This is a genomic window from Nitrospirillum viridazoti CBAmc (assembly GCF_000730165.1).
In the GTDB taxonomy this organism is placed as follows: domain Bacteria; phylum Pseudomonadota; class Alphaproteobacteria; order Azospirillales; family Azospirillaceae; genus Nitrospirillum; species Nitrospirillum viridazoti.
Genome location: NZ_CP022110.1, coordinates 336,867 through 391,632, shown reverse-complemented (window position 1 = coordinate 391,632; position 54,766 = coordinate 336,867). Strand labels below are relative to the sequence as shown.

Below are 54,766 nucleotides of genomic sequence, written 5' to 3'. Positions count from 1 at the left end.
TGGTCGTGCCGCCAGCCTCGCACAGCATGCCGGTCGATGACTTGAAGTTGCCGCCGGCCACGCGGCGCATGCTGATGCCATTGCTGAACTGCACCCAGCTGCCGGCGCCCCAGTGCGCGGTGATGCCGTTGGAGAAGGACAGGTTGCCATCGGGCAAGCGGGAGACCACCACGCCGTTGCCGTAGTGGATGACGCCCTTCTCCTCCGTCGCCGACAGGCCGTTGGTGCATTCCACCACCATTGGGGCCGCCACCTGGTCCTTTTGCTCACAGAAGAACGGGGTCTTGCCGCCGGTCAGCACCAGGGCGTAGACGGCGACCTCAAGGACGGTCATGGGGCCTCTTACGGGAAAACGAGGACGGGATGCGCCATTTTCCGCCTATACCCGTTTCCCGTCAATTTCAGGACGCCCGGGTAGCGACCATGAACAGCCGGCGGAAGGGGAACAGCGTGCGGCCGTCGGCGCGGCGCGGGTAGGCGGCGGCCAGGGCGGCGCGGTAGCGCTCCGTGAAATCCGCCAGTTCGGCGCCCTGCAGCGTTTCCAGCACGGGTAGCATGGCGGTGGCCTTGGTCCATTCCAGGACGGGATCGGGGCCGTCCAGCACGTGCAGATACTCCGTCTCCCACACATCCACGTGGGCGGCGATGGGGGCCAGCCAGTCGTAATACTGCGCGGGGTCGTGCACCGGCGCCTCGCGCAGCTTGCCCGCCAGCGCCGCCGCCCAGGGCCCATCCTCCGCCAGCTGACGCAGCAGGGTGTGGGAGGGGGAGGCGAAGTTGCGCGGCATCTGCACCGCCATCACGCCGCCGGGCGCCACGCCCCTGAGCAGGCGGGGGAATAGGGTCCCATGCCCCTCCACCCACTGCAGGGCGGCGTTGGAAAACAGCACATCCACCGGCGCCTTGGGCGTCCAGTGGCGGATGTCGCCCAGTTCCCAGGCGACACGGGCGTCCAGCAGGGCGGCGCGCCCCAGCATGGCGGATGAGCTGTCGATGCCGGCCACCTCCGCCGCCGACCAGCGGTTGGCCAGCGCCATGGTCAGCTTGCCCGCGCCGCAGCCCAAATCCACCACGGTGGCGGGCTTGCACGGCGGCAAGGCCGCGATGAGGTCATGCCCCGGGCGGGCGCGCGCCGCCTCGAACAATCCATACTGCGCGGGATCCCAGGCCATGGGCGACCCTCCTTCTTCTTGGTGTCTCTCTTATTAAGTGGGGCCTAATCGCCGAAACGCGACTCACCGGATCGCGACTCAGACACCACGCCGCCAATGGCGAATCGCCACCGGCGCCAGGGCCAGCAGCACCAGCAGGGCCAGGGGCCCGCCCATCTCGGGCCGCAGCACCAGCCCCAGGCCCGGCCGATCCCCCGCCGCCAGCAGCGCCGGCAGCCGCGCGCCCAGCAAGGCATAGAGGAATTGCGGCGGATAGGCGCCCAGGCCCGTGCCGATGATGAAGATGGATACCGGCATGCGAATCGCCGCCGCCAGCACGTTGATGGCGGAAAACGGCATGATCGGCAGCAGGCGCAGCACCAGGATGACGGCCCAGGGCCGGTCCGCGACCGGCCTCAGCCAGCCGGGAAGCCGCCCCGCCATCCCCCCCACGCCGGCCCGGCGCAGGGCCAGGAAGGCCAAGGTGCCGCCAAGGGTGCCGCCCGCCACGGAGAGCAGCGCCCCCAGGCCGGCGCCGAAGGCATAACCCGCCGCCAGGCTGACCACCGTGGCCGCCGGCAGGGACAAGGCGGCCACGCCCAGCGCCACGCCGAACAGTGCCGCCGCCGCCCAGGCGGGATGGCCGGCGACCAGGGCGGAGAGATCCGCCAGCCGGCCGGACAGGGCCTCCACCGTCAACCAGTGGTGCCCGCCGGTCCCCAGCACCACAATAAGTCCCGCCACTAAAAGGCCAAGGGGCGCCAGCCGCCGTATCCAAGACACCAGCGGGCGGGCTGGACGGCCGGCGCCAGAGCTTTCATAATCATCGGACGCCCTCTCCACAGGCAATGCGGCCATCCTTTCGACGTGGAACAGGCGCATTGACTCCGCGCCGGGCCGCCACTATACAACGCCCTTCCATTTTCCAGTTTTATATCCGGAGTATCAGTCGTGAAGCGTACGTTCCAGCCGAGCAAGCTCGTGCGTGCCCGCCGCCATGGCTTCCGCGCCCGCATGGCGACCCCCGGCGGTCGCAAGGTGCTGGCCCGCCGTCGCGCCCAGGGCCGCAAGCGTCTCTCCGCCTAAGGCAGGGAGATGGCGCCCCGGCGCATAGCCGTGGTGGGGCGCCTCTTGAAACGGTCGGAGTTTCTGGCCGTTGCCGGGGCGCGCCGTAAATGGGCAACCCCCGGCCTGATTTTGCAAGCCCGTGCCCACGACGATCGCCAGCGGCCCGCCGCCGGCGACGTTTTGGTGCGCGTGGGCTTTACCGCCAGCAAGAAGGTCGGCAACGCTGTCAAGCGCAACCGCGCCCGGCGACGCCTCCGCGCGGCCGTCCGTGCCGTGCTGGCCCTTCATGGCAAGCCCAACACCGATTTCGTCGTCATCGCGCGCAGCGAAACCGTGACCCGGCGCTACGCCGACCTGTTGGCTGACCTGACCCTGGCCTTGAAAAAGCTTGGCGCCTGGACCGAGGGCGCCCGGGCTTTCGCCATACCCGCGCCCCAGCCGGCGGGGCCGGATGCCGGCCCCAACAGTCCGGCGGCGTCATGAGCCCACTGGCCCGGCTCCTGCGTCTGCCCATCCATCTCTACCGGCTGGTGCTGGCGCCCCTGCTGGGCCCGCGCTGCCGGTTCGAGCCCAGCTGCTCCGCCTATGCGCTTGAGGCCTTGGCGGTGCACGGCGGGCTGAAGGGCGGCTGGCTGGCGGTGCGCCGTATCGCCCGCTGCCATCCCTGGAGCGACGGGGGACTGGATCCGGTGCCGCCAGCGAACCATATGCCGCCCGAATCATCGCATTTCCGGCGTCATTCGCCTGACATTCAATGCTGCCATATGGACGGGGGACGCGCGGCCCGTTAGGGTCCTGCCGCCGTTTGTTTCCAGAGTTGCCGTCATCGCCGGCCCGGGTCGTGTGGGAAGTGAATACATGAGCGATCAGAAGAACCTGTTCATCACCATCGGCCTGTCGGCCGCCATCCTGCTGGGCTTCCACTTCTTCTACGAGGCACCGCGCCAGCGGGCCCTGCAGGAGGCGAAGGCCAGGCAGGAAGCGGCGCAAGCCCTGGCCGCCCCACCAGCCCCCGGGGCCGCCCCCACGGGCGCACCGGGCGCCGTCGCCGCCGGCGGTGTGGCCGACGCCCTGCGCGACCGCGCCACGGTGCTGGGCGAAGGGCAGCGCATCACCATCCGCACCCCCCGCCTGGCCGGCAGCCTGAACCTGCGCGGCGGCCGCTTTGACGACCTCAGCCTGCAGGATTACCGCGAGACGGTGGACAAGAGCAGCCCGGCCGTCACCCTGCTGTCGCCCAGCGGCGCCCCCGGCGCCTTCTTTGCCGAATACGGCTGGACCGCCAACGGCGCCGCCGTCCCCGGCCCCACCACCGAATGGCAGGCCGCCGACCAGGGTGAGCTGACGCCCGAGCATCCCGTCACCCTGCGTTGGGACAACGGCCAGGGCCTGACGTTCGAGCGCACGGTGGCGGTCGACGCCAACTACATGTTCAGCATCAGCCAGAAGGTGACGAACAACGGCGCCGCCGCCGTCACCCTCTACCCCTACGCCCGCATCGCGCGCGCCAGCCACCCGACGCTGGTCGGTTCCTACATGCTGCACGAGGGCCCCATCGGCCTGATGGACGGCACGCTGAAGGAGATCAGCTACAAGGACGTGGCGGGCGAGACCTCCAAGTCCTTCGACACCAAGGGCGGCTGGCTGGGCATCACCGACAAGTACTGGCTGGTCAGCCTGGTGCCGGACCAGGCCAAGAGCCTGACGGCCCACGTCACCCACCAGGAAAAGGGCGACCTGTACCAGACCGACTATGCCGAGCCGTCGGTGACGCTGGAGGCGGGACAGAGCACGGAGAGCAGCGAACGCCTGTTCGCTGGCGCCAAGGAGATGAAGCTGCTGGACAGCTACCAGGATGAGCAGCACATCCCGCTGTTCAACCGGGCCATCGACTTCGGCCATCTGTGGTTCCTGACCATGCCGTTCTCGCTGGCGCTGGACTTCTTCGGCCGCCTGCTGGGCAACTTCGGCCTGGGCATCATGCTGTTCACCATCTGCCTGCGCACGCTGATGTTCCCGCTGGCGCAGAAGCAGTTCCGCAGCGCCGCCAAGATGAAGAAGCTGCAGCCGCAGGTGGAGGCCATCCGCAAGCGTGCCGGCGACGACAAGCAGAAGGCGTCCATCGAGATGATGGCGCTGTATAAGAAGGAAGGCGCCAACCCCATGACGGGCTGCCTGCCCGTCCTGATCCAGATGCCCATCTTCTGGTCGCTGTATAAGGTCCTGTCGGTCACCATCGAGATGCGGCACGCGCCCTTCTTCGGCTGGATCCATGACCTGTCGGCGCCCGATCCGACCAGCCTGTTCAACCTGTTCGGCCTGCTGCCCTTCGCCCCGCCCGCCTTCCTGCACCTCGGCGTCTGGCCCATCCTGCTGGGCTGCACCATGTTCCTGCTGCAGAAGATGACGCCCACCCCGGGCATGGATCCGACGCAGCAGAAGGTGATGATGACCATGCCCTTGGTCTTCACCTGGATGATGGGCTCCCTGCCCGCCGGCCTGGTGATCTACTATGTGTGGTCCAACCTGTTCAGCGTGACGCAGCAATACGTGCTGATGCGCCGCATGGGGGTAAAGCCGACTTAAAGGCGCCCTCAAGCGCCGGACGGCCGCATCCGCGGCCTTGGCTTCCTCGCTCCGCCCTGCGGTACTCGCTCCGGCGGACGCACTTGCGTCCTACAACGGCATGCGGCGTGGCCGCACACCGCTGGTGTAAGACCTGTTTTCATACCGCCGGGGGCATGGGACAAGGTTCCATGCCCCCGCGCCATTTCCAGATCATGAGAGAGTACGGCCCATGGCCACCAAGCCGCTGCCCCCCCTGCCCGCCCTGACCCCCATCTCGCCAGAGGCGCTGGAGCAGGGGCGCCTGCTGTTCGCCAAGGAATGCGAGTTCAAGTGGGGTGCCTCGGCCAAGGACAACCTGCCGCCGCAGGGCCTGCCGGAGGTGGCCTTCGCCGGCCGGTCCAACGTGGGCAAGTCCAGCCTGGTGAACGCCCTGACCGGCCGCAAGACCCTGGCCCGCACCTCGCACACCCCCGGCCGGACGCAGCAGCTGAACTTCTTCGACCTGGGCGACCGGCTGTCGCTGGTGGACATGCCGGGCTACGGCTACGCCAAGGAGAGCAAGGACAAGGTGGAGGCGTGGAACGAGTTCGTGCGCGCCTACCTGAAGGGCCGGGTGACCTTGCGCCGCTGCTGCCTGCTGATCGACAGCCGCCACGGCTTCAAGCCCATCGACATGGAAGTCATGGGCATGCTGGACAACGCCGCCGTCGTCTACCAGGTGGTGCTGACCAAGACCGACAAGCTGACCCGCCTGGCCCTGAACCACGTGCACGCCGCCACCCAGGCCGCGATCAAGAAGCACCCCGCCGCCCATCCCGAGGTGCTGTTCACCAGCAGCGAGACGGGCCAGGGCGTGCCGGAACTGCGGGCCAGCCTGGCGGCTTTAGCCAATCCGTAACACGCACGAACGGCCGGCGCCGCTATGCTGGTCCCCATCGCCGCACCGGCCGTAACGGGGGATTGCCCCAGGGCCGGGTCGGGTATAGATACGAACCGCCCTTCCATTCCCGTGACACGGATCCCGAGCCGATGACCGCTGCCACCGCCGCTTCCTCCTCCCTGGCCGCCTCCCGCGAGGAGTGGCTGGGCAAGGCCCTGACCCTGTCGGAAGCGCTGCCCTACATGCGCCGCTACGCCGGCCAGACCTTCGTCGTGAAGTATGGCGGCCACGCCATGGGCGACGAGCGCCTGGGCGAAATGTTCGCCCGCGACATCGTGTTGCTGAAGCAGGTGGGCATCAACCCCATCGTGGTGCACGGCGGCGGGCCGCAGATCGGCCAGATGCTGGACCGGCTGAAGATCAAGTCGGAATTCATCGACGGCCTGCGCGTCACCGACAAGGAGACGGTCGAGATTGTCGAGATGGTGCTGTCCGGCTCCATCAACAAGCAGCTGGTGCAGCTGATAAACGACCAGGGCGGCCAGGCCATCGGCCTGTCGGGCAAGGACGGCAACCTGATCGAGGCCCGCAAGGTCCTGCGCACCAAGCGCGACCCCGACAGCAATATCGAGCGGGTGCTGGACCTGGGCTTCGTGGGTGACCCCTTCAACGTCAACCCGGGCATGATCCGCCGCATCCAGGACGCCGGCCTGATTCCCGTCATCGCCCCCATCGGCTTCGGCCCGCATGGCGAGACCTTCAACATCAACGCCGATACCGCCGCCGGGGCCGTGGCCGCCGCCATGAACGCCAAGCGCCTGCTGCTGCTGACCGACGTGGCCGGCGTGTTGACCAAGGACAAAGCCCTGATCCCCGAGCTGTCGGTGGAACAGGCCAAGACCCTGATCGCCGACGGCACCGCCAGCGGCGGCATGATCCCCAAGATCGAAACCTGCATCCAGGCGGTGGAAAAGGGCGTCGACGCCGCCGTCATCCTGGACGGCCGCGTGCCGCACGCCATCCTCATGGAAATCTTCACCGAGGGCGGCGCCGGGACGCTCATCGGGCACAAATAAGCGGCCCCAGGGTCCTTGAAACGCGAAACGCCGGGTGGAGTGATCCGCCCGGCGTTTTCGTTTGAGCCCAAGGCTCAGCCGGGCGCCACCTGACTCCAGAACGACGCCTTGCGGCCATGGTCTTTGCGCACGCGCAGGGCGTAGGTGGTGTGGTTGTCCAGGTCTGCATAGGTCTCGATGCGCGACGCGAGGGCGCCAAGACGGGCCAGATACCGTGCGCCATGGCCGTAAGCGGCCGAGACACCGCGACCCAGGATGTCGTCCAGCAGCACGCGGTACAGAACGGTCGCCGCCAGGGGGAAGCCGTCCTCCAGCGCCACCGCCGCGTCGGAAAGCACCTCGTAGTAGGCGCCCCTCCACTCGCCACGCCGGGCAAAGACCAGGCTGGCCGCCAAGTCAAGGCGGGGCCAGCGGATGAAAAAGTCCAGCGCCCTGTGCGGATCCTTGCAGGCGGCGACGACGGCGAACGCCCGGTCCAGCTCATCGAACTCCTGGAAGTCATCCAGTTTATCGATGTAATCGCGCAGCAGGCCGGCATCCAACGTGGCCTCGAAGCCCCGCCAGCGCAGCGCCTGGGCGGTGGCGCGATCCTTCATGGCGTCCAGGATTTTGGCTTCCAGCCGAATCTTGTCGGGATGGGATCCTCGCCGTGGCAGGGTACCGGCCATCAGCTCGGCGGTGGTCGCCACGATCAGCCGGTTGGGCTTGTCCTCGGTGCGAATCCACCTCAGCGCGTCCTCATGCCGTCCCGCCGCCAGCAACCGCTCGGCCAAGCGCATGGGATTCTGACGCCAGGATGGCAATTGCGCCTCCAGCGCCATCACCGCGTCCATGTCGCCCCGGGCTTCGGCCAGGGCCTGGCGCACCTCTATGGGCGCCGCCCGGTCGCCGCCCACCTTGGCCAGCGCCGCTTCCCAATCCTTGCGCTGGGGATCGGACAGCAGGGGCGCCAGGGCCAGGGCGACGCGCAGGAACAAGGAATAATCGTCTGATTCCAGCGCGACGGTCAGCCACTCGGCAATCTGGGCCCGCTCCACCGGCTTCAGCCGCTCCAGCAGGCCATTCGCGGACTCCGCCGCCTCCCAATAGAGGTTGCCCATGCGCCCGCCGGAATCAGGGGTACGCTCCAGCACATCCTCCTGCGTCCCCAGGAAGCGCAACAGACGGTTGACCGCGGCGAAGGCGTCCGCCGGCGCCAGTTCCTTGACGATGGTGTCCACCGTGGCCTGAAGGTCGGCGACGAAGGCCTTTTCCTTTTCCCAGGGGATCAAGGATTGCGCCCGCTCCAGCGCGCCCAGACGGCGATCGATCAGCTTGGCCACCGCGTCCGGTCCCTTCAGGGCCGCCAGGGCGGCATTCACCCGCTTGCGGAAGGGGGCGCTGTCGGCCGCTTCATCCAGGATGATCTGCGCCAGTTTCTCCGGCCCCAGGGCGACCAGGGACTCCACGGACAGGGCAGGTTTACGCGCCATCATTCAACCCCAAAAAATTCCAGCTGCCATTTCATCTCGTCGTCGGTCATAGGGTACTTGGTGCCCTCGCGGGCGTTCAGCACATTGGACGGGGGGATTTGGGCCAGGCGCATCTGCACCTGGCGGGCGGCGCGCATGGTCAGCTTGGCCTTCCAGCACAGGGCAGTGACGCCGCGCGGGCTCTGGCCGGCGATGATCTTTTCCACGATGGGCTGGGGCAGGCCGGACAGCAGCGCCAGCGAGGCCATGACGAAGCCGCGGTCGCCCTGGCCCAGGGCCATGGTCACCGTATCCTCCGTCAGCTTCTTTTCCTTGTGTAGGCGCCGGGCCCGGTCGGCCGGGCGCTCCTTGGGCGCTTCCTCCTCATCCACCAGGCCGTTGCCCGTTCCGGCGCCGGTCTTGGCGGCGGGCAGGCGCTGGCGCACGGCCTGGGTGATGGCCTGGCGGGTTTCCGCCGGCAGGTCGCTGCGGCTTTCCAGCACCTTGACCAGGCTGTCGGTGACGAAGCCGGCGATGCGCGCGGCCGCCGCCGGCGGCAGGTGGGGGCGACGCACCAGCGGGGCGTGCCAAGGTTCATGCTTGGGCGCGAGATCCAGGATGCGGTCCAGCGTCTCTTCCCGGATCTGGGCGCTGGCGTTGCCCAGCAGGCTGGCCACCGCCGCCTCGCGCTCCGTCTGCACGATGGCGTCGGACACGGCGACGCTGACGTCGGCACGCTCGGCGATGGCGCACAGCCGCTCATCCTCCGGGGCCCCGGCGATGATCTCCAGCAGGTCGTCGTCGGTCAGGATGGGGGAGTGGCGCAGGACGGGACCGGAGATGGAGGCATCCAGGTCGCGGGCCAGCTGCTGGATGACCGTGGGCGGGGCGTTGGGCAGATCCTTCAGCGCCGCCACCATGACGCCGCGCACCGCCGCCGCCCGGTCGCGGGCCAGCGTCTCCAGGATCTGCAGGGTCATGCGCTCGATCTGCCCCACCCGGTCGGCGGACAGCGTGGGCACCAGGGCCGCGATCTTGGAGGCCAGGCCACTGCGCACGCTCTCGTCCACGTCGGTGGACAGCATCATGTCCGCCTGGCGCGGCGTGGAACTGTTCAGCGCGATCTCTCGCCGCACCTCGGCGCTTTTGTCCGTCGCCAGCAGATACAGGATTTCCGGCTGGGTCTCGGCGCGCGAGGCGACGAAACGCCGGTCGGCCGCATCGCCGGTAGCCAGCTTCTTGGCGGTATCGTAGTCCAGTCCGCCCATCACTCGTCCTTTTCCCCGGGACCCTCTTTCCCGGTGTCGTCACTATAGGCGGGCGACAGGCAGCGATGGCCCTTGCCCAAACGCTTGGCGGCGTACATGCCCTGGTCGCCGCGGTCCACCAGGCTTTGCACCGGCTCGCCCCCGCCGCCCAGGTGGACGGCCACGCCGATGGAGACGCCCAGCGGCTTCTCCGGGCCCGCGGACAGCGGCCGCAGGAATTCCGCCGCCTCGCGCAGCAGGCGGTCGGCCACGGACAGGGCCTGGGCCTCGTCCACGCGGTCGATCCACAGCACGAACTCGTCGCCGCCCAGGCGTCCCGCCAGGTCGCCCGGCCGCGCCATGCGGCGCAGCAAGTCGCCCACGGCGCGCAGCACGTCGTCGCCGGCGGTGTGGCCGCGCAGGTCGTTCACCGCCTTGAAGTTGTCCAGGTCGAAATACAGCAGGGCGGAGGCGCCGCCGGTCTTGGCGCCCAGGCGCTGGCCCAGCAGTTCCATGACGGTGCGGCGGTTGTACAGGCCGGTCAAGCCGTCACGCTCCGACAATGTTTTCAGCCGTTCCTGGTAGCGGGCCTGGGCAATGGCGGCGCCCACATGGTCGGCGATGGTGTGGGCCATGGAGAGATCGTCGGCGGACCAGCCGCCCTGCCCGTTGTCGGCGGCCGTTTCGGGCGTGGGCCGCCACACCAGGACGGCGCCGTTGACCTCGTGCCGGAACAGGGTACGGGCGGCCAGCACGTCATAACCGGCGGCGGTGACCGTCACCGGCCCCTCGCTTTCCGCCGCCCGGTGGGGCAATTCGGCCAGCGTCGCCTCCAGCTCCGCCGGAATGTTTTCCGCCACGCCCACGGGGACGTAGCTGTCCGCCCCCTCGACCCGGGCGCGCAGGGCGGACCCGGCGGCGCCGGTGGCGTTCACCGCCACGCCGGCCGCGATCTCCAGCGTGCGGGCTGGGTCGACGTCGTCACGGGTGGAGGAGACGATGTAGCCCAGGTAGCGCTCGCGCAGGCGCACCTGCGCCAGTTCCATGGCACGCAGCCGGGCGTCGGTGATGTCGCGGCAGGCGCCGCGGGCCCCGACCCATTGCCCCTCCGGCCCCGTCAGCGGCAGGGCGGAGGAGATGAGGCAGGCGGGGCGGCCGTCCGCCGCGCGCAACCAGACCTCCACCCGCTCGATGGCGTCCCGCGCCTCGAACGGCGACAGGCCGTCGTCGAACTCCGGCAGCAGGAAGTCGTTGGGGTGGCGGCCCACCAGGTCGTCCGGCCTATAGCCGATGGCCCCGGCGGGGGAGACGAAGGCGAAGCGCCCGTCCGGCCCGGTTTCCCAGGCGAAGTCGCTGGAGATTTCCACCAGGTCCTTATAGCGCTGGCGCGATTCCGTCAGCGCCTGGCGCAATCGGCGTTCCAGGGTGGCCATGCGCCCCAGCAGCAGGTACTGCGCATGGCCCGCCCCGTCGGGGGGCAGCGCCAACGGCGTCCATTCCACCACTTCCTGGTCCGGCAAGGGGCTGGAATGGGTGCCGGGCTGCAGCACGCCGCCATCCGCCACCCAGCGCGACAGCAGATCCAGCCAGCCGTCGTCACGCAGCAACAGCTGGGCACCCGCCGCGTTGGCGGCGGTGACCCGGCCCTCGGCGTCGACCACCAGCCCGGGACCGGCCCACCCCGTCAGCAATGCCTGGCCATCGATCAAATCGGAACCCATGCCCCCGCCTCGCGCGCCCAACAGCCGCCCGCCCATCCCAAGTCCTTGGGCTCAAACACCTGGGCCGGCAAGCCCGCCTCACCAAAGGAGTAGCTTACTCCCCGGATGGCGGCAACAGGCCCGGACGGGCACCCTGTGCCGCGTCGGGATAGGATGCGAGCCGCCCGTCGGCGGGTAGTCCCGGCTTGCCCGGAACGGGCGGCGGGCCCATGGTGGGGGCCATGATGACCGACACCACCGCGCCCCTGACCGTAACCCCCGCCGACCATGCGCCCATGGGCAGCCCCTTCGCCCATGTCGACACCTGGATCTTCGACCTGGACAACACGCTGTATCCGGCGGCGTGCAACCTGTTCGCCCAGGTCGACGTGCGCATCGGCGCCTATATCGCCGAGGCGCTGGGGCTGGACGCCGACGCGGCCAAGCGCCTGCAGAAGGATTATTTCCGCCAGTACGGCACCAGCCTGCGCGGGCTGATGCTGAACCATGGGGTGCAGCCGGGGCCCTTCCTGGACTATGTCCACGACATTGACGTCAGCGCCATTCTGCCGCAGCCTGCCATGGCGGAAAGCCTGGCGGCCTTGCCAGGGCGCAAGATCATCTACACCAACGGCTCGGCCGGCCATGCGGAGAATGTGATGCGGCGCCTGGGCGTGGCCGACCAGTTCCACGCCGTGTTCGACATCGTGGCCGCCGACTTCACGCCCAAGCCCGATGCCTTGCCCTACACCACCCTGATCCAGCGGCACGGCATCGACCCCACCCGCGCCGTGATGGTGGAGGACATCGCCCGCAACCTGGAACCGGCCCGGGCGCTGGGCATGGCCACCGTGCTGGTGGAAACGGACTCGCCCTTTTCCCTGCCCAATCCCGACGCGCCGCCCGCGGCGCTGCCCTATGTGCAGCACCGCATCACCGACGTGCCCGCCTGGCTGGCCCAGGTGGTGGCCGACCTGGCCGGCCCCAAGTAGGCCCGTCCACGCAAGAATATGTCCGGGAGAGGCTGCTAAAGTAGGGTCTGGCCTGCCGCCGGGGGCGTTGACAGGGGTCGAAGCCCCCCGCCATTGTCCCCCCGCTTAATCGGACACCTCCGCCCCCAAAGCCGCCGACCAGGCGCCATCCGGACGACGCCCCATGACCGCTTTCACCGACCTGCAGAGCCATATCGAGCAAGCGTGGGAAACCCGCGACACCCTGAACGCCAGCACCACCGGCGCCACCCGCGACGCGGTGAACGAGGCGCTTTCGGCCCTGGATCGGGGGGACCTGCGGGTGGCGGAGAAGGTGGACGGCGCCTGGGTGGTGAACCAGTGGTTGAAGAAGGCCGTTCTGCTGTCCTTCCGCCTGACGGACAGCGCGCCGATGCCCGGCGCGCCGGGGGGCAGCACCTGGTTCGACAAGGTGCCCACCAAGTTCGAGGGCTGGGACGACGCCCGCTTCCGCGCCGCCGGCTTCCGCGCCGTCCCCGGCGCCATCGTGCGCCGCAGCGCCTATATCGCCCCCGGCGTGGTGCTGATGCCCAGCTTCGTCAACATCGGCGCCCGCGTGGGCAAGGGCACCATGGTCGACACCTGGGCCACCGTCGGCTCCTGCGCCCAGATCGGCGCCAACGTCCACCTGTCGGGCGGTGTGGGCATCGGCGGCGTGCTGGAACCGCTGCAGGCCGGCCCGGTGATCATCGAGGACAACTGCTTCATCGGCGCCCGGTCCGAGGTGGTCGAGGGCGTGGTGGTCGAGGAAGGTGCCGTCCTGTCCATGGGCGTCTATATCGGCGCCAGCACCAAGATCATCGACCGCGCCACCGGTGAGGTCTTCATGGGCCGCGTGCCCGCCTATTCCGTCGTCGTGCCCGGCAGCATGCCCGGCAAGCCCCTGCCCGACGGCACCCCGGGCCCCAGCCTGTACTGCGCCGTCATCGTCAAGCGCGTGGATGAGCAGACCCGGGCCAAGACCTCGATCAACGACCTGCTGCGGGACTGATCCCCATGGCCGCCAGCCCCCTTCCCACGCCGTTGGACGCCACCGACCCGGTGGCGCTGGCCCAGGCGCTGATCCGCTGCGCCAGCGTCACGCCGGCGGACGCCGGCGCCCTGGGCGTGCTGGAGGGGGTGCTGGGCGCCCTGGGCTTCACCTGCCACCGCCTGCCCTTCACGGAAGAAGGAACGGCGCCGGTGGAGAACCTGTATGCCCGGCTGGGCGACGCCGGCCCCAACTTCTGCTTCGCCGGCCATACCGACGTGGTGCCGGTGGGGGATGAGGCGGCCTGGACGGTGGCGCCCTTCGCCGGCGACATCATCGACGGCCGGCTGTTCGGCCGGGGCGCCTCGGACATGAAGGGGGCCATCGCCGCCTTCATCGCCGCCGTGGCCCGGCATAAGGCCGCCGGACTGCCCAGAACTGGCAGCCTCAGCCTGCTGATCACCGGGGATGAGGAAGGCCCGTCCATCAACGGCACGCGCAAGGTGCTGGGCTGGCTGCAGGACCGGGGCGAGGCCCTGGACGCCTGCCTGGTGGGGGAGCCCACCAACCCGCAGCGCCTGGGCCAGATGATGAAGATCGGCCGGCGGGGCAGCATCACCTTCACCATCACCAGCCTGGGCGCCCAGGGGCACGTGGCCTATCCCCACCTGGCCGACAACCCCCTGCCCCGTCTGGCCCAGGCCCTGAGCCGCCTGTCGGGCGAACCGCTGGACCAGGGAACGCCCCACTTCCAGCCCAGCAGCCTGCAGATCACCACCATCGACGTGGGCAATCCCACCACCAACATCATCCCGGCCAAGGGCACGGCGGTGTTCAACGTCCGCTTCAACGACCTGCACAGCCCCGCCAGCCTGGAGGCGCACGTGCGCGGCGTCCTGGCCGAGGTGGGCGGGTCCTGGGACGTGAAGGTGGCGGTCAGCGGCGACGCCTTCCTGACCCCGCCGGGGCAGCTGAGCGCCATCGTTGCGGAAGCGGTACGATCCGTGACGGGGCTGGAGCCGGAACTGAGCACCAGCGGCGGCACCTCCGACGCGCGCTTCATCAAGAACCACTGCCCGGTGGTGGAGTTCGGCGGCGTGGGCGCCAGCATGCACAAGGTGGACGAGCACATCGCCGTCGACGACCTGGCCCGCCTGACCGACATCTACGCCCGCGTTCTGGCCGACTGGTTCGCCGCCCAGGGTGCCGCCACCGGCACCGCCGCGTGATGGGGGAATTGGGCCGCAGTCTGGCCGGCGCCCTGCGCCTGGTCTTCCTGGATAAGACGGCCGCCGCCCGCTTCCCGGCCGACCGCGCGGGCGCACTGCGCAGCTTCTGGGTCTTCCTGGCCCTGCTGCCTGGCGTGGTGGCGCTGGATACGGTGGAGCGTTGGATGGGCCACCCACTGACGCCGCTGGGCGACGGCACCGCGCTCGCCACCATCCCCGTGGCACGGGCCATTCCCGCCACCCTGCTGGCCTACCTGATCGGCACCTTCGGCTATTTCCTGATGGTGGAGCGTATCCTGCACCTGCAGGGTAACGGGGCCTTGTTCCCCCGCTTCATCGCCGCCTTCAACTGGAGCGGCATCATCGCCCTGCTCGTGGCGCTGCCCCTGGCAGTGCTGGCGCACAGCGGCCTTCTGTCCATGCCCATGGGGGCGGCCATCATGGCGGTCACCTATTTCTGGAGCCTGTTCTACGAGGCCTACGTTACCCGGGCCGTGCTGGGCTGCGGCTGGCTGACCGCCACCGGTTTCGTGCTGCTGGACGTGGTCGTCAGCGACCTGACGACCACCCTGGTCCATGGGCCGCTGATGGCTGTCAGTTAGTTTTCCCCCTATCGCCGGGCGGCCACATCCGTGGCCTTGGCTTCCTCAGTTTCCAGTCCACTGCTTCCCCAGAAACTTCCGGCGGACGCGGTCGCGTCCCATTACGGGATAAGGCCCCGGCTCATTCCGTAGGGCTACTCGTACCACGCCTCGGTGAAGTACAGCCCATCGGGCGGCGCCGTCTGGCCGGCGGCGGCGCGGTTGCGGGCTTCCAGCGCCCGGGTCACGTCGTCGGGCGTCCACTTGCCCTCGCCCACCAGGCGCAGGGTGCCTATCATGTTGCGGATCTGGTGGTGCAGGAAGGACCGGGCGCGGGCGACCATGTGGATCTCCTGCCCCACGCTGCTCACCGTCAACAGGCTCAGCGTCTTCACCGGGCTCTTGGCCTGACAGATGCTGGCGCGGAAGCTGGTGAAGTCGTGGTTGCCCACCAGGCGCTGGGCGCCTTCGTTCATGGCGTCGGCGTCCAGGACGGTGGGCACGTGCCAGGCGCGGCCGATGTCCAGCGCCAGCGGCGCCCGGCGGTTGACGATGCGGTAGAGGTAGGCGCGGCCCTTGCAGGACAGACGGGCGTGGAAGTCGTCATCCACCGCCTCCGCCCTCACCACGGCCACGGGCTCCGGCCGCAGGTGGAAGTTCAGGGCGTCGCGCACCGTGTCGGCCTTGGTCGGCTTCTCCAGGTCGAAGTGACAGACCTGGCCCAGGGCGTGGACGCCGGCGTCGGTGCGGCCGGCGGCATGCACCCGCACCACCTCGCCCGAAAACCGCCGGATGGCCTCTTCCAGGCAGGCCTGGACGGAGGGGCCATGCGGCTGCAACTGCCAGCCTTGGTAGGGCCGGCCGTCATATTCGACGGTGAGTTTCCACCTCGTCATGTCACTGGGCGATCCGCTGGCCCAGCTGGTGCGGGAAGCCGCGGAGGAAAGCCGCCCCCTCGACGGGGCCCTTGCCCGGGCGCTGCACGGTGGTGAGGCGCAAGGCGCCCTCGCCGCAGGCCACGGTCAGGTTGGCATCCAGCAGGGTGCCGGGAGCGCCGGTGCCGGCCACGGGCTCGGCCGCCAGCACCTTGATCTTCTCAACCGTACCACCCTCAAGGGCCGCCTCGAACCAGGTGCCCGGCCAGGGGGTCAGCGCCCGCACCTGGCGGTCCAGCTCGGCCGCCGGCTTGGTGAAGTCCAGCAGCCCTTCCTCCTTGGTCAGCTTGGCGGCGTAGGTCACGCCCTCCTCCGGCTGGACCGTGGCGGGCAGGTCGCCGGCCGCCAGGCGGTCCAGCGCCGTGACGATCAGGCGGGCGCCCATGGCGGAGAGGCCGTCATGCAGCTGGCTGGCGGTCATGCGCGGGGTGAGGGCGATGCGTTCCTCCAACAGCATGGGGCCGGTGTCCAGCCCGGCCTCCATCTGCATGATGGTGACGCCGCTCTCGGCGTCACCGGCCAGGATGGCGCGCTGGATAGGCGCGGCACCGCGCCAGCGCGGCAGCAGCGAGGCATGGATGTTCAGGCAGCCCAGGCGCGGCGCGTCCAGTATCGCCTGCGGCAGGATGAGGCCATAGGCCACCACCACCGCCACATCCAGGTTCAGGTCGCGGAACTCCGCCTGGGCCTCTTCCTTGCGCAGGGTGCGCGGCGTGCGGACGGGAATACCCAGCGCCGCCGCCCGCGCGTGCACCGGCGTCAGCTGCTCCTTGTGCCCGCGCCCGGCGGGGCGGGGCGGCTGGCTGTAGACGCAGGCGACCTCATGCCCGGCCGCCACCAGCGCGTCCAGCACCGGAACGGAAAAGTCGGGCGTGCCCATGAAGGCTAGGCGCAGGCGGGTCATGGCGGCCTCAAAGGTGCAACCGATTTACAGGCCCGCGACTGCGGGCCCCGGAGCGAGCACCGCAGGGCGGAGCGAGGATAGCCAAGCGGCCGGATGGCCGCGCCGGCGCTTGAGGAAAACTAAAATTACCGCCCCGCCTTGGACACCTTGCGCATGATCATGTTGCGCTTCAGGGAGGACAGGTGGTCGATGAACAGCACGCCGTTCAGGTGGTCGACCTCATGCTGGATGCAGCGGGCCAGCAGGTCGTCGCAGTCGCGTTCCTGCACGCTGCCGTCGCGGTCGACATAGCGCACGCGGATCTGCTTGGGCCGCACCACGTCGGCGTAGATCTCAGGGATGGAAAGGCAGCCCTCGTTGTGCACGCAGGTCTCGTCCGACAGCCACAGCAGCTCCGGATTGGCCATGGCGATGGGTTCCTTGGCGCCTTCCTTATGCTCGGACACGTCCACGACGATGATGCGCTCCAGCAATCCGATCTGCGGGGCGGCCAGGCCGATGCCAGGCGCCTTGTACATGGTCTCCAGCATGTCATCCATCAGCTTCACCACGCGGCCGTCGACGTTGGCGATGGGCGCGCACTTCTTCTTCAGGCGGGCGTCGGGAACGGTGAGGATGGGCAGGAGGGCCATGGGGGTCGTGTCCGGATCAGGCGGCTGGTGAGTGAGGGCGATGAGTATAAACGCTCGCCCATCTGCGAGATAGGGGAAGCCGGCCGCCAGGGCAAGGCCCGGTTGCGCCGCAGGGGGTATGCGGGCGGGTATTCACCGGCGACGCGCGCATCCCATCGGTTGCCTCATGCGCCCGTTTATTCTAACGCTAGGATCATGCGTGAAACGGGGGAGACGCGCTTGACCATCCAAGACCGCCGCTGCCGGCGCCTGCCTGCCATCCTCTGCCTAATCCTGGCGCCCATCGCCGCCGGGGCGGCCGACCAACCCACGCCACCCGACGCCACCAAGCCCCGCCTCGACGTCGCCTCCTTCAAGCCGCCGGAATATCCCCCTGAGTCCGTGCAGGCCGGCGAGGAAGGTCGCGTGGGCATCAGCGTCCTGTGTGGAGTGGATGGGGTCGTCAGCGACCCCCAAGTGGTGGAGCCCAGTGGCTTCGCGCGGCTGGACAACGCCGTGCTGGCGGTGGTACCCGGCCTGCGCTGCTTCCCCGGGCACGACACCCAGACCGGCGAGGTCGTCACCGGCCGCGCCCGGTTCCGCTACACCTTCAAGCTACGCGAACCGCCCCCGCCGCCCTCGCACCAGACCACCCTGCAGTTGGATCGGGAGGAGACGCTGGCCCTGATGGCCGAGGCCCGCGCCGCCAACCCGGACATCGCCATCCCGGCCGCGACGGACCCGGAGGGCTACAGCGCCGCCTGGTCCATGACGCTGGAGGCCCGCTTCAGCCCCGGCGCCTTCCAGCCCCCCGCCTATCCGGCCGACGCCCTGGCGGGACGGGAGACGGGCACCGTCACCGCCGCCTTCCTCTGCGGCCGCGACGGCACGGTGCAGCGCGCGCGGCTGATCCGCTCCTCCGGCAGCGCACGCCTGGACGACGCCCTGCTGCGCGCCTTCCCCACCGGCGCTGCCTGCCAGCCCGCCCATGCCCCCAAGAACGGACCGGCTGTCACCTCCTGGGGCATGATGGCCTATCTGTTCGCCCCGCCGGAGATGGCATCGGCGGACAAAGCGGCGTTGCCGCCGGGGGGAAACTAAGCCGCGACAATCGACCCCAACTCTGCAACGATCGTCATCCGGGGGGAGGGGAACGGGATGCAGACAGATGCGGCCCACGCGGTCATTAGTGGTGTTCTGGTAGTGCTGGCCTGTTGGCCCGCGACGGTACCGGTTCCTCAACGGGCCAGCGAACGGGTGTTCCATCTCGCATTCGAGATCGGAATCACAAATGTTGCTCTTGGACCGCCGCCGTTCGCCGCTTTCATGCCGCCCCCTAATGCAGCCCCGTATGCAGACCGGCCGCTCACCAGGATTGATCCGGAGTCCTTTCGCCGTTTTCGGCCGGCTTATCCAGCGGCGGCGGTAAAGCAGGGCGAAGAAGGCAGGGTGGTCTTCATCGCCTTCTGTAACGCCAAAGGCCATGTCTATGACGCCAGGGTCATGGAGAGCAGCACCCACGACCGATTGGACGCGGCCCTGGTAAAGGCCGCGCGATCCGGCCGGTGGCGATGCGTCCCGGCAATCGAGAACGGCCAAGCGGTCCCCTCTGTTTCGACAAAAATGGCCTACCGCTTCCGACTCCCCGATGTCGGCAAGAGCCCCCATCGATAGCCGCGCCCTCACCCCAGCGTCCGCCGCGCCCTTAAGGCCGCCGTCAGCGTGCCGTCGTCCAGGTAGTCCAGCTCGCCGCCCACGGGCACGCCGTGGGCCAGGCGGCTGATGGCGACGTGCAGGCCGGAGAGGCGGTCGGTCAGGTAGTGGGCGGTGGTCTGGCCGCCGGCGGTGGCGTTCAGCGCCAGGATGACCTCGCGCACGGCCACGCTGTCCGTGCCTTGGGCCACGCGGGCCAGCAGGCCGGGGACGGCCAGATCGTCGGGGCCGATGCCGTCCAGCGCCGACAGGGTGCCGCCCAGCACGTGGTAGAGGCCGCGATAGGCGCCCGTGCGCTCCAGCGCCCAGAGGTCGCCCACCTCCTCCACCACGCACAGGATGGTGCGGTCGCGGGAGGCGTCGCGGCAGACGCCGCAGGGGTCGACCGTGTCCAGGTTGCCGCAGACGGGGCAGGTGCGGATGCGGGCGGCGGCCCCGGCCAGGGCCTCGGCCAAGGGATCCATCAACTGCTCGCGCTTCTTGATCAGGTGCAAGGCGGCGCGGCGGGCCGAGCGCGGGCCCAGGCCCGGCAGGCGCGACAACAGCTGTATCAGGCGGTCGATTTCAGGGCCGATCATGGCCCCAAGATAGGGGCTGTGCCGGCTTTGTTCCAGCCCTGCTTTGTTTTGAGCCAAGCCGGAGAAATGAAGACGCCGGGCCCGTCGCCAGGCCCGGCGTTCAGAATCATACCCAGAAGGTCGGCGTGCCGATCAGAACGGCAGCTTCATGCCCGGCGGCAGCTTCAGGCCGCCCATGAGCTTGTTGGTCTCTTCGGCGATGTGCGCCTCGACCTTGCCCTTGGCGTCGTTGAAGGCGGCGACCAGCAGGTCCTCCAGCACCTCGATGTCCTCGGGGTCGACGACGGACTTGTCGAGCTTCACCTTCTTCAGCTCGCCCTTGCCGTTGACCACGACGCGAACCATGCCGGCGCCGGACTGGCCGTCGGCCTCGATCTCGCCCAGCTTGCCCTGCATTTCCTGCATCTTGGCCTGCATCTGCTGGGCCTGCTTCATCATCTGGCCGATGTTCTTCATGGCCTAAAAATCTCCTTCCCAGTCGCCGTCGCTCATATCGGGCGGCGCGTCGAAATACGGGTTGTCGGGGGCATCCATACCGCCATCGCCGTAAGAAGGGAAGGCGGGGGTGAGGGCGGCCTCTTCGGCGGCGGCCTTGGCTGCCGCCGCGGCCAGCTGGTCCAGGTCGCGCACCGCCGCCATCCTGGTACCGGGGAAAGCGGCCATCAGGGCCTGCACCAAGGGGTTGGCCGCGGCCTGTTCGCGGGTGCGGTTCTCCGCCGCGCGGTCCTGGTCGCTGAGCGTGGGTTCGCCGGGCGCGCTGGAGACGGTGACGATCCAGCGCCGCCCGGTCCATTCCGTCAACAGCTGGCCCACGCGGCCGGCCAGGTTGGGCACGGCCATGGCGGCGGGCCGCAGCTCGATCAGCCCCGGTTCGAACTTCACCAGGTGGACCATGCTCAACAGGTTGCCTTGCAGCATGCCCTCGCGCCGGGCGCCGAACAGCTCCACCACCTCGCGGAAAGACTTGGGATCGGCCGGGGGCAGATCCGGAACGGGCTCCATCACGGGGGCGGGAGCGACCACGGGAGCCGCCTTCACCGCACCGGCCAGGCCGCCGCGCAGGACGGCCATGGGGGCGCCGTTCGGGCTGCCGCCACCGCCGGCCATGGCCATGCCGCGCGCCATGGCGCCGCCGCCATTGCCACCACCGCCCATCGGCGCGCCGCCGCCCCCCGTGGGGGAACCGGCGGGCACGCCGCCCTCCATGACCTTGCGCACCAGGTCGCCCGGGCTGGGCAGGTCGGCGGCGTAGGCCAGGCGGATCAGCACCATTTCCAGGGCCTGCATGGGCACCGGCGCCTGCTGCACCTCGCCCAGGCCCTTCAGCAGGATCTGCCAGGCGCGGGCCAGGGCCGGCATGCCCAGCTTGGCCGCCAGCTCACCGCCGCGCACCCGCTCCATCTCCGGGATGCCCTGGTCCTGGGCCGTGCCGGGGACCACGCGGGCGCGGGTCAGGAAATGGGTGAAGTCCAACAGGTCCTGGGCGATGACTACCGGGTCGGCGCCGCGCTTGTGCAGATCATCCAGCACGGCCAGCGCGTCGGCCGGCTTGCCCGACAGGGTCGATTCGAACAGGTCCACCACCAGAGTGCGATCGGCCAGGCCCAGCATGTCGCGGACCTGCAGGCCCGTGACCGCGCCACCGCCCAGCGCTATGGCCTGGTCCAGCAGGGACAGGCCGTCACGCACCGAGCCGTCGGCGGCACGGGCGATGAGGCTCAGCGCCTCCGCCTCCACCGGCACCGATTCCTGCTCCGCGATACGGCCGAAATGGGCCTGCAGCGTGCCCTGGTCCACCCGGCGCAGGTCGAAACGCTGGCAGCGCGACAGCACCGTCACCGGCACCTTGCGGATTTCGGTGGTGGCGAACACGAACTTTACATGGGGCGGCGGCTCCTCCAGCGTCTTCAGCAGCGCGTTGAACGCGCTGCGCGACAGCATGTGGACCTCGTCGATGACGTAGACCTTATAGCGGGCACCGGCGGGTGCGTAGCGCACGCCCTCGATGATCTCGCGGATGTTGTCGACCGAGGTGTTGCTGGCGGCGTCCATCTCGATGACGTCGACGTTGCGGTCCTGCGAGATGGACACGCACTGCTCACACACGCCGCAGGGGCTGACGGTGGGGCCGCCCTGGCCGTCGGGGCCGATGCAGTTCAGGGCGCGGGCGATGATGCGGGCGGTGGTGGTCTTGCCCACGCCGCGCACGCCGGTCAGCATGTAGGCCTGGTGGATGCGCCCGGACTGAATGGCGTTGCGCAGGGTGCGCACCAGGGCGTCCTGGCCGATCAGCTCATCGAAATTGCGGGGGCGGTACTTGCGGGCCAGGACCCGGTAAACGGCATTACCGGCGGCGGAGTCGGAAGCGGAGGAAAGCGGGCTTTGATCGGTCACGGGATCGCTCAACCCTTCCGGCGCTGGCAGGGACAGGGCGCGCCGGCGGCGAGCGCCGGGTGCCCGCCTAGGGGCTTCTCATTTTATGAGGTGGGAGGCTGGACATGCGACCCGCGCCGAAACTCGTTACGGCTGCTTCCTTCCGGACCTGACCGGGTTGGCGAGGGACACGTCCGCCGCCAACCTCCCGCCGCCATATATCGGCATCGACCCGCCCCATAGCAAGTGAAAAGGCGGCAGGGCCGACCCGCCCCTTCCGATGCGCCGCATGACGAGGGGTGGCCTTGCCCGCTCCGGTCCCATCGTGAGACGAATGGTGATCATGACGAACCGGTCCCAGAAAAACTTCTACACCGGCGCCGGCCTGGACCGCGCCACCGTCGCCCGCAAGCAGGCCGACTGGCTGGCCCAGCGCCTGGCGGCCCCCGAAAGCCGATTCCTGGCCGTCTGGCGCGGCCAGTTCCTGGTGGCATCCCCGCCTCAAGGGGTGCCCGACGGGGCGGAGACTGCGGTGCGGCCGGCCTATCTCGACCCCGGCAGCCCGTGGTGGCGCGAGGCCGCGACCCTGGCCCCCGCCTTCCTGGGCGTGGAGGGGGACATCGCCCATTTCGCCGTCGACCTGTCCGGGCTGGAGGAAGGTCACCCCGATCTGCTGGGCCTGGGCACGCCGACAGAGCTGCGCACCCTGGCCCATCAGGTGGACCGGTCCACCGCCAGCCTGCTGGCCTATGTGCGGGGCCTGCTGGGCTGGCACCAGCGCCACCGCTTCTGCGGCGTCTGCGGCACGGTGACCGAGGTGATCGAGGGCGGGCATGTCCGCCGCTGCACCAACCCCGACTGCAAGACCCTGCACTTCCCCCGCACCGATCCGGCGGTGATCATGCTGGTGCATGACGGCGACCGCTGCGTCATGGGCCGGCAGGCCCGATTCGGCCAAGGCATGTATTCCACCCTGGCCGGCTTCGTGGAACCGGGCGAAAGCCTGGAGGAGGCGGTGGCGCGCGAGGTGATGGAGGAGGCGGGCATCCAGGTGACGGACGTGCGCTACCAGTCCTCCCAGCCGTGGCCCTTCCCCTCCTCCCTCATGCTGGGCTTCCACGCCCGCGCCGTGACCACGGAGCTGAAGGTGGATTTGGAGGAGCTGGAGGACGCGCGCTGGTTCAGCCGGGATGAGGTGTACCAGGCCAGCCTGCGCAGCGGCCCCCCGGACGGCAGCCTGCGCATTCCCCCCGGCGACAGCATCGCCCGCCGCCTGATCGAGGATTGGCTGGAGGGTGAGGTTTAGGCGATCGACCAAATCGGGGGAAAGCACCATGTCGGGGGAAACGCAGACCAGCACCTGGCCGCTGCCCAAGTTCTATTTCTCAGTGCAGTTGGGCGGCACCATCGCAGCCACCTTCCAGGAAGTGACGGGGCTGGACACCGAGGCCACCGCCTCCGCCACGGGGCCGGTCTTGGGCAAGGTCGGAAACGTCACCCTGCGCAAGGGCGTCTTGGCAAACGACTCCGCCCTTTGGAATTGGGTCAACCAGATCCAGCTGAACACCATCGCGCGCCAGACGATGGTGATCGGCCTGCTGGACGAGACCGGCGCGCCCAAGAGGGTGTGGACCCTGAACAACGCCTGGCCGACCAAGCTCACCGGCACGGACCTGAAGTCCGAAGGCAACGAGGTGGCCGTGGAGTCGGTGGAGGTCGCCTACGAAACCCTGGTGATCTCCGCTCCTTAACGGGGTGCGGACTCAGGCGTCCCCGCCCATGATGGCCAGCGCCTGGGCATGCGCCCGGGCGTCGCCGGACGCCACCACCTCGCCCACCGCGCCCAGCACCAGGTCGCAGCCCTGCCAGTCGGTCATGCGGCCGCCGGCGCCCTCTACCACCGGCACCAGGGCGGCCCAGTCCCAGGGTGCCAGGTCGCGCTCCACAGAGATGTCCAGCCAGCCGTTGGCCACCTGGGCGTAGCCGTAACAATCGCTGCCGTAGACGACGTAGCGCGAGGCGGCCTTGAGTTGGGCGAAGCGCTCGGCCTCCACGCCCTTGAACATGTCAGGGCTGGTGGTGGTCACCGTCGCCTCCGCCAGGGTGGCGCAGGCGCGGGTGCGCACCGGCGTGCCGTTGAAGCGGGTGGGGTGGCCCGCGCCGCCAATCCACCGCTCGCCCAGGATGGGCTGGTCGATCACGCCCAGCACCGGTCGGCCGTGGCGCAGCAGGCCGATCAGGGTGCCGAAGATGGGGCGGCCGGTCATGAAGCTCTTGGTGCCGTCGATGGGATCCAGCACCCAGACATACTCCCGGTCCAGGCCGTGGGTGCCCAGTTCCTCGCCCAGGATGCCGTCGTCGGGGCGCTCGGCCGCCAGCAGGGCGCGCAGCGCCTCTTCCGCCTGGCGGTCGGCGATGGTGACCGGCGTCAGGTTGGACTTGGCGTCGATCTCCACATCCGCCCGGAAATAGCGGCGGATGACGGCGCCCGCCGACTCCGCCATGCGGTGGGCCAGGGCGATGAGGTCGTCAGGCACGGGCGTGGTCATGGGTTCTTCCTGGGAAGCGGGAGATGCAAAGAGGGGCGGCCCCGGCTGGGACCGCCCCTGCTTTTATACCGGAGAGGCCGCCGCCTCAAACCCAAGGCGGCCGACTATCCCTTAAGCGCACCCGCCTTCTCAGGGCAGCGGGGCCGGGCTGTCGGCCTGGCTGCGCAGATAGGCGATCACGTCGGCGCGGTCCTTGACGGACTTGAAGCCGGCAAAGGTCATCTTGGTGCCCGGGGCATAGGTCTTGGGGCTGGCCAGGAACTCGTTCAGCTTTTCGTAATCCCAGGTGCCGCCCAGCTTCTTGATCGCGTCGGAGTAGGCGAAGCCCTCCATATGACCCTGCTTGTTGCCGATGATGCCCCACAGGTTGGGGCCCACCTTGGCCGGGCCGCCCTTGTCGAAGGTGTGGCAGGCCTGGCAGACCTTGGTCAGCTTGGCGCCGTTCTCGGCGCTGGCGCTGGCCAGGGCCGGCGTGACGGGATCGGGCTTGGCCGGCGCCGCCGGCTCACCACCCGCGGCCGGGGCCGCCTCCACGCCTTCGATCTTGTACACGTTCTCGGTCAACATCGTCGGGTGCACGGCCTTCTTGGCGATGAACCCCGCCAGCAGGGCGATCAGCGCGCCCAACAGAATGGCCATGGAAATCTTGTTGAAGAAGCTACCCGCCATCAGATCAAGCCCTCATGTCCCACGCTGTTTGCCATGCGCGTGCTGGTTATGGTTCCTGCGCGTCCAGGTTAACGCCAGGGGGTGACGCTTGTCGATGCCCGGGGCCGTTATGGTCCGGCCATCATTCTCCCAAATTCCGGGCGACGATAAGCGGCCTGTTCAACCAGGGCAAGATAGTTCGGCGCCCTGCCTGCAAACCGGCTTGACCATGGGAGGTAAATGTCGCACGCCTGCCCCAGCCATGAGCCAAATCAAATCGTAGGCCGAAGCCCCATGTCTTCAAGCCCCGCCGCCTCTCCCCTGGGTGCGCCCAAAGCCCCCATCGTGATCATTCCGGCGCGGATGGCCTCCACCCGCCTGCCCAACAAGCCGCTGGCCGACATCGGCGGCGCGCCCATGATCGTGCAGGTGTGGCGGCGCGCGGCGGAGGCCGACATCGGCCCGGTGCTGGTGGCGGCGGCGGAAAAGGAAATCGTCGAGGCGGTGCGCGACGCCGGCGGCCAGGCGGTGCTGACCAACCCCGACCACCCCTCCGGCTCCGACCGCATCCACGAGGCGCTGCGCCTGGTGGACCGGGAGGGGCGGCACGACGCCGTGGTCAACGTCCAGGGCGATTTGCCGACGGTGGAGCCGGCCACGGTGCGCGCCGCCTTCGGCCCGCTGGCCAACCCGGCGGTGGACATCGCCACCCTGGCGGTGGAGATCACGGTGGAGGAGGAGCGGCACAACCCCAACGTGGTCAAGGCTGTGGTCGAGCTGGCGCCGGGCGCCCGCGTGGGCCGCGCCCTGTACTTCACCCGCACCACCACCCCCTGGGGTGCCGGCCCGCACTATCACCACATCGGGCTTTACGCCTATCGCCGCGAGGCCCTGGCCCGCTTCGTCGCCTTGCCCCCCGCGGCCTTGGAACAGCGCGAGAAGCTGGAGCAGCTGCGGGCGCTGGCCAACGGCATGCGCATCGACGTGGCGGTGGTGGACGCCGTGCCCCTGGGCGTGGACACGCCGGAGGATTTAGAGCGCGCCCGCGCCCTTATCTCCGCCAAGTAATACCAGCCAAGCAATTCCAACGGCATGAGATACCGGCTCATGCCGTTGTAGGATGCGACCGCGATATATGGGAAAGGGCCGCCGCAGCCTTTCGGGAAGCGAAGCGGACTGAGAAGCAAGGAAGCCAAGGCCACGGATGCGGCCCGGCGTTTGAGGGAAAAAACATGTCCAGTGCCGACAACACCATCGCCTACCAGGGGGCGCCGGGCGCCAATTCCGACATGGCGTGCCGCCAGGTGTTTCCGGACATGGTTCCCCTGCCCTGCCACTCGTTCGAGGACGCCTTCGCCGCCGTGACGGAGGGCCGTGCCCGCCTGGCCATGATTCCCATCGAGAATTCGGTGGCCGGCCGCGTGGCCGACATGCACCACCTGTTGCCCCAGGGCGGCCTGCACATCATCGGTGAGCATTTCCAGCGCGTGGTCCATTGCCTGGTGGCGCCCAAGGGGGCGACCATCGCCGGCCTGAAACAGGTGCATTCCCACATCCAGGCGCTGTCGCAGTGCCGCGGCTATCTGCGTGCCCACGGCATGGCGCCCATCACCCATGCCGACACGGCCGGCGCCGCCGCCGACGTGGCCAAGTGGGGCGACCTGACCCAGGGCGCCATCGCCTCGGAACTGGCCGCCCAGATTTATGGGCTGGAGGTGCTGGCGCGCGGCATCGAGGATGCGGAGCACAACACCACCCGCTTCCTGATCCTATCGCGGGAGCCCAAGCCGGCGCCGCGCGGGGCGGGCCCCGTCATCACCAGCTTCGTCTTCCGGGTGCGCAGCGTGCCGGCGGCCCTGTACAAGGCCATGGGCGGCTTCGCCACCAACGGCATCAACATGACCAAGCTGGAAAGCTACATGGTGGGCGGCCGCTTCACCTCCACCCAGTTCTACGCCGACGTGGAAGGCCACCCCGAGGACCGGCCCCTGCGCCTGGCGCTGGAGGAGCTGGATTTCTTCGCCCGCGAACTGAAGATCCTGGGCGTCTACCCCGCCCACCCCTTCCGCTCCGAAAGCAGCCAGCGCGACGACGGGCAGGATTAATTTTTGCTGACCGTTGATCGTCACCGATCAACGGTCCCCTCAAGCGCCGGGCGCCAGCATCCGCTGGCTCGGCTTCCTCGCTCCGCCCTGCGGTACTCGCTCCGGGGGCCGGCAGTCGCCGGCCTCCAACAGCATGAGTCCAAGCCTCATGCTGTTGGTTCATCTCTCGATACCGGGATCGCGCTATGGCCCTGCTGTTCGTCTCCGCCCACGATCATGCCGAGGACTGGGTGAATGAGCTGAAGGCCCAATTGCCTGAGCTGGATGTACGCGTGTGGCCGGAGGGCATGGGCGACCCCGCGGAGATCGACTATGCCCTGGTGTGGAAGCCGCCGGCGGGCCTGCTGGCCAGCCTGCCCAAGCTGAAGGTCATCTTCTCGCTCGGCGCCGGAGTCGACGCCCTGTTGGCCGACCCCACCCTACCCGACCTGCCGCTGGTGCGCATGGTGGAGCCGGGCCTGACCGAGGGCATGACCGAATATGTCTGCCTGCACGTGCTGCGCTGGCACCGCGACGCCCCCCTGTTCGAGGCGCAGCAGCGGGATGTCGTCTGGAAACAGCTGACCCACCAGCACCTGGCGCGGGAACGGCGGGTGGGCATCCTGGGCCTGGGTGCCCTGGGCAGCGACGCCGCCCAAGTGCTGAAGGCCCTGCGCTTCGATGTGGCGGGCTGGAGCCGCTCGCCGAAGCAACTGGACGGCATCGCGACATATCACGGGGCCGAGGGCCTGGCGCCCTTCCTGGCGCGCACGGACATCCTAGTCTGCCTGCTGCCCCTGACGCCGGACACGGAGAACATCCTGGACGCGGGCCTGTTCGCCCAGCTGCCCCGGGGTGCCGTGGTCATCAACGCGGCCCGGGGGCGGCATCTGGTGGAGGAGGATCTGCTGGCGGCGCTGAACAGCGGCCACCTGGCCGGTGCCACGCTGGACGTCTTCCGCACGGAGCCGTTGCCGGCCGACCATCCCTTCTGGACCCACCCCAGGGTGACCGTCACCCCCCACGTCGCCGCCATTACTCAAGCGCGCACGGCGGTGGAACAGGTGGTGGGCGGGCTGAAGCGCCTGGCCGCGGGCCAGCCGCTGATCAACCTGGTGGATCGGCGGCGCGGCTATTGAATGAGGCCGGACTGGCCGCCACCCTCCGACAAGTCGATCAAGGCCTCGACATCCACCAGTTCCACCATCTGGTCGGGCAACAGCCGGACGAGGTGGGTGGTCTTGAGCTTGGTGAAGGCGCGGGAGACCGTTTCCATGGTCAGCCCCAGGAAATCCGCGATGTCGGTGCGGGTCATGGGCAGCGAGATGCGGCAATGATCCTCAGGCTCAGGCGTCACCCGGCGGGCCTGGCGCAACAGAAAGCTGGCCAGCCGTTCCGGCGCGGTCTTGCGACCCAACAGCAGCATCTGCTCCTGCGCCACCTGCAGTTCGGTCGCGGTGGCCGCCAGGAGGCGCAGGCGCAGTTCGGGATCCCGTTCCAGCAGCGTGTCGAACTGCGTGCGGGACAGGCGCCGCAAGGTCACGGGCGTGACGGCCTCGGCGGAATAGAGATAGGTGCCGCCCATGGCCAGCCCCAGCATGTCGCCGGGCTGCAGGAAGCCCACGATCTGCCGCCGGCCGTCAGCCATCATACGCAGGATGCGGACCATGCCGGAGGTGATGATGCGCACGCTGCTGGCCGTGTCGCCTTCCGAGAAGATCACTTGGTCCCGGCTGTAGGCGGAAGCCTCGTCCGCCCAAGGGGCGAACGGGCCGGCCGATGCGGCCCGGCTGGCGGACGGCGCCGGCAGCGCGTTGAAGACGGCCAGGCTGGGCTGGCGGGGGGCGGCCGAGGCGGTGGCGAGCGATGGCGTCATCTGGGGGCTCCCGTTCGTGTCGGGCCTGAACCAGCCCGTCGTCGTTTCATGAGAGAACGGTAGCGCCTGGCGTTCCACCTGATGAGTTCGGTCTTCTACCTACGTAAAACCCCTTATGGTGCGTAAAACCCCTTATGGGCGCAAAGCCACGGTCCTTCAGGCAGGGCCGCCCAGCAGCCGCCGCAACTCGTCCAGCAGCCGGCCGGTATCGACGGGCTTGTCCAGGAAGCCGGCCACCCCGGCCCGAAGGGCCCGGTCGCGCGTCTCCGCCTCCATGTTCGCGGACATCATCAGGACAGGCAGGTGGCGCAGCAGGGCGCGGTGCCCCTCCACGAACTCGACGCCCGTCATGCCGGGCATGTGCTGGTCAAGCAGCAGGCACCCCCGACCGCCATCGAAATCGGCGGCGAAGTCCCGGCAAGAGGCGTGAAGGTCGACCTCGAAGCCGTACAGCCGCAGCAGGAACTTTAGGGAGTCGCGGACGGACTCGTCGTCATCGACGATATGGATCCGTCCCGCCGCGATCTCGACCACATCAAATCTCCTAAAGGCGTTACACCGGCGGCGGTGATGCCAACCCGGCCACCCGCTTGAAGTTAAGGTGTTCAAGCCTACAGGAGTAATAAGGGTTTCCCCGTATTCCGACCGGGTTTGACGCGGGTCAACCCGCGTTCGGGCGAATACCTGCCGCCAGCGCCAGCCGCACCAGATGGGACAGGCTGCTGGCGCGCATCTTCTCCATCACCCGGGCGCGGTGGATTTCAACGGTACGCGGGCTGATGGACAGGTCGAAGGCGATGATCTTGTTGGGCTTGCCGTCGACCAGCCCCTGCAACACATCCAGTTCCCGCGGCGTCAGCGCGTCCAGGCAGGCCAGCGCCTCCGGCGACGGCGTCTCCGCCCCGGCAGAGGGGGGAGCCACGTCGGCCAGGGCGCGGGGCCGGGACAGTGCCGACTGCAGGGATGCGAGCAGCGTCTCCTCCTCGAATGGTTTTTCGATGAAGTCCAGAGCCCCGGCCTTCATTGCCGCCACCGCCAGGGGGACATCGCCATGGCCGGTCATGACGATGACGGGGAGGGTGGACCCGCCCGCGACCAGCCGTTCCTGGACCTCCAGCCCGGTCAGGCCGGGCATGCGCACATCCACCACCAGGCAGGCGCAGCGCGCGGGCGCGTCGGAGTCCAGGAACTCCAGGGGTGAGGAAAAGACCGCGACCTGATAGCCCGACGCCATCAGCAACAGCCGCAGCGAATCCCGCACGGCGGCATCGTCATCCAGCACGGCGATGATCGGCTCAGGCGTCATGGTTTCTCTCGGTCTCAGGCAGCAAGGGCAGCGTGAAACGGAAGGTCGCGCCGCCGTGTTCGTTACGTTCGGGCCACAGCCGCCCGCCATGGGCCTCGACGATGGACCGGCTGATCGACAGGCCCACCCCCATGCCCCGTTCCTTGCCGGAAACGAAGGGTTGGAACAGGCGGGCCAGGACGGCCTCATCCAGTCCGTGGCCGGTGTCAGCCACCGCGATCTCCATGAATCCTGTCCCATCGGGGGCCGCCGTGATGGACAGGATGCGTTCCGGCCGGCCCTCCATCGCCTCGACCGCGTTGCGGATGAGGTTGAGCAGCACCTGCTGGATCTGGATTTTGTCGATGACGGCGCGCAGGTCCTGCCGCTGCAGGCGTAATTCCATGCGCACACCGCTTTCCCGCGCCCCGACCAGGGCCAGGGCGGCCGCCTCTTCGATCAGGCCATCCAGACTTTCCGCGCGCCGGTCGGTACCACCCTTGGCGATGAAGTCGCGCAGCCGCCGGATGATCTGCCCGGCCCGCAGGGCCTGCGCCGACGCCTTTTCCATGGCCTCCCGCGCCAGGGGCATGTCGACGGTCTCCGTCCGCTCCAGCAGCCGCAGGGACGCCTTGATGTAATTGACCACCGCCGTCAGCGGCTGGTTCAGCTCATGCGCCAGGGCCGACGCCAGCTGCCCCATGACGCTGACCCGGCTGACGTGCAGCAGTTCCGCCTGCAACTGCTGCAGCCGCCGCTCCACCGCCTGGTGTTCCGTCAGGTCGTGGATGAAGCCGGTGAACAGACGCTCACCCTCCAGGTCCACGGCACCGACCGCCAGTTCCATGGGGAACACGGTTCCGTCGCGGCGCTGGCCGGAGACGATGCGGCCCACGCCGATGATGCGCTTCTCCCCCGTGGCGAGATAGCGGGCGATGTACTGGTCGTGCTGCTCCCGGTAGGGCGAGGGCATGAGCATGCTGACGTTCCGCCCCTGCACCTCGGCCTCGGCATAGCCGAACAGGCGCTGGGCGGCCGGGCTGAACGAGCGGATCAGCCCCTGGCCGTCGATGACGATGAGGGCGTCCGGGATGGTCTCGATGATGGAGGCCAGGCGCGCCTCGCGGTTGCGCAGGGCCTGTTCCGCCGCCCGCCGGTCGCTGATGTCGCGGATGATGCCGATATAGGCCGGCGGCCCGTCCTGCAGCGCCTCGCCCACCGACAGTTCCATGGGGAAGGTGGTGCCGTCCCGGCGCAGGCCCGTGACCTCGCGGCCGATACCGATGATGCGCTTTTCCCCCGTGGCGCGGTAGCGGGCCAGATACTGGTCGTGCTCGTCCTGGTAGGGGGCGGGCATCAGCATCTTGACGTTACGGCCCATCACCTCCGCCGCCGTCCAGCCGAACAGGCGTTCGCAGGCGGGGTTGAAGGATTGGATCGTGCCCTGGCCGTCGATGACGATCACGCCATCGGGCACGGTGTCCATCAACGCGCGGAAGTGGGGTGACAGCATGGGGATCTCCGTTCGTCACACCATATGTCGTGATCCGAACGTTTCCCATACCTAACAATTCCCCCTCCCGAAAGGAGATAGAAATCCATCGGGTTGTTCGCCGAAAGCGTGCCCCGCGCACGCCCTCACCCCAGGCGCTTGACCGCCGTGACGCCCTTGCCCGCCGCCGCCCGCGCCAGGACGTCGGCCAGGGGTTCGCGCACCGTGGCCATGTGATGGGCGTTGGCATGCACCAGGTGGGTCTCATCCGCCATGATGCCGACATGGCCGGGGAAGAACACCAGGTCGCCGCGCTGGAAGGTGTGGCCGACGCCATCGGCCGAAACCACGGTACCCAGCGCCGCCTGCTGCTGGTCGCTGTCGCGCGGGCACGGCAAGCCGGCCGCGTCCAGCGCCAACTGGATCAGGCCGGAGCAGTCGATGCCCACGCTGGTGCGCCCGCCCCACAGATAGGGCGTGCCCCGCAGGCGCAGGGCGGTGTCCACCGGGTCAGCCTTCACGGCGCCGATCTCCGCCACATGCACCAGGGGAACCCAGCCGCCGCCGGCCACGCCGGCGAAGCCGTTGGCCTCTTCCACCACGCACAGCGGCGCGCCCAGGCTGATCATGTCCAGCGGCGGGGTCTTCAGGTCCGGTTCGGGATGGAAGAAGCTGCGCAGGGCCGTCAGCTTGTGCGTCGGCTCCGCCAGTTCATCATCCAGGGCCTCCAGCTGCAGGTAGCCGACATAGCCGTCGGTGGCGTTCTGGCCCCAGACCCAGCCGTCCTTCTCCTCGAACACCGTGAACACCTCGCCGAACAGCAGCTGGCTGGACTGGCGGGCGGTGAAGGTGGGTTCTTCCTTCAGGCTGACGTAGCCGGCGCGCACCTGGCAGGCCACGCCGTCGACATAGCGCTCGGCCGTGACCTTGCCGTAAAGGTGGGCGGAGGCGAGGTCGGAACGGTAAGGGTTCACGCGCGGGTCTAGGGCCGGCGTGGTCTTCGCTTTGCTGGACATCTCACATCATACCGGCGCTGAAACCGGCTCCGAAGCTGACGGGGGGGCGACGGGGGTCGCGGCGGCCGGCCGGGGCACGGCGGCGCGTGCCCCGTCCAATGCGCCCTGCACGGCGCCCGCGTCAATCACCATCTGCCCGAACTCATGCAGGAACACGGAGCCCTTGACCGTGCGCTGGACCAGGACGTTGCGCCGGTCCTCCGCGTCACGCTTGCGCTTGGTGAAACCCAGGCGGCCCAGCCGGTCCAGGGCGCGGGTGATGGCGGGCTTGGACACATTCAGCGTCGCCGCCAGGCCGCGCACCGTGTGGGGCGGCGGGGTCATGTAGACAGTCAGCAGCAAAGCCAGCTGGCGGGCCGAGAGGTCCGGGCTGGCGGCCCGCACGCTGGCCACCAGCGCGCCGCGCCAGAGTTCCAGGGCTTCGAGATTACGCGACATGATGCCCCCCGCACCCGGAAACGTTTATCCGGCCCGCCCGTTGTTCCGGCCCCGCCGTCATTCCGACAGCGTATCGGCCAGCCGCAACTGTCGGGAGTGTGCCGAAAGTCCCGCCCAGCGGCAAGGGCTTGCCACCCCCGAAGGGGTAGCGGAAGGCTACATAGTTATTTTTTATCCAGGCCGGTGCGTCCCGGTCATTTCCCGGAAGGTGCCGGAGAATTTCAGGCCTGGGCCGGGTACCGGCGGCTCAGCATGGCGAAGGCGGCGCGCAGGCCCATGGCCTCGCCCCCCTCCGGCCGGCCGGGCTTGGCGCTGGCGTTCCAGGCCATCAGGTCGATGTGGGCCCAGGGGGTGCCCTTGGTGATGAAGCGCTCCAGGTACAGGGCCGCCGTGATGGCGCCGCCATAGCCGCCGCCGGGCGCGTTGTTCAGGTCGGCGATCTTGCTGTCCAGCTGCTTGGCGTAGCCCTGCCACAACGGCATGCGCCACAGCGGATCGCCGGTTTCCTTGGCGGCGGCCAGGATGTCGTCGGCCAGCTTGTCGTCGTTGGCGAACAGGGCCGGCAGGTCGGTGCCCAGCGCGATGCGGGCGGCGCCCGTCAGGGTGGCGAAGTCCAGGATCAGGGCGGGCTTGGCGCTGTCGGCGTCCGCCAGGGCGTCGCACAGGATCAGTCGGCCCTCGGCATCCGTGTTGCCAATCTCCACCGTCAGGCCCTTGCGGGTGGTGATGATGTCCATGGGGCGGAAGGCGTTGCCGGAAATGGCGTTCTCCACCGCCGGCACCAGCACGCGCAGGCGCACCTGCAGCTTGGCCGCCATGACCAGGCGCGCCAAGCCCAGCACATGGGCGGCACCGCCCATGTCCTTCTTCATCAGCAGCATGCCGCCGGCCGCCTTGATGTCCAGGCCGCCGCTGTCGAAGCACACGCCCTTGCCCACCAGGCAGACCAGTGGGTTGGCGGCGTCGCCCCAGGTGAGGTCGATGAAATGCGGCTTCTTGTCCGCCGCCCGGCCCACGGCATGGACGGTGGGGTAATTGTGGGTCAGCAGGTCGTCGCCAACGATGACCGAGACCTCGGCGCCGAACTCCGCCCCCAGTTCCTTGGCGGTGGCGGCCAGGTCGGCCGGCCCCATGTCCTCCGCCGGCGTGTTGATCAGGTCGCGTACCAGGTAGACGGCGCGGGCCATGCTGTCCACGGCCGCGGCATCGGCCCCGGCCGGCAGTACCAGACGCGGCAGGTCCTTCGTCGCCTTGCGATACCGGGTGAAGCGGTAGCTGGCCAACGCCCAGCCGGTGGCGGCGGCCGTCGCCTGCTCGGGCGTCAGGCTGTCGTCCAGGGCGTAGCTGGCGCCGGCGCCCTTAGGCGTTTTAGGGCCTGCCGGCAGCGTCGTCGGCAGGCCGGCGAAGCTCCACAGATCCAGCGTCTCGCCCACACCCACCAGTACCCGGTCCAACTGCCCATCGGCGGACGGCAGCAGGGCGGTGGCGCCGGGCTCTGCCATGAAGCCGACGCTGCGCACCCAGGCGGCGGTGGCGGCCGGGGCGGTTTCCAGCCAGGCGTCCAGCCCATCCTTGCGCACAGGGATCAGGGTGACGGTGTCGGCGGCCTTCTGGGCCAGGAAGCAGGGCAGCACGGGCGGAACCTTTCGGCTTCGGAAAGTCAGGCGCGCAGGGTTCCACATCCGGGCCCCGGTTTCAAACGCGGCGGCGTCACACCACGGCAATCGCTTGAAGCGGGTCTTGACAAGACGGGGCTTTCGGAGCGGTGGCGATCTGTGATTCGTAGGAGGCTCCATTGATCTGGAGTTCTCGATGGCCGGTTCGCTTCTCGACCATTTTGCGGCGCTCAGCGATCCGCGGCAATCCTGGAAGGTCATTTATCCACTGCCGGAGATTCTGCTTGTGGTGCTCTGCGCAACGATCGCGGGGGCTGAGGATTTCGTCGAGATTCGGCGCTGGGGCACGATGAACCGGGATTTCCTGCGGCGGTTTTTGCCCTATGCGGGCGGGATTCCGAGCCACGATACGCTGAACGACATCCTCAACGCGCTCGACGGCGATCTTTTTGCGCGATGCTTCGGCGACTGGGTCGAGGGGCTGCGCGAGGCCGAGCCCGACATCGTCGCGATCGACGGTAAGACCTCGCGGCGGACGCATGACCGGGCGAAGGATCGCAATCCGCTGCATCTCGTTTCAGCCTGGGCCAGCCGGCAGCGCTTGGTGCTGGGCCAGCAAGCTTGCGAGGCCAAGTCGAATGAGATTACGGCCATTCCGTTGCTGCTCGACCGCTTGGCGTTGACCGGGGCGCTCGTCACCATCGATGCGATGGGCTGCCAGACCAAGATCGCCCAGAAGATTCTCGATAAAGGCGCCGATTACCTGCTGGCCATCAAAGAGAACTGGCCCAACCTGCACAGCGAGGTCATCCGCCACTTCGACGATCTGCCTGCCGCCGACACGTTCGACACGACCGATGGCGAGCACGGCCGCATCGAGGTGCGCCGCCATGTCGTCAGCCACGAAGTTGACTGGCTTACCACAGACCGCCGCTTCCCCGGCGAGCCCCGCTTCCCCGGCCTCAAGGCCATCGCCATGGTCGAAGCCGAGATCGAGCGTGACGGCAAAACCAGCCGGGAACGCCGATACTACCTGTCATCTCAAAAACTCGACACGCGCCTCTTCGCTCATGCCGTCCGAGCCCACTGGCATATCGAAAACCGGCTCCACTGGGTCCTCGATGTCGTCTTCCATGAAGACTTGAGCCGTCTCAGATCCGGCAACGGCCCCCACAACATGGCAACCATCCGACACATGGCCTTGAACCTCCTGCGCGGCGCAAAGGATAAGCACAGCCTCAAAGTCCGAAGAAAATCCGCCGCATGGGATACCCAATACCTTCACGCCGTCATCACACAGTCCGCATAACCCCCTTCAAGCGATTCCCCTGGGCGTCACACCGGCGGCAACACCGCTGGCGCGACAGGACATCCGCCGCTACCCTCACCCGCCCGTCGTCATTGATCCCGAGGGACCAGCCCCATGTCCATCGACCTGACCCTGATCCTGGGCAGCAAGACCTATTCCTCCTGGTCGCTGCGCCCCTACCTGGCGCTGCGCCACGCCGGCCTGGCCTTCGAGGAGGTGGTGATCCCCCTGCGGCAGGCGGACAGCAAGGCGCGCATGCTGGCCCACAGCCCGGCGGGCAAGGTGCCGGCCCTGATCCATCGCACGGGGCCCCACCGCGCTCCCGGCGGGGACGTCACGGTGTGGGACAGCCTGGCCATCTGCGAATACGCCGCCGAGCTGGCGCCCGACGCCCGGCTGTGGCCGGAAGACGCCGCCACCCGCGCCCATGCGCGGTCCATCAGTGCCGAGATGCACTCCGGCTTCATGGACGTGCGCCGCAACCTGTTCATGGATCTGGGCCGCACCATCGACCGGCCGGAGCGTCTGGCCAAGGCCGCCGGCGACATCACCCGCATCCAATCCATCTGGGCCGATTGCCTGGGCCGGTACGGCGGCCCCTTCCTGTTCGGCGCCTTCACCATCGCCGACGCCATGTACGCCCCGGTCGTCACCCGCTTCCAGACGTGGAAGGTACCGCTGAGCGAGGCGTCCCAGGCCTATGTCGACGCCATCGAGGCCCTGCCCGCCATGAGGGACTGGCGCGCGGATGCCGCGAAGGAAACCGTCGTCCTGGACATGCTCCTGGATTAAGGGGTCAACCCGACGTGGGTCAGCCCGACGTGGCCAGGGTCACGTCGAAGCCCTGCTCCCGGTAATAGCGCGCGGCCCCCGGGTGCAGGGGCACGGCCAGGCCGGTCAACGCCGCTTCCTTGCGGATGCTGTCGCCCCGAGGGTGGCCCGCCACCAGCAGGCGGTGGGTGTTGGGATGCCACAGCGCCTTGACGATGCCGTAGGCCAGCTCATCCGGCAGGGCGGTGGTGGCCAGCCATTGGGCGCCCACGCCCAGGGTCTTGGTCTCCGGCACGCCGACATAGGCGCCGTCGCCGCCGATGGTGGTCTCGGTGAACAGGGGCAGGCCGGGGCTGAGGCGCGGCAGGCGGGCGTCGATGATGGAGATCAGGCGCACCGGCAGGCGCGCCGCCACGTCGGCCACCGCCGGCAGGGGGTAGCCGCCAATGATGAAGAAGGCGTCCAGCTGGCCCGAGGCCAGGCGGTCCCCCGCGGTGCCGGGGTTGAGGTAGAAGGGCTGCACCGTCTTTTCCGACAGGTCGTGCGCCTGCAGGATCAGCAGCGCGGTGGGCAGGGTGCCAGAACCCTTCTCGCCCAGGGCCACGCGCCGGCCCTTCAGGTCGTTCACCGTCTTGATGGGACTGTCGCCCCGCACCACCAAATGGACCGTCTCACTGTACAGGTTGGCCAGAGCCCGCAGCTCGGTGAAGGGCGGCTTGCCGGCGTAGGGGCCCTTGCCCTTGTAGGCCAGGAAGCCGATGTCGGCCTGCACCAGCCCCGTCTCATACCGGGCGGTACGCAGGGCCTCGATATTCTCCACCGCGCCGGAGGTGGTCTGCGCCACGGCGATGACGCCCGGAATGCCGCAGCTGCCGCCCCGGTCGCAGCCCGGGCTGCCCGGCGGGTTGCTGATGGCGTTGGCCAGGATGCCGCCGATGGGAAAGTAGGTGCCGCCGGTGGTGCCGGTGCCGATGGTCAGGAAGCGGATGGATTCGGCGTGGCCGCCCCGGCCGCCGCCGCCCCAACCCAGCCCAGCCGCCGCCAGGGCGCCGGCGGCACCCGCCAGGACATGTCGGCGCGGCACAGGGCGACGCGAGGATGCCGTGGAAGCCTCGCGGCCCTCCCCCGGTGACGGGGCCCCTTCCGGCGGCGGAAGGGGGGGCCGGGTGTGCGGTGCCTCAGACACGGGAGAACATCCTTCGACGGACGGCACGGCGGCCCCCCGCATGGTGAACCGTCCGGGTAATTATTATCGCGCCCGGGGTGAATTCCACGCAACGTTTGAATGCCGCGGCCGCACACTTCCTTCGGCCACTGTGGCCTTAAAGCGCCACCAGCCGCAGTTCGCGCCGCAGCAGCCGGGCGCGATCCTGGAACACCCGCAACCGCACCTTGAAGTTCTCCGGCGTCGGTTGGTAGTGCATGACGATGGCCAGCCGGTCCAGGCTGCCGTCGGCGCCCTGGAAGGGCAGGCCGATGCGGGGCACGTGGTACATCACGCCCTCGTCCGTGCCCACCTGGTCCTGGCCGAAGACGGGCTGGGCGTCGCGCACGATGGCCGCCTGGAACCCCAGCGCCGCCTCCAGCATGTCGGGCGGATAGAATTCATCGAAATAGCGGCCCGTGGGGTCGCTGCCGGCGGCCAACGCGGAAAGGGAACCGCAAAACACCACCCGCACCCGGCCATCGGCGCGGAAGGCCGTGGTCACCGCCAGATGGGGCAGGAAGCTGTCCGGCACCGCCGCCAGGTCCAGTGCCGCCGAGGGCGGCGGCACGGCCCCGCCCCCCAGCCCCCGCCACCACGCGTAGGCGTGGGCGATGGGACCGTCGGGCAATTCATCGGCACCGATGAAACCCGCGATATCCGGCAAGGGTTGGCAGGCATTCAGTGGCATAATGGAATGACCATACCGTCCGGCCCCGCTGACCGCCAGCCGCAAGACCATCATGCCTGGTCCACCTTTACGGTTAGAGGAGACAGCCCTTGAAACTTTACGGCGCCGCCCTGTCCCCCTATTCCGCCCGCGTCGTGCTGGCCATCCGCGCCAAGGGCCTGGAAATTCCCCTGGTGGATCCCCCGGGTGGCCAGAAATCGGCCGCCTTCCAGGCCATCAATCCGCTGGGGAAGACCCCGGTGCTGGACGCCGATGGCGCCTACATCCTGGAGTCAGCGGTCATTTGTGAATTTTTGGAGGACGCCTTCCCCAAGCCGGCGCTGCTTCCGGCCGATCCGGTGGCGCGGGCGGCCCAGCGCACGGTGGCGCGCCTGCTGGACCTGTACGTCCTGCCGCCGCTGCTGTCGCTGATGGCTCAACGGGCGACGGCCCAAACCGGCGACGCCGCCAGCGGCGCCAACCGGGTGGCGGAGTTGACGCGGGGGCTGGACGCGCTGGAGGTGGTGGTGGACAGGGGGCCCCTGCCGGCCCCCTCCCCGGGCACGCTGAGCCTGGCTGATTGCGCGCTGGCCCCCACGCTGATCTTCCTGGCGCGTTTCCTGCCCCGCTACACGCCGCAGGACATGCTGGAAAAACGGCCGGCGCTGGCGGCCCTATGGACCGCCTACGCCGCCCACCCCTTGGTCATCCCTATCGCGCGGGACATGGAGGACGCGCTGGAGGCGTTCCGCCAGCGGCGGGGCTGACGCCCCAACCGCCATCGGGGAGCGTTACTTCGCATTCATGCGTACGGCGCCATCCAGGCGAATGGTCTCGCCGTTCAGCATGACGTTGCGGACGATGGTCAGGGCCAGTTCCGCGTATTCCTCCGGCTTGCCCAGGCGCTTGGGGAAGGGGATGGAGGCCGCCAGGCTGTCCTGCACCTCCTGGGTAAAGCCCGCCACCATGGGGGTCCAGAAGATGCCGGGGGCGATGGTCATGATGCGCACGCCCACGCGGGCCAGTTCGCGGGCGATGGGCAGGGCCATGGCGTGCACGCCGCCCTTGGACGCGCTGTAGGCGGCCTGGCCCACCTGGCCGTCGAAGGCGGCGACGGAGGCGGTGTTGATGATCACGCCGCGCTCGCCATCCTCCAGCGGGTCCAGCGTGCTCATGTCGGCGGCCGCCAGGCGCAGGATGTTGAAGCTGCCGATCAGGTTGATCTCGATGACCTTGCGGAAGGCGTCCAGGGCCAGCGGGCCTTCACGGCCCAGCACGCGGCCGGCGGTGGCGACGCCGGCGCAGTTGACGGCGATGCGGGCGGCGCCATGGGCCTCGCGCGCGGCGGCGATGGCGGCGGTGGCGCTGTCGGCGCTGGTGACGTCGCAGCTGAGCGCCAGGCCGCCGATCTCGGCGGCAACCGCTTCCGCCGCGGCCAGGTTCACGTCCAGCAGGGCCACCTTGGCGCCCTCGGCCGCCAGCCGGCGCGCCGTGGCGGCGCCCAGACCCGAACCGCCGCCGGTGATGATGGCGGCAACACCTTGAACCTGCATGCTTCTCTCCCAATGGTTAGGCGGGTGACCAGTCTTCCCCGGCTTTTACCCGCCTTTCTGGCAAGGATGGGCGCCCGCGTCCAGCGGACATCCGGCACGCCGGCTGTGCGCGGGACCGCATGCGACAGAGCCCATGCGTACGCGTGGTTGAAAAAACCCCTTGCCATTCCGTACGCCACGGCGCAAAGGCACGGGCGGGGGATAAAGCGCGACGACGGCGATCGGGGGATGGTGCCATGCGGGTTTTCAGCACGCGGCGGCGCATGGCGGCGGCCTTGGCCGGCTTGGGTTTACTGGCGGCCAGCCATGCCGGGGCGCCCCCGGCACGGGCGGCCACGCCCGCCCCCTTCCCCACAGCGCAGGCGCCCGAGGTGGTGCACCTGCTGGACCAGAACTGGCCGCAGTCGGTGCGCCAAGGCTTCTACACCACCAGCCAAGGCTCGCAGCTGATGCCGTACAGCTGGTTCAAGGCGCTGGAGCGGCCGGCCTCGACCGAGCTGTTCTTCGCCGACCGGCTGGCGCGCTTCAACTACCTGCCCAACGACGTCTCGGCCCAGAACCCGGAAGGGCTGCCCGTGGGCTTCGCCCTGGACCGGGGCACCGGCCCCACCTCCATCGGCATGACCTGCGCCGCCTGCCATACCGGGCAGATCACCTACAAGGGCACGGCCCTGCGCGTGGACGGCGGCCCGGCCGACGCCGACTTCCAGGGCTTCCTGGTGGAACTGTCGGCCGCCCTGGCCGACACGGTGTCCGACAGGGCCAAGTTCAACCGATTCGCCGCGCGCGTGGGCGGGGACAAAACCCTGCTGAGAACCAGCCTGTCCGCCTTCTCCACCGCCTGGGAAACGTTCTTCAGCGCCGCCCTGGACGGGCAGGCGTGGGGCCCGGCGCGGCTGGACGCCTTCAGCATGATCTTCAACCGCCTGACCGGCCTGGATTTCCGCGTGCCGTCCAACGTGCTGCCGGCCCATGCCCCGGTCAGCTACCCCTTCCTGTGGAACGCCCACCAGCAGGATGCGGTGCAGTGGAACCTGTCCGCTCCCAACGGCAACTACATCAAGGCACTGGCCCGCAACACGGGTGAGGTGCTGGGCGTGTTCGGCGCGCTGAACGTCTGCGTCGCCGGCAAGGACCTCGCGGGGCAAAGCTGCCCGGGCGACCGGCGGCGCTTCGCCTCCAAGCTGTTTCCGCACATCCCCTTCTACGACACCTCCATCAGCGTGCCGGGCCTGATGAAGCTGGAATGGGCCATCACCCAGCTGGCGCCGCCCGCCTGGCCGTCCACCGTCTTCGGCGCGATCGACGCCGGCAAGGCGGAACAGGGGCGCCAGCTGTTCAACGAGGTCTGCGCCGACTGCCATCACATGACCCGGGCGGCCCTGAACCAGGATGTCTGGCCGGTGATGGACCAGCGCCCCACCGACACCGACCCCACCGTGTACCGCAACGCCCTGCGCTGGGCGAAGACCGGGCCGCTGAATGGCACCCGCGCCCTGCTGTTCGGCGACGGCGGATCGGTCAGCGTGGGCGATATGCCGGCCGACGCCCAGGCCGTCAGCGTCCTGACCAACGGCGTCATCGGCAGCGTGGTCGACGGCCTGCTGAACCAGAAGGGCGGTACGTTGAACCATGACGACTACGCCAATCTGGGCCTGACACCGTTGAGCCTGATCAAGCTGGCCATCGACCAGAAGACGGGCTCGGTCAACGATGTCGAACAGGCCATGGGCCCGGCCTTCAAGGCCGTGCCCCCCGCCGGCCCGCCGGCGCACAAGACGTCCTGCGTCACCAGCGACGGGGCGGCCGGCGACCAGACACCGCCGGTCTACGAGGCGCGGCCCCTGTTCGGCATCTGGGCCACCGCGCCCTACCTGCACAACGGGTCCGTTCCCACCCTGTGGGGGGTGCTGAAATCCTCGGCCCGGCCCGAGGCCTTCGCCGTGGGGGCCCGGGAGTTCGACCCCGTGCAGGTGGGCTACGTAAGTGCAGTGGGCACGCCGGGCACCCCAGCCGCGCAAACTTGGGTCTATGACACGACCCTGCCCGGCAACTGCAACCGCGGCCACGATGATTATCGCCGCGCCAACGGCAGCCCGCTGACGGACGACCAGCTGTGGGCCATCCTGGAATTCCTGAAGATGCTGACCACCAAGGATCAGCTCTGGACCAGCGTATACTGAGGATACCAGTGCGCCGTCAGGCCCTATGCCGGGCGGCTTACCCCTGAGGGAAGCTCCCTCTTCCAGCCCCTTTCCGTCCCCCGTCGCCGCCTTAGTTCATCCGCCGTAACCGGCTGAACCAGAGGCGGGAGGGGCGGTGCCTGACAGCTTTTCCAGTCACGCGCCCTTCGCGGCGGCGCCCGGCCAAGCCATGCGCGGCTGGGTCGAGGCCACCATCCCCGAAGGCCGGCTGCTGATCGGCCCCACCCTGGCCGTGCCGGCCGGCATGCGCCGCTATGCCATCACCCAGCCCTTCCGCCCCTGGCAGGACAACCGCGTCATCCACGCCCTGAACAGCCTGGACGATGTGGGGCGCCAGCGGCTGCGCCTGGTGGTGGACGGCGTGGACCATCGCTGCAGCACCGGGCAGTTGATGGGCCGGGTCATGGCCGACTTCGCCAACGGCAGCCTCAGCGCCTATCTCATCCCTCACGCCACGCCGCCCATATCCCCGCCCACCACGCCCCCGCCCCACCCTGGTGGGTACGGACAGCAGGACGGCGACCCGCCGGGCCAGCCGGCGCAATGGTCGATGACCGAACGCGTGGTCGGCATGCTCCGCCGCAGCATCCCCTACCTGCCGCGCGACATGCAGCAGGCGGCGAGAAGCCTGTTCACGCTGGAGACGCTGTACTGGCTGGCGGGTTTTCTGGCCGCCTGGGCGGTGGGCCACGCCGCCGGCTATGGCGAGGCCATCGACGTCGTCCTGCTGGGCGTGGGCTATGCCATGGTGGGCTGGTCGGTGTTCGGCGGCCTGAACGACCTGGGCCACGGCGTGGCCATGGCCACCACCGCCAAGACCGAGCACGACCTGGACGAGGCCGCGAAACGCACCGCCGCCGGCCTGACCGTGCTGACCATCAACGCCCTGATCGCCCTCATCGCCAAGGTGAAGCCGGCCTCCGGCGGCAAGCGCCCGCCGGTGGTCGAGGAAGAACCGCCGCCACCACCGCCGCCGCCGCCGGACCCGCCAGTGAAGCCGGTTGAGCCGGCGCCTAAGGCCCCGGTCTATCCTGAAAAGCCCACCGCCTATAGCGTGGCTTATGAAATGAAGCTGGACCCAAGCGACTTTGGCAAAAGCCGCTCAGTGCAGTTCAACCGAGCCAATGCGGCGCTGGACAACGCCCTTAAGAGCGATCCTGAATTCGCGGGGCAGATGGAGGAATTGATCCCCGGCGTGCAAAAGAGCGTCTCTTCCGTAGGTGGTAGGGCGACTCCGAAGGATTGGGTTTGGGAACACGCATCAACATCTACCGCCTCGGGACAACAGGGGGTCATGAGACTGGTGCCTGATTTCCAACACACCCCTGGGTCACCTTGGTGGCGCGTCCTGCATCCTGACCCTGGCGCCTCCGGTGGTTATTCCGAGTGGGCGATTCCCAATGGTGCGCCAAAGAACTAAGGATAGGTCATGGATATCAAACGCCTGAACGTCAACTTTGGTGGCACTCCCTCCCCTGGCTATCAGGGGGGCGACGCCGCTATCAATGACGTGGCGGCGCTGGTTCATAGCGCGCTGCCCTCCAGCTACATCGATTTTATAAAAGAAGCGGATGGTGGCCATCCGGAAATCGGAAGCTTCGCGCCAGTGGGCGGTGATGCCGGCAATCTGTTCGACATCGACCTGTTCTATTCATTCGGCGATAGCCGGGGGACGAACATCAAAGCTGCTCTCGCTCGTTGGGGCAGTATCCTTGGCCAGAACGCCCTTCCCATTGGGCGGGACGGGGGCGGCAATCAAATTTACATCGATCTGACGAATGGCGGCCAATCGGTCTGGATTTTTCTGCACGACGAAGAAAATCATAGACTTAAGATAGCCAATGATTTTGAAGCCTTTATCGGTCTTCTGCAGGAAAATCCGGACTTCATCTAGAGGAAGACGATGGACAGATACACCGGCAAGCCATTTCTACGCCTGATCGAGTGCTACATTCTGGATCTTATAGATCAGCTTGAAGACAAGCAGCGGGCGACGTTGAAGGCGATGGAGCCCAACCTGCAAAAGACCTACAACGCGCAAGGAACGTGGCAGGAAATCGTCGCCGCTCAAATGGCGTTTACCGAGTCATTCAACGCACAAGTCCGCACGTTTTGGAACGGATATCTAAACCATGCAAGGGCCAACCACGCATCCGTACATCCGGAGGAGTTCGCAATCTCTCTAGTCGATCAGAACTTCAACTCTGATCAATCACCCCGCTGAAACGGCGCCCCCCGAATGACGACAGAGGGTGATCAGTTCCAGTTCTGGCTGATGGATATGAGTGATGCGATCGACCGCTTCCTTCAGTCCGTCCCCACGCAGGTCGCTGCGCGGCTGGACTATTCGCCCGAATCGCTGAACGTGATCGAGGAGTACATCCTGGACAGGTACCCCACGATCGACGACATCAAAAAGCAAAGCGAAGCCAAGACCGTCGATGGCATGGCGCGCTATGTCGGCCAGGTATTCCGCAAGCACTTCGGCGGGAAATGGATCATCGATTTTTCCGATAAGAAGAATGCGTTCTACGGCCTTCCCCAGTTGTCGGGCATGCAGGAACAGCGGACGGCGTCTTGCCCGCTGACCCTGGTGACGGCGTCCACCGACCGGCGGACGGGGAAATTCATTCGGACGGTCTTTGAAAACTATCGCCAGCGGATCGCCCAGGCCCCGAAATGAACGACGCAGCATCGGCGCTGGTCATCGACCTCGTACGGGAATTCATCGCCTTCCTGAACAGCCACAGCCCCGGCTGGATCAAAGGCTATTACCGGTTTCGAGCGGAGGAGGCCCGGCATGGCGCCAACGCCTCCTACACCACCGCTTCGGACATCCAACTCATCGGCGCGGTGAAGGCGAGCACGTTTTATACCGCGATGAACGGAACGGGAGCTGCGCTGCTCCGCGCCCTAGGGAAGGAAACGGGCGTGTTCCTACTGACGGTGGATGCCGGCGCTCAATACGACATCCAGTTTGACTGGGATGATCCGGACCGGTGGCGGATCACCAAGCTGGACGGCGGCACGGGCTTGCCAGCGGGGGCATGACGCCCCCCGCCCTCAACTCGGGTCCTCGATGAACGCGATCAGCGGGGCCCAGTCCTGACGCAGGTCGGCCAGGCGCTTGGCCTTCTGGTCGAACAGGGTCAGGCCGGCGGCGGCGGCGTCGGGGTAGGCCTGGCTGTCGCGCAGGCGGGTCACCACGCGATGGCCCACCGTGCCCAGGAAAGTGTCCAGCCGGTCGGCGGCGCGGGTGCGGGCGCGGACGCGGTTGCCCACCACGGCCACGGCCTTGCGGCTTTTGCGGATGGGCTTCAGCTCGTCCAGCTTCTTCAGGAAGCGTTCCGTCGCCTGCTCATCGAAGGCACCGGGCAGCAGGGGCAGCACGATCACGTCGGCCTCAGCCACCAGCTGTTCCACCTCCTTGGGCTTCAGGGCGGCGGGCGCGTCGATGACCAGCACCTCGGCCCCCTTGGGCACGCTGTCGATCTCCTTGGTCCAGTCCAGGGCGGCAATCACCGGGGCGGTGACCGGCCGGCGCGCCAGCCAGCCCAGGGACGACTTCTGCCGGTCCACATCGGCCAGCACGGTCTGCCGGCCGTCGGCGGCGAAGGCGGCGGCCAGGTGGGTGGCGACCGTGGTCTTGCCGACGCCGCCCTTGATATTGGCCACGAGGATGGAAAGCATGGGGTGCCGGTTCCTTGAAATGCAGCGGTGAGGGGGGTCAGGAGGGCGGGTGCGGCCAGTGGTCCACCGGCGTCCAGAAGGGATCGGCGTCGAGGAAGTCGTCCACCGCGCGGCAGAGCGCGTCCTCCCCCACGGCCATGTGGGCGGCGTGCCAGCCCAGCACCAGGCCGGCGCCCATGTCCCAGCCCGCGGGGCTCACGTCCTTGGCGGCGGCCAGGTCGGCCCGCAGCTCCCGGATCAGCGCGTCCATGGTGGCGACGTCGTTCAGGTGGCCCAGCCCGTCCTGCAGGCCGGACAGCCGTTCCAGGTACTTGCGCACCGCCTTCTGCGGGTACAGCTCGCGGAAAAAGTCCACGGCGTAGCGCAGCTTCTTCATGGCGATGCGCAGGCCATGGCGGGCGGGCGCGTCCAACCGTTCGAAATGGCGGCTGCGCTTGGCGGCACGGTGGCGCTGCCGGGTCAGCACGGCGTCGGCGAAGGGCAGCAGCGGCTGGCCCAGCCAGGCCAGGCGGTCGGCCGGGGCATCGTCGCGCCAGCAGCGCCCATCCACCCAGCGACCCAGGGTCAGCAACAGCTCGGTATAGCCCGGACCCGACACGGCGGCCCGCGCCGCGGTATGGCCCCGGCCCCGGGCGCCCTGCGCCGCCATGGCCAGCGCCTGCAGGCTTTCCTGCTCCGGCATGGCCGCCGCCACCGGCGCCAGCAATTCCTCCAGGAATACGTCCCAGGACCGGGCCGGCCCCACAGCGTCGGCCAGGCCCTTCAGCGCCGTCTTCAGGGTGGCGGCCTGCGCCTCGGGCAGGATGGCCTTGAACAGGGTAAGGGCGGAGCGCAGGCGCCGCACCGCCACCCGCAGCTGGTGCACGCCCGACGGGTCGCCGGCCAGCACCGCGCCCTCGTTCGCCGCCATGTGGTGCAGGCAGGCACGGGCCACCCCGGCCAGCGCCGCCTCCACCGTGTCATCGGGATGGAAATTCAGGGGGCCGGCCTTCACCGCCTTGGGCGCCGCCGCCTCGCCGCGCGCCAGGGCGTAGCCACGCTCCGCCTTGGTGCGCAGTTCCAGGCGCAGGGGCACGGCGCGGTGCAAGGCCAGCGCCAGATCATAGAGCACGCGGCGGTCCTGGCCATCGGCCAGTTCCAGCTCCAACTCCGCGATCGGCTCTTCCCGGCCGTCGGCCGCGCGGGTGACGCCCTGGTCCACCGCCACGTCCACCGCCAGGCCGGCGGCCAGGGGCAGGGTGCGGGTCCAGCGCTTGACCTCGTTGCTGAAGACGGGGCCGAGGCGGCGCAGATCGACACCGTCCAGCAGGGCCTGGGCGGCGGCGTCGGTGAAGGCCTGGGGCACCAGGTGGCCATCCGGCGCCGGGATTTCCCATTCCGACCGGGCCAGGGCCATGCCGCCCCCGGCCGGCGGGCCCTTCAGGGTCTGCAGCACCTTAGCGCCCGAATGCCGCAGGCGCAGGCTGACACCCCGGGCGGCGAGGTCACCCTCCGGCGTGTCGAAATAGGTGTTGCGCAGCGTCTTGGTGACGGCGCGCGGGCCGGCCAGAACCGGCGCCGTCTTCAGCCGGCCGAGGTGCCGAGGATCGACCGCCAGCTTGAGCTCGATCTCCTGCGGGGCGGCCGCGGGCACGGAAACGGGCGCACCCTCCGCCGGATTGGCGGGGGGAACGGGTGACGTCGACGGGGATTCGGGCATCTAGGCGGGGTCCGGCATTGCCAGGGGCGGCGGCCGCTGGGGGCGCGCCCTTGTCCCCCAACGCTATAGGACACCCCGGGCGGGGACAATATGGTGAATGGTTAAACTTTGAGCGTTCACAGGTGGCCGTTACAGGTGGCCGTGGCGCACGATGGCCAGGTTGATGGCCAGGTGCACCACCACGGTCAGCACGAACCACAGCGTCCGCGCCGCCGGATATGTGGCCCGCACCGCCCACAGCTGGCCGAAGGACAGCGCCACGTGCAGCAGGCTGGGCACCGACCGCGCCACCAGCACCGTGCCCAGGGCCAGCAGCGGCGGGAAGCCCAGGCTGAGACAGTGGACATTGCCCGCCGCGCACAGCGGCAGCATGCCGCGCGCCAGCGCCCAGACGGCCACGCCCAGCTCCCACGCCGCCCAGGCATAGCCGGCGCTGACCGCCGCCCGGGTGTCGCGGTTGCTGAGCGACAGCAGCAGGTAGCGCCCCGCCTCCTCCACACAAGCCCCCAGGATCAACAGCAGGGTCACGGGCCCGACATGGCCGCCGGACAGGCCCAGGGCGCCCATGTCGCGGGCGGCCCAATCCTCCATGGCCGTGACCCCGGGCAGGACCAGCAGGCCGGCGGCCAGCACCCGCCCCTCCAGCACCCGACGGGCCAGCACCAGGGTCACCAGGGCCAGGATGACCAGGAAGAGGATGTAATAGATCACGCGGGCGTTCCCATTTGCTTGAGCGCCGATGAGGTAAAGCGGGCTCAGCCTTTCGGCCAGAGTGGTGTAGCGGGGCGGCCTGTGCGGTTGCAACAGGGTCCCGCCTATGCTTCCTTGGCCCCCGTCTCACGCCATTCCACCTTGATACGGGCCGGGAACCGACGCCATGACTTTCAAGACCCTAGACGATATCGCCCCCGCCAGCCGCACCGTGCTGGTCCGCGCCGACCTCAACGTCCCCGTGCAGGACGGCCAGGTCACGGACGCCACCCGCCTGGTCCGTCTGGTCCCCACCTTGAAGGAACTGGCGTCCAAGGGCGCCAAGGTCGTCGTGCTGTCGCATTTCGGCCGGCCCAAGAACGGGCCTGACGAGAAGAACTCCCTGCGCCAGGTGGTGCCGGCCCTGTCGGACGCCCTGGGCGCCCCGGTGGCCTTCGCCGGCGACTGCATCGGCAAGCCGGCGCAGGACGCCATCCGCGCCCTGGAAAAGGGCCAGGTGCTGGTGCTGGAGAACCTGCGCTTCCACGCCGGTGAGGAAAAGAACGACCCCGCCTTCGCCGCCGATTTGGCCAAGCTGGGCGATATCTACGTCAACGATGCCTTCTCCGCCGCCCACCGCGCCCATGCCTCGACCGAGGCGCTGGCCCGCTTGCTGCCCGCGGCGGCCGGCCGCCTGATGCAGGCGGAGCTGGTGGCCCTGTCCAAGGCCCTGGGCCAGCCGCAGCGGCCGGTGGCGGCCGTGGTCGGCGGCGCCAAGATCAGCACCAAGCTGGACCTGCTGCTGAACCTGGTGGGCAAGGTCGACATCCTGGCGCTGGGTGGTGGCATGGCCAACACCTTTCTCTACGCCCAGGGCGTGGACGTCGGCGCCTCGCTGGCGGAGAAGGACATGGCCGATCAGGCCCGCGCCATCCTGGCCAAGGCCGAAGCCGGCGGCTGCCAGATCCTGCTGCCCAAGGACGGCGCGGTGGCCAAGCAGTTCAAGGCCCACGCCCCCTCGCGCATCGCCGCCCCCGGCGACATCGCGGCCGATGAGATGATCCTGGACGCCGGCCCGGCCACGGTCGCCTATTACGGCGAGAAGCTGGCCACCGCCAAGACGGTGGTGTGGAACGGCCCCATGGGCGCCTTCGAGATCGAGCCCTTCGACGCCGCCACCAACGCCGTGGCCAAGATCGTGGCCGACCTGACCAAAGCCGGCACCGTCCTGTCCGTGGCCGGCGGCGGTGACACCGTGGCCGCCCTGGAGCATGCCGGCGTGGCCGACGCCTTCAGCTACATCTCCACCGCCGGCGGCGCCTTCCTGGAATGGCTGGAAGGCAAGGAGCTGCCGGGCGTGAAGGCTTTGGAAGAGTAACCCTCAATCGCCGGGCGGCGGCATCCGCCGCCTAGGCTTCCTCGCTTTTCAGTCCGCTGACGCTCCCCAAAAAGCTCCGGCGGACGCGGTTGCGTCCTACAGCGGCATGAGGCGATCTCATGCCGCTGGCGGGTTGAACACCCCTTCCCTATAAAATTAACCAAAGCGGTGCAACTTCGCCCCGTGCGCCTTCAGCCAGGCGCGCGGCTTGTCCACGTCACCGGCCAGCGCCGCGCACAAGGCCCAGAACTTCGGGCCGTGATTCATTTCCTTCAGGTGCGCCACCTCGTGCGCCACGACGTAGTGGACGATCTGCGGCGGGGCCAGGATCAGGCGCCAGGAATAGCTGATGCGGCCGGTGGCGGAGCAGCTGCCCCAGCGGCTGCGGGTGTCGCGCACGGAAACGGCGGTGGCGCGCAAGTCGGCGCGGGCGGCCGTTTCCGCCGTCAGGGCCGACAGGTGGCGCCGCGCCTCCGCCTTCAGGAAATCGGTGGCGCGGCGGTTCAGAAATTCCGCCTCCCCGCCCACGTACAGGTCCAGGCCGGCCGGTCCCTCGACCAGACGGGCGCCGCCCCGGCGGCCGGGGTCGTGACGGATCACGGCCGACCGGCCCAGCAGGGGCACCGCCATGCCGTCGATGAAGGGCTGACGCGGCGGCAGGGCCGCTAAACGGGCATTCACCCAATCCAGGTGGCGGCCGACGAAGCCCGCGACCTCGGCATCACCCACGCGCGGTGGAACCGTCACGCGCACGGTGTCGGTGGCGCCGTCGACCTTCAGCGAGAGGCGCCGGGCGCGCGGGCTGCGCCGCACCTCCACCGGCTGGGCTATGCCGGCCACGCGCAATTGCGACACCGTGGTTGGCGCCACCCGCGCCTTCGTCCTGGTTTTCGGTGCGGGCTTTTTCGGGGCCGTCAGCCCCATGCCGCGCAACAGGCCCATCAACCCCATTGGTCCCGGCCTCTCGACATCCCTTGGCGGCCAAACCAATGGCCCACCGCTCATCTCTATATAAGGGGTATGAGCACCGGACGCACCCCCATATGCGCCATTTCAAGGCGCACGGCAGCACGGGCGGGTCGGATTTCGGGGAAATGGGGTCGTTGGTGCGGCAAGCTGGACCCCACAAAAGCGAACCCCCGTGCCGGTCAGGGCAACGGGGGTTCTGTTGGCTTCAGCGAAGCTCAGATAATCCATCGAGCGATACACCGGTCAGTAACCGGCATCAGCAATCGCTATATGTGTGGAGCTGTCACACAGCTCATACAGTACGCGCCGGTGGAGTCATGGTTTGACACACCCTCCTGGTTACGGGCAACACATCGAATACTGCGTGCATTCGACGATTTACCTGATCTGGTGGGCTAATCTGGGTTCTGAGGCCTCCTGAGTGCTTCGGTAAGTCAGATGGTGCGCCTGTTACAGTTCCGCGTCAACCCCATTACGCGGGACTTTTCGCCCCCCTTCTGGATAGCTTTTTCCGGCCCGCCGTTGACAGGTCCGCGCCCGGGACGCACGGTCGGCGTACTGCGCCCGGCGGCCGAACGCCGCGATAACAAGACCCTAAGGGAGGGGCCCGCCATGCCCGCCGACCTGATCCTGGCCATCGACCAGGGTACCACCTCCACCCGCGCCATCCTGTTCGACGCCACCGGCCGGCCCTTGGCCACGGCCCAGCGCGAGCTGCCGCAGCATTACCCCGCCGACGGCCAGGTGGAGCATGATCCGGAGGACATCTGGCGCGACACGGTGGCGGTCTGCCGGGGTGTGGTTGACAAGGCCGGTGTGGATGCCGCCCGCGTGGCCGCCATCGGCATCACCAACCAGCGCGAGACCACGCTGGTGTGGGACCGGCGGACGGGGGAGGCGCTGCACCCCGCCATCGTCTGGCAGGACCGCCGCACCGCCGGCCTGTGCCAGGCCCTGCGGCGGGAGGGGGCGGAGACCCTGGTGCGCCAGCGCACCGGCCTGCTGCTGGACCCCTATTTCTCCGCCACCAAGCTGGCCTGGATCCTGGACACCGTTCCCGGCGCCCGCGCGCGGGCCGAGGCGGGGGATCTCGCCTTCGGCACCATAGACTGCTTCCTGCTGTGGCGCCTGACAGGCGGCGAGGTCCACGCGACCGATGCCACCAACGCCGCCCGCACCCTGCTGTTCAACCTGCAGACCCTGGACTGGGACCCGGAGCTGCTGCGCCTGTTCGGTATCCCGGCGGCCGTCCTGCCCCGGGTGCTGGACAATGCCGGCGCCTTCGGCATCGCCACCGCCGACCTGCTGGGCCGGCCCGTGCCCGTGCTGGGCATGGCGGGCGACCAGCAGGCGGCCGCCATCGGCCAGGCCTGCCTGGGCCCCGGCATGATCAAGAGCACCTACGGCACCGGCTGTTTCGCCCTGATGAACATCGGCGACACGCCGCGCCCGTCCAACCACCGCCTACTGACCACCTTGGCCTATCGCCTGGACGGCCGCGCCAGCTACGCGCTGGAGGGGTCGATCTTCGTGGCCGGGGCGGCGGTGCAGTGGCTGCGCGACGGGCTGAAGCTGATCCCCGACGCGGCGTCCAGCCAGGGCCATGCCGAGGCGCTGGCCGATACCGGCGGCGTCTACCTGGTGCCGGCCTTCACCGGCCTGGGCGCGCCTTATTGGGACCCCGACGCGCGCGGCGCCATCCTGGGCCTGACGCGCGACAGCGGCATCAGCCACATCGTGCGTGCGGCCCTGGAGTCCGTCTGCTACCAGACGCGCGACCTGATGGACGCCATGGCGGCCGACAGCGGCTGCGCCCTGACCGCCCTGCGCGTGGATGGCGGTATGGTCGCCAACGACTGGCTGATGCAGTTCCTGGCCGACCAGCTGGACCTGACGGTCGAGCGGCCGGCGGTGACGGAGACCACGGCCCTGGGCGCCGCCTTCCTGGCCGGCCTGGCGGCGGGCCTGTTCCCCAGCCTGGACACGATATCCACCCTGTGGCGGGAAGAACGGCGGTTCGAGCCCGCCGCCGACCCGGCGGCGCGGGAGCGCCTGTACGACGGCTGGAAACGGGCGGTCGGGCGGGTACGTAGCGCTTGATCCATATGCGACGTTTCGTCGCGGATTATCGCTATGCGTGCAAATTCTCGAGCAGATTCTTACACAATCAATGCATTCGATGGCGCCGCGCCAGCCCTGGGGCGAAGCCGGCATGGGCGGGGGTCCGGCCATTCTCAGCAAGGTGGGGGCGGGTTTTGAGTCGTTTTTTGATGCGCATGGCGACCTTTACAGGAGTGGCCATGGCGGGGGCACTGGGTCTGGCGCTGCCCCCGGAAGGCGTCACCGCCCAAGCCGCGGACGCGCAATGCACCCTGGACCGGTGGATCGTCCCCGTCGTCATGGAAGGCAACCAGCCCCTTATCCCCGGCGAGATTAATGGAACGCCCGTCAAATTCCTGATCGACACCGGCGCCAACGACAGCTTTATCCTGCAAGGTGCGGCCAAGCGATTGAACCTGCCGAAAGGCCGGCTGAAGGGCTATGCCTATGGCGTGGACGGCAAAAGCGACATCAACGACACCGTCATCAAGACGCTGACCCTGAACGGCAGCAGCGCCAGCGACGTGCCCATGACCATCGCCGGCCAAGGGGACAATTTGGGTCACCCCGATGTCGTTGGCGTATTGGGGGAGCGCTTCTTCAGCCATTATGATGTCGAGCTGGATTTCGCCCACAGCCGGGTTGTGCTGTATACTCCCCATAATTGCGGCGATGCCGACCTGATGACGTGGCAGGGCAGCTACTCCGTGGCGAGTTTCCGCCCCATGACATCCTTCCTGCCGCAGGTCATCGTCGATTTGCAGATCAATGGCACCCCTATACAGGCCTTGCTGGACACCGGCGCTTATTTCTCGGTGCTTACCCTGGATGCTGCGCAACGGCTGGGAATGACACCGGCCTCGCCCGACGCCAGACCGGTGGCGCCCAGTGGTGGCGTCAACGGCAAGGCCGTCTCCACCTGGGTTGGAACTTTCGACAGCTTCACCCTGGGCGACGAGACCATTCGGCATCCGAAGATGCGCTTCGGCCTTCTGCGCAGTGGTTTCGACTCTTTCAACGCGCGGGATGCGACCACGGTGGCCGGAATGCAAATGCTGCTGGGCGCCGACTTCCTGCGCAGCCACCATGTGCTGATCGCCCATAGCCAGCATAAGCTCTACTTCAGCTATGTGGGCGGCCCGGTGTTCCAGACGGACGCGCCGCCCCCCGCCGCAGCGGCACCCATCGCCCCGGCGGCCGAGCATCAAAGCGAATGAACGCTGGCCGGCGCGGGACGGGGGACACCTAGTCACGGCAACGCGAACAAAAGTCGGACAAAAAACGGGGACATCATGGGGGTTCAGGTGATGAAAACGAAAATTAGTGCGGGTGTGTCGGCACTCACCCTGATGGCGCTGGCCGTCCTCCCTTCCGCCCCCGCCCAGGCGGCCTCTTCCTGCAAACTGGCCCAGGTCGCGGCCATTCCCCTGGAGATGGACGGCAACATCCTGCTGGCCCGTGTGGCCATCAACGGCAAGCC

General features: G+C 68.7%; 58 protein-coding genes and 1 other RNA gene (2 of these 59 only partly in view). 30 read left to right on the top strand and 29 right to left on the bottom strand.

Features of this window, described 5'->3' with window-relative positions; translation table 11 throughout:
- The 3 genes from Y958_RS01950 to Y958_RS01940 form a co-directional block, all read right to left on the bottom strand.
- On the bottom strand, nucleotides 1-334 hold the 5' portion of the coding sequence (locus Y958_RS01950) for a hypothetical protein (RefSeq protein WP_088870696.1). The gene continues 29 nt to the left of window position 1, outside the view; 334 of the gene's 363 nt are visible here — the first part of the coding sequence; it begins with the start codon at nucleotides 332-334; the stop codon falls past the left edge of the window.
- A 67-nt stretch (nucleotides 335-401) separates the two neighbouring features.
- A complete protein-coding gene (locus Y958_RS01945; protein WP_088870695.1) occupies nucleotides 402-1,172 on the bottom strand; it encodes a methyltransferase domain-containing protein in 771 nt (256 codons plus the stop codon).
- Between the two features lie 78 nt (nucleotides 1,173-1,250).
- The gene (locus Y958_RS01940) at nucleotides 1,251-1,877 is read right to left on the bottom strand and encodes a TVP38/TMEM64 family protein (protein ID WP_186291222.1); all 627 of its coding nucleotides are present in this window, start codon (nucleotides 1,875-1,877) and stop codon (nucleotides 1,251-1,253) included.
- 225 nt (nucleotides 1,878-2,102) lie between these two features.
- Here Y958_RS01940 and rpmH point away from each other — a divergent pair, with 225 nt between their 5' ends.
- The 6 genes from rpmH to argB all read left to right on the top strand — a co-directional run bounded on the left by rpmH (nucleotide 2,103) and on the right by argB (nucleotide 6,743).
- On the top strand, nucleotides 2,103-2,237 hold the full coding sequence (gene rpmH / locus Y958_RS01935) for a 50S ribosomal protein L34 (RefSeq protein WP_044558639.1): 135 nt from the start codon (nucleotides 2,103-2,105) through the stop codon (nucleotides 2,235-2,237).
- A gap of 9 nt (nucleotides 2,238-2,246) precedes the next feature.
- A complete protein-coding gene (rnpA, locus tag Y958_RS01930; RefSeq protein WP_088870693.1) occupies nucleotides 2,247-2,702 on the top strand; it encodes a ribonuclease P protein component in 456 nt (151 codons plus the stop codon).
- Nucleotides 2,699-3,010 carry a membrane protein insertion efficiency factor YidD gene (yidD, locus tag Y958_RS01925; protein ID WP_088870692.1) on the top strand — a complete coding sequence of 104 codons (312 nt, stop codon included), beginning with the start codon at nucleotides 2,699-2,701 and terminating at the stop codon, nucleotides 3,008-3,010. Before rnpA ends, yidD begins: the two co-directional genes overlap by 4 nt.
- A gap of 67 nt (nucleotides 3,011-3,077) precedes the next feature.
- Nucleotides 3,078-4,805, top strand: a complete 1,728-nt coding sequence (gene yidC / locus Y958_RS01920; protein ID WP_088870691.1) for a membrane protein insertase YidC — start codon at nucleotides 3,078-3,080, stop codon at nucleotides 4,803-4,805.
- A 211-nt stretch (nucleotides 4,806-5,016) separates the two neighbouring features.
- Entirely contained in the window at nucleotides 5,017-5,685 is a 669-nt protein-coding gene (gene yihA, locus Y958_RS01915; protein ID WP_088870690.1) for a ribosome biogenesis GTP-binding protein YihA/YsxC, read from the top strand.
- A 131-nt stretch (nucleotides 5,686-5,816) separates the two neighbouring features.
- Entirely contained in the window at nucleotides 5,817-6,743 is a 927-nt protein-coding gene (gene argB / locus Y958_RS01910) for an acetylglutamate kinase (RefSeq protein WP_088870689.1), read from the top strand.
- A 74-nt stretch (nucleotides 6,744-6,817) separates the two neighbouring features.
- Here the strand turns inward: argB and Y958_RS01905 are convergent, their stop codons facing one another.
- The 3 genes from Y958_RS01905 to Y958_RS01895 are packed head-to-tail and all read right to left on the bottom strand — an operon-like array spanning nucleotide 6,818 to nucleotide 11,162.
- Entirely contained in the window at nucleotides 6,818-8,218 is a 1,401-nt protein-coding gene (locus Y958_RS01905; RefSeq protein ID WP_088870688.1) for a DUF6880 family protein, read from the bottom strand.
- Nucleotides 8,215-9,462 carry a DUF2336 domain-containing protein gene (locus Y958_RS01900; RefSeq protein WP_040845722.1) on the bottom strand — a complete coding sequence of 416 codons (1,248 nt, stop codon included), beginning with the start codon at nucleotides 9,460-9,462 and terminating at the stop codon, nucleotides 8,215-8,217. Before Y958_RS01900 ends, Y958_RS01905 begins: the two co-directional genes overlap by 4 nt.
- On the bottom strand, nucleotides 9,462-11,162 hold the full coding sequence (locus Y958_RS01895) for a sensor domain-containing diguanylate cyclase (RefSeq protein ID WP_088870687.1): 1,701 nt from the start codon (nucleotides 11,160-11,162) through the stop codon (nucleotides 9,462-9,464). The genes Y958_RS01900 and Y958_RS01895 overlap by 1 nt, the downstream gene beginning before the upstream one ends.
- 221 nt (nucleotides 11,163-11,383) lie before the next feature.
- Here Y958_RS01895 and Y958_RS01890 point away from each other — a divergent pair, with 221 nt between their 5' ends.
- From Y958_RS01890 to Y958_RS01875, 4 genes are all read left to right on the top strand, one after another.
- The gene (locus Y958_RS01890) at nucleotides 11,384-12,133 is read left to right on the top strand and encodes a pyrimidine 5'-nucleotidase (protein ID WP_088870686.1); all 750 of its coding nucleotides are present in this window, start codon (nucleotides 11,384-11,386) and stop codon (nucleotides 12,131-12,133) included.
- Nucleotides 12,134-12,296: 163 nt separating this feature from the next.
- Nucleotides 12,297-13,142, top strand: coding sequence for a 2,3,4,5-tetrahydropyridine-2,6-dicarboxylate N-succinyltransferase (dapD, locus tag Y958_RS01885; protein WP_040847835.1), 846 nt, complete (start codon nucleotides 12,297-12,299; stop codon nucleotides 13,140-13,142).
- Between the two features lie 5 nt (nucleotides 13,143-13,147).
- Nucleotides 13,148-14,350, top strand: coding sequence for a succinyl-diaminopimelate desuccinylase (dapE, locus tag Y958_RS01880; RefSeq protein WP_088870685.1), 1,203 nt, complete (start codon nucleotides 13,148-13,150; stop codon nucleotides 14,348-14,350).
- An 8-nt stretch (nucleotides 14,351-14,358) separates the two neighbouring features.
- Nucleotides 14,359-14,952 carry a hypothetical protein gene (locus Y958_RS01875; RefSeq protein WP_145727986.1) on the top strand — a complete coding sequence of 198 codons (594 nt, stop codon included), beginning with the start codon at nucleotides 14,359-14,361 and terminating at the stop codon, nucleotides 14,950-14,952.
- 134 nt (nucleotides 14,953-15,086) lie between these two features.
- On the opposite strand, the gene truA is transcribed toward Y958_RS01875, so the two are convergent.
- The 3 genes from truA to def all read right to left on the bottom strand — a co-directional run bounded on the left by truA (nucleotide 15,087) and on the right by def (nucleotide 17,402).
- Nucleotides 15,087-15,827: a tRNA pseudouridine(38-40) synthase TruA gene (gene truA / locus Y958_RS01870; RefSeq protein WP_088870683.1), complete on the bottom strand. Its 741-nt coding sequence runs from the start codon at nucleotides 15,825-15,827 to the stop codon at nucleotides 15,087-15,089.
- Between the two features lies 1 nt (nucleotide 15,828).
- Nucleotides 15,829-16,770 (bottom strand): methionyl-tRNA formyltransferase, encoded by a 942-nt coding sequence (gene fmt / locus Y958_RS01865; RefSeq protein ID WP_088870682.1) that lies wholly within the window; start codon nucleotides 16,768-16,770, stop codon nucleotides 15,829-15,831.
- 125 nt (nucleotides 16,771-16,895) lie between these two features.
- Nucleotides 16,896-17,402: a peptide deformylase gene (def, locus tag Y958_RS01860; protein ID WP_088870681.1), complete on the bottom strand. Its 507-nt coding sequence runs from the start codon at nucleotides 17,400-17,402 to the stop codon at nucleotides 16,896-16,898.
- A gap of 219 nt (nucleotides 17,403-17,621) precedes the next feature.
- Between def and Y958_RS01855 the strand changes: the two genes are divergently transcribed.
- The gene (locus Y958_RS01855; protein WP_186291221.1) at nucleotides 17,622-18,482 is read left to right on the top strand and encodes an energy transducer TonB; all 861 of its coding nucleotides are present in this window, start codon (nucleotides 17,622-17,624) and stop codon (nucleotides 18,480-18,482) included.
- A gap of 57 nt (nucleotides 18,483-18,539) precedes the next feature.
- Complete coding sequence (locus Y958_RS01850; RefSeq protein WP_088870679.1) at nucleotides 18,540-19,055, top strand: energy transducer TonB; 516 nt, start codon at nucleotides 18,540-18,542, stop codon at nucleotides 19,053-19,055.
- 8 nt (nucleotides 19,056-19,063) lie between these two features.
- Here the strand turns inward: Y958_RS01850 and recR are convergent, their stop codons facing one another.
- The 4 genes from recR to ffs form a co-directional block, all read right to left on the bottom strand.
- Nucleotides 19,064-19,672, bottom strand: coding sequence for a recombination mediator RecR (gene recR, locus Y958_RS01845; RefSeq protein WP_088870678.1), 609 nt, complete (start codon nucleotides 19,670-19,672; stop codon nucleotides 19,064-19,066).
- A gap of 132 nt (nucleotides 19,673-19,804) precedes the next feature.
- Nucleotides 19,805-20,128: a YbaB/EbfC family nucleoid-associated protein gene (locus tag Y958_RS01840; protein ID WP_088870677.1), complete on the bottom strand. Its 324-nt coding sequence runs from the start codon at nucleotides 20,126-20,128 to the stop codon at nucleotides 19,805-19,807.
- A gap of 3 nt (nucleotides 20,129-20,131) precedes the next feature.
- On the bottom strand, nucleotides 20,132-22,066 hold the full coding sequence (locus Y958_RS01835) for a DNA polymerase III subunit gamma/tau (RefSeq protein ID WP_088872422.1): 1,935 nt from the start codon (nucleotides 22,064-22,066) through the stop codon (nucleotides 20,132-20,134).
- A gap of 90 nt (nucleotides 22,067-22,156) precedes the next feature.
- An RNA gene (ffs, locus tag Y958_RS01830) (signal recognition particle sRNA small type) lies at nucleotides 22,157-22,254 on the bottom strand.
- Nucleotides 22,255-22,388: 134 nt separating this feature from the next.
- Here ffs and nudC point away from each other — a divergent pair.
- Together nudC and Y958_RS01820 are read left to right on the top strand one after the other, a co-directional pair.
- The gene (nudC, locus tag Y958_RS01825) at nucleotides 22,389-23,351 is read left to right on the top strand and encodes an NAD(+) diphosphatase (protein WP_338039121.1); all 963 of its coding nucleotides are present in this window, start codon (nucleotides 22,389-22,391) and stop codon (nucleotides 23,349-23,351) included.
- 28 nt (nucleotides 23,352-23,379) lie between these two features.
- Nucleotides 23,380-23,796, top strand: coding sequence for a phage tail protein (locus Y958_RS01820; protein ID WP_088870675.1), 417 nt, complete (start codon nucleotides 23,380-23,382; stop codon nucleotides 23,794-23,796).
- Between the two features lie 12 nt (nucleotides 23,797-23,808).
- Here the strand turns inward: Y958_RS01820 and hisN are convergent, their stop codons facing one another.
- Both hisN and Y958_RS01810 read right to left on the bottom strand, forming a co-directional pair.
- Nucleotides 23,809-24,594, bottom strand: coding sequence for a histidinol-phosphatase (gene hisN / locus Y958_RS01815; RefSeq protein WP_088870674.1), 786 nt, complete (start codon nucleotides 24,592-24,594; stop codon nucleotides 23,809-23,811).
- A 129-nt stretch (nucleotides 24,595-24,723) separates the two neighbouring features.
- Entirely contained in the window at nucleotides 24,724-25,263 is a 540-nt protein-coding gene (locus Y958_RS01810; protein ID WP_088870673.1) for a c-type cytochrome, read from the bottom strand.
- 273 nt (nucleotides 25,264-25,536) lie between these two features.
- Here Y958_RS01810 and Y958_RS01805 point away from each other — a divergent pair, with 273 nt between their 5' ends.
- The 3 genes from Y958_RS01805 (at nucleotide 25,537) to Y958_RS01795 (ending at nucleotide 28,465) form a co-directional block, all read left to right on the top strand.
- Entirely contained in the window at nucleotides 25,537-26,310 is a 774-nt protein-coding gene (locus Y958_RS01805) for a 3-deoxy-manno-octulosonate cytidylyltransferase (protein ID WP_050898123.1), read from the top strand.
- Between the two features lie 164 nt (nucleotides 26,311-26,474).
- A complete protein-coding gene (locus Y958_RS01800) occupies nucleotides 26,475-27,347 on the top strand; it encodes a prephenate dehydratase (RefSeq protein ID WP_004272373.1) in 873 nt (290 codons plus the stop codon).
- Nucleotides 27,348-27,532: 185 nt separating this feature from the next.
- Nucleotides 27,533-28,465, top strand: coding sequence for a 2-hydroxyacid dehydrogenase (locus Y958_RS01795; protein WP_088870672.1), 933 nt, complete (start codon nucleotides 27,533-27,535; stop codon nucleotides 28,463-28,465).
- Here Y958_RS01795 and Y958_RS01790 read toward each other — a convergent pair.
- From Y958_RS01790 to Y958_RS01760, 7 genes are all read right to left on the bottom strand, one after another.
- Complete coding sequence (locus Y958_RS01790; RefSeq protein ID WP_088870671.1) at nucleotides 28,459-29,202, bottom strand: cyclic nucleotide-binding domain-containing protein; 744 nt, start codon at nucleotides 29,200-29,202, stop codon at nucleotides 28,459-28,461. The two genes, Y958_RS01795 and Y958_RS01790, sit on opposite strands and share 7 nt — an antisense overlap.
- Nucleotides 29,203-29,358: 156 nt before the next feature.
- Entirely contained in the window at nucleotides 29,359-29,736 is a 378-nt protein-coding gene (locus tag Y958_RS01785; protein WP_088870670.1) for a response regulator, read from the bottom strand.
- Nucleotides 29,737-29,863: 127 nt separating this feature from the next.
- The gene (locus Y958_RS01780) at nucleotides 29,864-30,508 is read right to left on the bottom strand and encodes a response regulator transcription factor (RefSeq protein ID WP_186291220.1); all 645 of its coding nucleotides are present in this window, start codon (nucleotides 30,506-30,508) and stop codon (nucleotides 29,864-29,866) included.
- Complete coding sequence (locus Y958_RS01775; protein WP_244909330.1) at nucleotides 30,498-32,000, bottom strand: PAS domain-containing sensor histidine kinase; 1,503 nt, start codon at nucleotides 31,998-32,000, stop codon at nucleotides 30,498-30,500. Before Y958_RS01775 ends, Y958_RS01780 begins: the two co-directional genes overlap by 11 nt.
- Nucleotides 32,001-32,125: 125 nt before the next feature.
- Complete coding sequence (locus Y958_RS01770) at nucleotides 32,126-32,995, bottom strand: C40 family peptidase (RefSeq protein ID WP_088870668.1); 870 nt, start codon at nucleotides 32,993-32,995, stop codon at nucleotides 32,126-32,128.
- A 6-nt stretch (nucleotides 32,996-33,001) separates the two neighbouring features.
- The gene (locus Y958_RS01765; RefSeq protein WP_088870667.1) at nucleotides 33,002-33,433 is read right to left on the bottom strand and encodes a MarR family transcriptional regulator; all 432 of its coding nucleotides are present in this window, start codon (nucleotides 33,431-33,433) and stop codon (nucleotides 33,002-33,004) included.
- 221 nt (nucleotides 33,434-33,654) lie between these two features.
- Nucleotides 33,655-35,067, bottom strand: a complete 1,413-nt coding sequence (locus Y958_RS01760) for a leucyl aminopeptidase family protein (RefSeq protein ID WP_088872420.1) — start codon at nucleotides 35,065-35,067, stop codon at nucleotides 33,655-33,657.
- A gap of 178 nt (nucleotides 35,068-35,245) precedes the next feature.
- Between Y958_RS01760 and Y958_RS01755 the strand changes: the two genes are divergently transcribed.
- Together Y958_RS01755 and Y958_RS01750 are read left to right on the top strand one after the other, a co-directional pair.
- A complete protein-coding gene (locus tag Y958_RS01755) occupies nucleotides 35,246-36,358 on the top strand; it encodes an ISAs1 family transposase (RefSeq protein ID WP_088870575.1) in 1,113 nt (370 codons plus the stop codon).
- A gap of 114 nt (nucleotides 36,359-36,472) precedes the next feature.
- Nucleotides 36,473-37,150 (top strand): glutathione S-transferase family protein, encoded by a 678-nt coding sequence (locus tag Y958_RS01750; RefSeq protein WP_186291219.1) that lies wholly within the window; start codon nucleotides 36,473-36,475, stop codon nucleotides 37,148-37,150.
- 19 nt (nucleotides 37,151-37,169) lie between these two features.
- Here the strand turns inward: Y958_RS01750 and Y958_RS01745 are convergent, their stop codons facing one another.
- The gene (locus tag Y958_RS01745) at nucleotides 37,170-38,213 is read right to left on the bottom strand and encodes a TAXI family TRAP transporter solute-binding subunit (RefSeq protein WP_145622038.1); all 1,044 of its coding nucleotides are present in this window, start codon (nucleotides 38,211-38,213) and stop codon (nucleotides 37,170-37,172) included.
- Between the two features lie 238 nt (nucleotides 38,214-38,451).
- Entirely contained in the window at nucleotides 38,452-39,000 is a 549-nt protein-coding gene (locus Y958_RS01740) for a PAS domain-containing protein (RefSeq protein WP_145727977.1), read from the bottom strand.
- A 113-nt stretch (nucleotides 39,001-39,113) separates the two neighbouring features.
- On the opposite strand from Y958_RS01740, the gene Y958_RS01735 reads away from it, so the two are divergent.
- Nucleotides 39,114-39,770, top strand: a complete 657-nt coding sequence (locus Y958_RS01735) for a glutathione S-transferase family protein (RefSeq protein ID WP_088870664.1) — start codon at nucleotides 39,114-39,116, stop codon at nucleotides 39,768-39,770.
- Nucleotides 39,771-39,794: 24 nt separating this feature from the next.
- Here the strand turns inward: Y958_RS01735 and Y958_RS01730 are convergent, their stop codons facing one another.
- Nucleotides 39,795-40,556: an SDR family NAD(P)-dependent oxidoreductase gene (locus tag Y958_RS01730; protein ID WP_088870663.1), complete on the bottom strand. Its 762-nt coding sequence runs from the start codon at nucleotides 40,554-40,556 to the stop codon at nucleotides 39,795-39,797.
- Between the two features lie 236 nt (nucleotides 40,557-40,792).
- Here Y958_RS01730 and Y958_RS01725 point away from each other — a divergent pair, with 236 nt between their 5' ends.
- The 6 genes from Y958_RS01725 to Y958_RS01700 all read left to right on the top strand — a co-directional run bounded on the left by Y958_RS01725 (nucleotide 40,793) and on the right by Y958_RS01700 (nucleotide 45,811).
- Nucleotides 40,793-42,739 carry a di-heme-cytochrome C peroxidase gene (locus Y958_RS01725; RefSeq protein WP_088870662.1) on the top strand — a complete coding sequence of 649 codons (1,947 nt, stop codon included), beginning with the start codon at nucleotides 40,793-40,795 and terminating at the stop codon, nucleotides 42,737-42,739.
- A 136-nt stretch (nucleotides 42,740-42,875) separates the two neighbouring features.
- Nucleotides 42,876-44,180 carry a hypothetical protein gene (locus Y958_RS31805; RefSeq protein ID WP_088870661.1) on the top strand — a complete coding sequence of 435 codons (1,305 nt, stop codon included), beginning with the start codon at nucleotides 42,876-42,878 and terminating at the stop codon, nucleotides 44,178-44,180.
- Nucleotides 44,181-44,189: 9 nt separating this feature from the next.
- Nucleotides 44,190-44,654, top strand: a complete 465-nt coding sequence (locus Y958_RS01715) for an SMI1/KNR4 family protein (protein WP_088870660.1) — start codon at nucleotides 44,190-44,192, stop codon at nucleotides 44,652-44,654.
- 9 nt (nucleotides 44,655-44,663) lie between these two features.
- On the top strand, nucleotides 44,664-44,984 hold the full coding sequence (locus tag Y958_RS01710; RefSeq protein WP_088870659.1) for a hypothetical protein: 321 nt from the start codon (nucleotides 44,664-44,666) through the stop codon (nucleotides 44,982-44,984).
- A 15-nt stretch (nucleotides 44,985-44,999) separates the two neighbouring features.
- Nucleotides 45,000-45,443 (top strand): hypothetical protein, encoded by a 444-nt coding sequence (locus Y958_RS01705; protein WP_088870658.1) that lies wholly within the window; start codon nucleotides 45,000-45,002, stop codon nucleotides 45,441-45,443.
- Entirely contained in the window at nucleotides 45,440-45,811 is a 372-nt protein-coding gene (locus Y958_RS01700; RefSeq protein ID WP_088870657.1) for a hypothetical protein, read from the top strand. Before Y958_RS01705 ends, Y958_RS01700 begins: the two co-directional genes overlap by 4 nt.
- A 12-nt stretch (nucleotides 45,812-45,823) precedes the next feature.
- Here the strand turns inward: Y958_RS01700 and Y958_RS01695 are convergent, their stop codons facing one another.
- The 3 genes from Y958_RS01695 to Y958_RS01685 form a co-directional block, all read right to left on the bottom strand.
- Entirely contained in the window at nucleotides 45,824-46,450 is a 627-nt protein-coding gene (locus Y958_RS01695; RefSeq protein ID WP_088870656.1) for a ParA family protein, read from the bottom strand.
- Nucleotides 46,451-46,487: 37 nt separating this feature from the next.
- A complete protein-coding gene (locus Y958_RS01690; protein WP_088870655.1) occupies nucleotides 46,488-48,149 on the bottom strand; it encodes a CYTH and CHAD domain-containing protein in 1,662 nt (553 codons plus the stop codon).
- Between the two features lie 129 nt (nucleotides 48,150-48,278).
- A complete protein-coding gene (locus Y958_RS01685) occupies nucleotides 48,279-48,860 on the bottom strand; it encodes a hypothetical protein (RefSeq protein WP_088870654.1) in 582 nt (193 codons plus the stop codon).
- Between the two features lie 166 nt (nucleotides 48,861-49,026).
- Here Y958_RS01685 and Y958_RS01680 point away from each other — a divergent pair, with 166 nt between their 5' ends.
- Nucleotides 49,027-50,217, top strand: a complete 1,191-nt coding sequence (locus tag Y958_RS01680; RefSeq protein WP_088870653.1) for a phosphoglycerate kinase — start codon at nucleotides 49,027-49,029, stop codon at nucleotides 50,215-50,217.
- 156 nt (nucleotides 50,218-50,373) lie between these two features.
- On the opposite strand, the gene Y958_RS01675 is transcribed toward Y958_RS01680, so the two are convergent.
- Nucleotides 50,374-51,087, bottom strand: a complete 714-nt coding sequence (locus Y958_RS01675) for a M48 family metallopeptidase (protein WP_244909329.1) — start codon at nucleotides 51,085-51,087, stop codon at nucleotides 50,374-50,376.
- A gap of 711 nt (nucleotides 51,088-51,798) precedes the next feature.
- Here Y958_RS01675 and glpK point away from each other — a divergent pair.
- The 3 genes from glpK to Y958_RS01660 all read left to right on the top strand — a co-directional run.
- Nucleotides 51,799-53,286, top strand: coding sequence for a glycerol kinase GlpK (glpK, locus tag Y958_RS01670; RefSeq protein ID WP_088870651.1), 1,488 nt, complete (start codon nucleotides 51,799-51,801; stop codon nucleotides 53,284-53,286).
- 200 nt (nucleotides 53,287-53,486) lie between these two features.
- Complete coding sequence (locus Y958_RS01665; RefSeq protein ID WP_186291218.1) at nucleotides 53,487-54,503, top strand: retroviral-like aspartic protease family protein; 1,017 nt, start codon at nucleotides 53,487-53,489, stop codon at nucleotides 54,501-54,503.
- A 90-nt stretch (nucleotides 54,504-54,593) separates the two neighbouring features.
- Nucleotides 54,594-54,766, top strand: partial view of a retropepsin-like aspartic protease family protein gene (locus tag Y958_RS01660; protein WP_186291217.1) — the start only. The gene runs 904 nt beyond the window's last position; only the first 173 of its 1,077 coding nucleotides appear in the window; the start codon lies at nucleotides 54,594-54,596; its stop codon lies beyond the right edge, outside the window.

Excerpts from the sequence above, each read along its gene's own strand:
- Y958_RS01945 (WP_088870695.1), bottom strand. The coding sequence starts at position 1,172 with ATGGCCTGGGATCCCGCGCAGTATGGATTGTTCGAGGCGGCGCGCGCC.
- rnpA (WP_088870693.1), top strand. The coding sequence starts at position 2,247 with ATGGCGCCCCGGCGCATAGCCGTGGTGGGGCGCCTCTTGAAACGGTCG.
- yidD (WP_088870692.1), top strand. The coding sequence starts at position 2,699 with ATGAGCCCACTGGCCCGGCTCCTGCGTCTGCCCATCCATCTCTACCGG.
- yidC (WP_088870691.1), top strand. The coding sequence starts at position 3,078 with ATGAGCGATCAGAAGAACCTGTTCATCACCATCGGCCTGTCGGCCGCC.
- yihA (WP_088870690.1), top strand. The coding sequence starts at position 5,017 with ATGGCCACCAAGCCGCTGCCCCCCCTGCCCGCCCTGACCCCCATCTCG.
- argB (WP_088870689.1), top strand. The coding sequence starts at position 5,817 with ATGACCGCTGCCACCGCCGCTTCCTCCTCCCTGGCCGCCTCCCGCGAG.
- Y958_RS01905 (WP_088870688.1), bottom strand. The coding sequence starts at position 8,218 with ATGATGGCGCGTAAACCTGCCCTGTCCGTGGAGTCCCTGGTCGCCCTG.
- Y958_RS01900 (WP_040845722.1), bottom strand. The coding sequence starts at position 9,462 with ATGGGCGGACTGGACTACGATACCGCCAAGAAGCTGGCTACCGGCGAT.
- Y958_RS01895 (WP_088870687.1), bottom strand. The coding sequence starts at position 11,162 with ATGGGTTCCGATTTGATCGATGGCCAGGCATTGCTGACGGGGTGGGCC.
- Y958_RS01890 (WP_088870686.1), top strand. The coding sequence starts at position 11,384 with ATGATGACCGACACCACCGCGCCCCTGACCGTAACCCCCGCCGACCAT.
- dapD (WP_040847835.1), top strand. The coding sequence starts at position 12,297 with ATGACCGCTTTCACCGACCTGCAGAGCCATATCGAGCAAGCGTGGGAA.
- dapE (WP_088870685.1), top strand. The coding sequence starts at position 13,148 with ATGGCCGCCAGCCCCCTTCCCACGCCGTTGGACGCCACCGACCCGGTG.
- truA (WP_088870683.1), bottom strand. The coding sequence starts at position 15,827 with ATGACGAGGTGGAAACTCACCGTCGAATATGACGGCCGGCCCTACCAA.
- fmt (WP_088870682.1), bottom strand. The coding sequence starts at position 16,770 with ATGACCCGCCTGCGCCTAGCCTTCATGGGCACGCCCGACTTTTCCGTT.
- def (WP_088870681.1), bottom strand. The coding sequence starts at position 17,402 with ATGGCCCTCCTGCCCATCCTCACCGTTCCCGACGCCCGCCTGAAGAAG.
- Y958_RS01850 (WP_088870679.1), top strand. The coding sequence starts at position 18,540 with ATGCAGACAGATGCGGCCCACGCGGTCATTAGTGGTGTTCTGGTAGTG.
- recR (WP_088870678.1), bottom strand. The coding sequence starts at position 19,672 with ATGATCGGCCCTGAAATCGACCGCCTGATACAGCTGTTGTCGCGCCTG.
- Y958_RS01840 (WP_088870677.1), bottom strand. The coding sequence starts at position 20,128 with ATGAAGAACATCGGCCAGATGATGAAGCAGGCCCAGCAGATGCAGGCC.
- nudC (WP_338039121.1), top strand. The coding sequence starts at position 22,389 with ATGACGAACCGGTCCCAGAAAAACTTCTACACCGGCGCCGGCCTGGAC.
- Y958_RS01820 (WP_088870675.1), top strand. The coding sequence starts at position 23,380 with ATGTCGGGGGAAACGCAGACCAGCACCTGGCCGCTGCCCAAGTTCTAT.
- hisN (WP_088870674.1), bottom strand. The coding sequence starts at position 24,594 with ATGACCACGCCCGTGCCTGACGACCTCATCGCCCTGGCCCACCGCATG.
- Y958_RS01810 (WP_088870673.1), bottom strand. The coding sequence starts at position 25,263 with ATGGCGGGTAGCTTCTTCAACAAGATTTCCATGGCCATTCTGTTGGGC.
- Y958_RS01805 (WP_050898123.1), top strand. The coding sequence starts at position 25,537 with ATGTCTTCAAGCCCCGCCGCCTCTCCCCTGGGTGCGCCCAAAGCCCCC.
- Y958_RS01800 (WP_004272373.1), top strand. The coding sequence starts at position 26,475 with ATGTCCAGTGCCGACAACACCATCGCCTACCAGGGGGCGCCGGGCGCC.
- Y958_RS01795 (WP_088870672.1), top strand. The coding sequence starts at position 27,533 with ATGGCCCTGCTGTTCGTCTCCGCCCACGATCATGCCGAGGACTGGGTG.
- Y958_RS01790 (WP_088870671.1), bottom strand. The coding sequence starts at position 29,202 with ATGACGCCATCGCTCGCCACCGCCTCGGCCGCCCCCCGCCAGCCCAGC.
- Y958_RS01780 (WP_186291220.1), bottom strand. The coding sequence starts at position 30,508 with ATGACGCCTGAGCCGATCATCGCCGTGCTGGATGACGATGCCGCCGTG.
- Y958_RS01775 (WP_244909330.1), bottom strand. The coding sequence starts at position 32,000 with ATGCTGTCACCCCACTTCCGCGCGTTGATGGACACCGTGCCCGATGGC.
- Y958_RS01770 (WP_088870668.1), bottom strand. The coding sequence starts at position 32,995 with ATGTCCAGCAAAGCGAAGACCACGCCGGCCCTAGACCCGCGCGTGAAC.
- Y958_RS01765 (WP_088870667.1), bottom strand. The coding sequence starts at position 33,433 with ATGTCGCGTAATCTCGAAGCCCTGGAACTCTGGCGCGGCGCGCTGGTG.
- Y958_RS01755 (WP_088870575.1), top strand. The coding sequence starts at position 35,246 with ATGGCCGGTTCGCTTCTCGACCATTTTGCGGCGCTCAGCGATCCGCGG.
- Y958_RS01750 (WP_186291219.1), top strand. The coding sequence starts at position 36,473 with ATGTCCATCGACCTGACCCTGATCCTGGGCAGCAAGACCTATTCCTCC.
- Y958_RS01730 (WP_088870663.1), bottom strand. The coding sequence starts at position 40,556 with ATGCAGGTTCAAGGTGTTGCCGCCATCATCACCGGCGGCGGTTCGGGT.
- Y958_RS01725 (WP_088870662.1), top strand. The coding sequence starts at position 40,793 with ATGCGGGTTTTCAGCACGCGGCGGCGCATGGCGGCGGCCTTGGCCGGC.
- Y958_RS01715 (WP_088870660.1), top strand. The coding sequence starts at position 44,190 with ATGGATATCAAACGCCTGAACGTCAACTTTGGTGGCACTCCCTCCCCT.
- Y958_RS01710 (WP_088870659.1), top strand. The coding sequence starts at position 44,664 with ATGGACAGATACACCGGCAAGCCATTTCTACGCCTGATCGAGTGCTAC.
- Y958_RS01705 (WP_088870658.1), top strand. The coding sequence starts at position 45,000 with ATGACGACAGAGGGTGATCAGTTCCAGTTCTGGCTGATGGATATGAGT.
- Y958_RS01700 (WP_088870657.1), top strand. The coding sequence starts at position 45,440 with ATGAACGACGCAGCATCGGCGCTGGTCATCGACCTCGTACGGGAATTC.
- Y958_RS01695 (WP_088870656.1), bottom strand. The coding sequence starts at position 46,450 with ATGCTTTCCATCCTCGTGGCCAATATCAAGGGCGGCGTCGGCAAGACC.
- Y958_RS01690 (WP_088870655.1), bottom strand. The coding sequence starts at position 48,149 with ATGCCCGAATCCCCGTCGACGTCACCCGTTCCCCCCGCCAATCCGGCG.
- Y958_RS01680 (WP_088870653.1), top strand. The coding sequence starts at position 49,027 with ATGACTTTCAAGACCCTAGACGATATCGCCCCCGCCAGCCGCACCGTG.
- glpK (WP_088870651.1), top strand. The coding sequence starts at position 51,799 with ATGCCCGCCGACCTGATCCTGGCCATCGACCAGGGTACCACCTCCACC.
- Y958_RS01665 (WP_186291218.1), top strand. The coding sequence starts at position 53,487 with ATGGCGGGGGCACTGGGTCTGGCGCTGCCCCCGGAAGGCGTCACCGCC.